This is a genomic window from Gilliamella sp. Nev5-1, assembly GCF_001690895.1.
GTDB lineage: Bacteria > Pseudomonadota > Gammaproteobacteria > Enterobacterales > Orbaceae > Gilliamella > Gilliamella apicola_C.
This window is the reverse complement of record NZ_LZHO01000093.1, coordinates 1-41376: the sequence shown is the minus strand read 5'-3', so window position 1 is coordinate 41376 and position 41376 is coordinate 1. Positions and strand designations below refer to the sequence as shown.

42 protein-coding genes and 1 pseudogene are annotated in these 41376 nt (G+C 35.4%); 19 read left to right on the top strand and 24 right to left on the bottom strand.

The features are described from left to right. The first annotated feature begins 1 nt into the window (after nt 1). Nucleotides 2–1186, top strand: a complete 1185-nt coding sequence (gene tuf, locus A9G41_RS13285) for an elongation factor Tu (protein WP_065582082.1) — start codon at nt 2–4, stop codon at nt 1184–1186. 679 nt (nt 1187–1865) lie between these two features. Here the strand turns inward: tuf and A9G41_RS13280 are convergent. The 20 genes and pseudogenes from A9G41_RS13280 to A9G41_RS13190 all read right to left on the bottom strand — a co-directional run bounded on the left by A9G41_RS13280 (nt 1866) and on the right by A9G41_RS13190 (nt 22779). Then, nucleotides 1866–3191, bottom strand: coding sequence for a hypothetical protein (locus A9G41_RS13280; RefSeq protein ID WP_179854702.1), 1326 nt, complete (start codon nt 3189–3191; stop codon nt 1866–1868). Nucleotides 3192–3800: 609 nt separating this feature from the next. After that, the gene (locus A9G41_RS13275; protein ID WP_065582084.1) at nt 3801–4922 is read right to left on the bottom strand and encodes a fatty acid desaturase family protein; all 1122 of its coding nucleotides are present in this window, start codon (nt 4920–4922) and stop codon (nt 3801–3803) included. Beyond that, nucleotides 4922–6046 carry a fatty acid desaturase family protein gene (locus A9G41_RS13270; protein ID WP_065582085.1) on the bottom strand — a complete coding sequence of 375 codons (1125 nt, stop codon included), beginning with the start codon at nt 6044–6046 and terminating at the stop codon, nt 4922–4924. The genes A9G41_RS13275 and A9G41_RS13270 overlap by 1 nt, the downstream gene beginning before the upstream one ends. Then, on the bottom strand, nt 6036–7142 hold the full coding sequence (locus A9G41_RS13265) for a sterol desaturase family protein (protein WP_075539802.1): 1107 nt from the start codon (nt 7140–7142) through the stop codon (nt 6036–6038). The genes A9G41_RS13270 and A9G41_RS13265 overlap by 11 nt, the downstream gene beginning before the upstream one ends. Before the next feature lie 10 nt (nt 7143–7152). Continuing rightward, nucleotides 7153–7773, bottom strand: a complete 621-nt coding sequence (locus A9G41_RS13260) for a phosphatase PAP2 family protein (RefSeq protein WP_218837714.1) — start codon at nt 7771–7773, stop codon at nt 7153–7155. After that, nucleotides 7770–9059 carry a F390 synthetase-related protein gene (locus tag A9G41_RS13255; protein WP_065582087.1) on the bottom strand — a complete coding sequence of 430 codons (1290 nt, stop codon included), beginning with the start codon at nt 9057–9059 and terminating at the stop codon, nt 7770–7772. The genes A9G41_RS13260 and A9G41_RS13255 overlap by 4 nt, the downstream gene beginning before the upstream one ends. Continuing rightward, nucleotides 9056–9862, bottom strand: coding sequence for an MBL fold metallo-hydrolase (locus tag A9G41_RS13250; protein WP_065652607.1), 807 nt, complete (start codon nt 9860–9862; stop codon nt 9056–9058). The genes A9G41_RS13255 and A9G41_RS13250 overlap by 4 nt, the downstream gene beginning before the upstream one ends. Before the next feature lies 1 nt (nt 9863). Next, nucleotides 9864–10871, bottom strand: a complete 1008-nt coding sequence (locus A9G41_RS13245) for an NAD-dependent epimerase/dehydratase family protein (protein ID WP_075539801.1) — start codon at nt 10869–10871, stop codon at nt 9864–9866. Next, nucleotides 10868–11881: a 3-oxoacyl-[acyl-carrier-protein] synthase III C-terminal domain-containing protein gene (locus A9G41_RS13240; protein ID WP_218837713.1), complete on the bottom strand. Its 1014-nt coding sequence runs from the start codon at nt 11879–11881 to the stop codon at nt 10868–10870. Before A9G41_RS13240 ends, A9G41_RS13245 begins: the two co-directional genes overlap by 4 nt. A gap of 262 nt (nt 11882–12143) precedes the next feature. Beyond that, a pseudogene (locus A9G41_RS14815) lies at nt 12144–12338 on the bottom strand (integrase core domain-containing protein); the annotation flags it as partial. A gap of 19 nt (nt 12339–12357) precedes the next feature. Continuing rightward, nucleotides 12358–13374, bottom strand: a complete 1017-nt coding sequence (locus A9G41_RS13235; protein WP_065582090.1) for a hypothetical protein — start codon at nt 13372–13374, stop codon at nt 12358–12360. 29 nt (nt 13375–13403) lie between these two features. Next, nucleotides 13404–14741 carry a YwqJ-related putative deaminase gene (locus tag A9G41_RS13230; RefSeq protein ID WP_075539800.1) on the bottom strand — a complete coding sequence of 446 codons (1338 nt, stop codon included), beginning with the start codon at nt 14739–14741 and terminating at the stop codon, nt 13404–13406. A gap of 557 nt (nt 14742–15298) precedes the next feature. Beyond that, complete coding sequence (gene flgL, locus A9G41_RS13225; protein ID WP_075539799.1) at nt 15299–16255, bottom strand: flagellar hook-associated protein FlgL; 957 nt, start codon at nt 16253–16255, stop codon at nt 15299–15301. Nucleotides 16256–16269: 14 nt separating this feature from the next. Next, nucleotides 16270–17913, bottom strand: a complete 1644-nt coding sequence (gene flgK, locus A9G41_RS13220; protein ID WP_075539798.1) for a flagellar hook-associated protein FlgK — start codon at nt 17911–17913, stop codon at nt 16270–16272. Between the two features lie 187 nt (nt 17914–18100). Then, nucleotides 18101–18994, bottom strand: a complete 894-nt coding sequence (motB, locus tag A9G41_RS13215) for a flagellar motor protein MotB (protein WP_065588712.1) — start codon at nt 18992–18994, stop codon at nt 18101–18103. Between the two features lie 2 nt (nt 18995–18996). Beyond that, nucleotides 18997–19881 carry a flagellar motor stator protein MotA gene (motA, locus tag A9G41_RS13210; protein WP_065582095.1) on the bottom strand — a complete coding sequence of 295 codons (885 nt, stop codon included), beginning with the start codon at nt 19879–19881 and terminating at the stop codon, nt 18997–18999. A 64-nt stretch (nt 19882–19945) separates the two neighbouring features. Next, nucleotides 19946–20551 (bottom strand): flagellar transcriptional regulator FlhC, encoded by a 606-nt coding sequence (flhC, locus tag A9G41_RS13205; protein WP_065566402.1) that lies wholly within the window; start codon nt 20549–20551, stop codon nt 19946–19948. Between the two features lie 13 nt (nt 20552–20564). Then, entirely contained in the window at nt 20565–20894 is a 330-nt protein-coding gene (flhD, locus tag A9G41_RS13200; protein ID WP_065566401.1) for a flagellar transcriptional regulator FlhD, read from the bottom strand. A gap of 175 nt (nt 20895–21069) precedes the next feature. Further along, entirely contained in the window at nt 21070–21786 is a 717-nt protein-coding gene (locus tag A9G41_RS13195) for an RNA polymerase sigma factor FliA (protein ID WP_075539797.1), read from the bottom strand. A 177-nt stretch (nt 21787–21963) separates the two neighbouring features. Beyond that, nucleotides 21964–22779 (bottom strand): flagellin N-terminal helical domain-containing protein, encoded by an 816-nt coding sequence (locus A9G41_RS13190; protein ID WP_065582097.1) that lies wholly within the window; start codon nt 22777–22779, stop codon nt 21964–21966. 332 nt (nt 22780–23111) lie between these two features. Here A9G41_RS13190 and fliD point away from each other — a divergent pair, with 332 nt between their 5' ends. Genes fliD through A9G41_RS13175 form a run of 3 tightly spaced genes read left to right on the top strand, consistent with a single transcriptional unit; the run spans nt 23112 to nt 25295 of the window. After that, nucleotides 23112–24545: a flagellar filament capping protein FliD gene (gene fliD / locus A9G41_RS13185; protein WP_082259668.1), complete on the top strand. Its 1434-nt coding sequence runs from the start codon at nt 23112–23114 to the stop codon at nt 24543–24545. Nucleotides 24546–24554: 9 nt separating this feature from the next. Continuing rightward, the gene (fliS, locus tag A9G41_RS13180) at nt 24555–24935 is read left to right on the top strand and encodes a flagellar export chaperone FliS (protein WP_075539795.1); all 381 of its coding nucleotides are present in this window, start codon (nt 24555–24557) and stop codon (nt 24933–24935) included. Between the two features lie 12 nt (nt 24936–24947). Continuing rightward, nucleotides 24948–25295: a hypothetical protein gene (locus tag A9G41_RS13175; protein WP_075539794.1), complete on the top strand. Its 348-nt coding sequence runs from the start codon at nt 24948–24950 to the stop codon at nt 25293–25295. Nucleotides 25296–25362: 67 nt separating this feature from the next. On the opposite strand, the gene A9G41_RS13170 is transcribed toward A9G41_RS13175, so the two are convergent. Beyond that, complete coding sequence (locus A9G41_RS13170; protein ID WP_075539793.1) at nt 25363–26484, bottom strand: hypothetical protein; 1122 nt, start codon at nt 26482–26484, stop codon at nt 25363–25365. An 80-nt stretch (nt 26485–26564) separates the two neighbouring features. Here A9G41_RS13170 and A9G41_RS13165 point away from each other — a divergent pair, with 80 nt between their 5' ends. Next, entirely contained in the window at nt 26565–26765 is a 201-nt protein-coding gene (locus A9G41_RS13165) for a hypothetical protein (RefSeq protein WP_075539792.1), read from the top strand. Here the strand turns inward: A9G41_RS13165 and fliE are convergent, their stop codons facing one another. Next, nucleotides 26766–27074 (bottom strand): flagellar hook-basal body complex protein FliE, encoded by a 309-nt coding sequence (gene fliE / locus A9G41_RS13160; RefSeq protein WP_075539791.1) that lies wholly within the window; start codon nt 27072–27074, stop codon nt 26766–26768. A 174-nt stretch (nt 27075–27248) separates the two neighbouring features. On the opposite strand from fliE, the gene fliF reads away from it, so the two are divergent. The 14 genes from fliF to A9G41_RS13085 all read left to right on the top strand — a co-directional run bounded on the left by fliF (nt 27249) and on the right by A9G41_RS13085 (nt 40076). Then, nucleotides 27249–28955 carry a flagellar basal-body MS-ring/collar protein FliF gene (gene fliF, locus A9G41_RS13155; protein ID WP_075539790.1) on the top strand — a complete coding sequence of 569 codons (1707 nt, stop codon included), beginning with the start codon at nt 27249–27251 and terminating at the stop codon, nt 28953–28955. Next, nucleotides 28952–29950, top strand: a complete 999-nt coding sequence (gene fliG, locus A9G41_RS13150; protein WP_065582104.1) for a flagellar motor switch protein FliG — start codon at nt 28952–28954, stop codon at nt 29948–29950. Before fliF ends, fliG begins: the two co-directional genes overlap by 4 nt. Then, nucleotides 29937–30713: a flagellar assembly protein FliH gene (locus A9G41_RS13145; RefSeq protein WP_065652651.1), complete on the top strand. Its 777-nt coding sequence runs from the start codon at nt 29937–29939 to the stop codon at nt 30711–30713. Before fliG ends, A9G41_RS13145 begins: the two co-directional genes overlap by 14 nt. 1 nt (nt 30714) lies before the next feature. Next, nucleotides 30715–32088, top strand: a complete 1374-nt coding sequence (fliI, locus tag A9G41_RS13140; protein WP_065582106.1) for a flagellar protein export ATPase FliI — start codon at nt 30715–30717, stop codon at nt 32086–32088. 9 nt (nt 32089–32097) lie between these two features. Next, the gene (fliJ, locus tag A9G41_RS13135) at nt 32098–32562 is read left to right on the top strand and encodes a flagellar export protein FliJ (protein WP_065587897.1); all 465 of its coding nucleotides are present in this window, start codon (nt 32098–32100) and stop codon (nt 32560–32562) included. After that, nucleotides 32552–33748 carry a flagellar hook-length control protein FliK gene (locus A9G41_RS13130; RefSeq protein WP_075539789.1) on the top strand — a complete coding sequence of 399 codons (1197 nt, stop codon included), beginning with the start codon at nt 32552–32554 and terminating at the stop codon, nt 33746–33748. Before fliJ ends, A9G41_RS13130 begins: the two co-directional genes overlap by 11 nt. Nucleotides 33749–33928: 180 nt before the next feature. After that, the gene (locus tag A9G41_RS13125; RefSeq protein ID WP_065582109.1) at nt 33929–34396 is read left to right on the top strand and encodes a flagellar basal body-associated FliL family protein; all 468 of its coding nucleotides are present in this window, start codon (nt 33929–33931) and stop codon (nt 34394–34396) included. Nucleotides 34397–34401: 5 nt separating this feature from the next. Continuing rightward, nucleotides 34402–35448, top strand: coding sequence for a flagellar motor switch protein FliM (gene fliM / locus A9G41_RS13120; RefSeq protein ID WP_081295554.1), 1047 nt, complete (start codon nt 34402–34404; stop codon nt 35446–35448). Next, nucleotides 35441–35821 carry a flagellar motor switch protein FliN gene (gene fliN, locus A9G41_RS13115; protein ID WP_065582110.1) on the top strand — a complete coding sequence of 127 codons (381 nt, stop codon included), beginning with the start codon at nt 35441–35443 and terminating at the stop codon, nt 35819–35821. The genes fliM and fliN overlap by 8 nt, the downstream gene beginning before the upstream one ends. 26 nt (nt 35822–35847) lie before the next feature. Beyond that, the gene (gene fliO / locus A9G41_RS13110; RefSeq protein ID WP_141671952.1) at nt 35848–36297 is read left to right on the top strand and encodes a flagellar biosynthetic protein FliO; all 450 of its coding nucleotides are present in this window, start codon (nt 35848–35850) and stop codon (nt 36295–36297) included. Nucleotides 36298–36303: 6 nt separating this feature from the next. Next, a complete protein-coding gene (gene fliP, locus A9G41_RS13105) occupies nt 36304–37041 on the top strand; it encodes a flagellar type III secretion system pore protein FliP (protein ID WP_065587895.1) in 738 nt (245 codons plus the stop codon). 8 nt (nt 37042–37049) lie between these two features. Beyond that, nucleotides 37050–37319: a flagellar biosynthesis protein FliQ gene (gene fliQ / locus A9G41_RS13100; RefSeq protein WP_065582113.1), complete on the top strand. Its 270-nt coding sequence runs from the start codon at nt 37050–37052 to the stop codon at nt 37317–37319. A gap of 5 nt (nt 37320–37324) precedes the next feature. Next, entirely contained in the window at nt 37325–38119 is a 795-nt protein-coding gene (gene fliR / locus A9G41_RS13095; protein WP_065582114.1) for a flagellar biosynthetic protein FliR, read from the top strand. A 643-nt stretch (nt 38120–38762) separates the two neighbouring features. Continuing rightward, on the top strand, nt 38763–40076 hold the full coding sequence (locus A9G41_RS13085) for a hypothetical protein (RefSeq protein WP_075539787.1): 1314 nt from the start codon (nt 38763–38765) through the stop codon (nt 40074–40076). Nucleotides 40077–40310: 234 nt separating this feature from the next. Here the strand turns inward: A9G41_RS13085 and A9G41_RS13080 are convergent, their stop codons facing one another. Together A9G41_RS13080 and A9G41_RS13075 are read right to left on the bottom strand one after the other, a co-directional pair. Then, nucleotides 40311–40646 (bottom strand): zinc ribbon domain-containing protein YjdM, encoded by a 336-nt coding sequence (locus A9G41_RS13080; RefSeq protein ID WP_065582117.1) that lies wholly within the window; start codon nt 40644–40646, stop codon nt 40311–40313. 336 nt (nt 40647–40982) lie between these two features. Next, nucleotides 40983–41376: DDE-type integrase/transposase/recombinase (locus A9G41_RS13075; RefSeq protein WP_143425481.1), on the bottom strand; the 394-nt coding region annotated here is incomplete at its 5' end.

The following is a 41376-nucleotide window of genomic DNA, read 5'->3' as shown; positions in this document are numbered from 1 at the left end:
GATGTCTAAAGAAAAATTTGAACGTACAAAACCCCACGTTAACGTTGGTACAATCGGCCACGTTGACCATGGTAAAACAACTTTAACTGCAGCAATTACTTCTGTTCTTGCTAAAAAATACGGCGGTCAAGCTCGTGCATTCGATCAAATCGATAACGCACCAGAAGAAAAAGCACGTGGTATCACCATCAATACTTCACACGTTGAATACGATACACCAACTCGCCACTATGCGCACGTAGACTGCCCAGGCCATGCTGACTATGTTAAAAACATGATCACTGGTGCGGCACAAATGGACGGTGCTATCTTAGTCGTAGCGGCAACTGATGGTCCTATGCCACAAACTCGTGAGCACATCCTTTTAGGTCGTCAAGTAGGTGTTCCTTACATCATCGTATTTTTAAACAAATGTGATATGGTTGATGACGAAGAGTTATTAGAATTAGTTGAAATGGAAGTCCGTGAACTTCTATCTCAATACGATTTCCCAGGTGATGACACACCAGTAATCCGTGGTTCAGCGCTTAAAGCATTAGAAGGCGAAGCAGCATGGGAAGACAAAATTGTTGAATTAGCTGAAGCATTAGACAGCTATATTCCAGAGCCAGAGCGTGATATTGATAAACCATTCCTATTACCAATTGAAGACGTATTCTCAATTTCAGGTCGTGGTACAGTAGTAACTGGTCGTGTTGAACGCGGTGTAATCAAAGTGGGTGAAGAAGTTGAAATCGTGGGTATCAAACCAACAACTAAAACCACTTGTACTGGTGTTGAAATGTTCCGTAAATTACTTGACGAAGGTCGTGCGGGTGAAAACGTTGGTGTATTACTACGTGGTACAAAACGTGAAGAAATCGAACGTGGTCAAGTACTTGCAAAACCAGGTTCAATCACTCCACATACTGATTTTGAATCAGAAGTGTATATCTTAAGTAAAGATGAAGGTGGTCGTCATACTCCATTCTTCAAAGGTTACCGTCCACAGTTCTACTTCCGTACAACTGACGTAACAGGTACGATTGAATTACCAGAAGGCGTAGAAATGGTAATGCCTGGTGATAACATCAAAATGACAGTATCATTAATTCACCCTATCGCGATGGCTGAAGGTTTACGTTTTGCGATTCGTGAAGGTGGTCGTACTGTTGGTGCTGGTGTGGTTGCTAAAGTTATTAAGTAATCTGCCTGCTACTATAAAGAGTAACCAACTGTTACTCTTTACCATCAATCAAAAAGTGCACAGTGTGCACTTTTTGGATAACCGCTATTTATTTTATAAAAAAATATCAAGCCCGATGTAACCTATTGTTTCAACTTCCGATAAAGCCAAAATCAGTTCTTTTCGAAAAGATCCCCTATTACCAAGATTAGCTATATTTATAATCAATCATAAATAAACATTAGTTGCTTTTCTAGTATTCTTTATTAACTTCGAATGATCGTGCGCTACCAACAAGCTAATTACCTCATTTTTCCGCTGCGTTCACTAAGCGTCCTTCGTGGTATGTCGATATAACTATTTTTCATAAATTATTAAGTTAAAATTGCCAACAAGCTAATAGCCCAAACCGGCTTTTTTCAACTTCTAACAAACGCTTGCTTATACTCGCATAAAGAAATGCATACACCAAAATCAACCTATTTTTAGCGCATCCTTAGCATCATAAAATTTTAGTTTTTATTTATGCTTAAGTATTTACGTTAAAATATATGTTGATTGATTATTAGCGTGCAAAAAAATTCTTCATGGAACAACAGCACACCGCCATAATTGCGTTGGAATTTTAGCTTTTCTTTCACTTTCACTGTTAGCGAAACATTCTACATATCATTCTATTTATATCATATTCAAAATGTTTTTATTCTTTACAAACGGCATAACCTTTCCAATAATCCTCAATCATAGCAATAAAACCATCATGATTATGTACAACATGGGAAATTAGCTTTCCGTCAACTACCTGTGAATCAGAGGTCCAGTATCTAGAGGTAAAATTAGGCGGTGCATAATATTCTTGCCATTCTGAATCAGGATAAGACGATTTTGTCGTCCATCCCCACTCACTAAAAATTGAATCACCTATTGCTCGGGTATAACTATTAGAACGAGTAAGTTCATCAAAACCTAATTTTGCGGTATCACCATCATATCGAGGAGAATTAGTTAATTGAGCACGACTCAACATATTTTGTAATCCTCCACAGTGTTGTTTCACAGCCTCAAATTCTCCGCTAAAATTTTGTGGCACCCCCCAAATAGAAGTTGGGCTAAAATGATAATCATGAATGACTGATGTATCTCTTTTTAAGATCGCTCTTACTGTAACACGCCCCGAAGGCTTATTATTCAGTTTTACTATACCATCTTGATCAATAGAAACGGCTCCACCTGAATTACTCACCACTTGGTAACGATAGTCGGTTTGAGCCCCCGTCATAACTAACTGAAATTTTGCACCTGGAAACCCTGTTGTTGGGAAAGTGCTTAATGAAACTGTAGGTTTTGCTTTAAAACCATAATTTGGTACATAATCCTGAGTATAACCACCACCCACAAGTGGATGTCTACTGGAATATTCGGGCCGATTAAAATAATAGGCGCCAGTTGCTAAATCCATTCCAATCCATTGATATTCTGGGTGAACAATTGTGGAATTTGGTTTTGCATAACAAATTTGTGATATGGGCGCTATCTGATACGTTTTGGCTAGAGCAATAGGTTCACTTTCTTTTGGGATCCCATACGCTGAATACGTTTTGACATTAGTTTTAATGATGAGTTTTAATGGCATTGCATAACCACTGCCACAACCTATGATTTTTTTCTTATCATCACCCTCTATCCGTTTTCCTGTATTGTCATACCACCAATAATAGGTCGTTTCTAATTTAAAAGGAGCGCTTGGATCGGCATTATCGCCATCAATATCACGGTAATTTTTCACTTTATCCAAATTCTTGGAATCATATTTTGAAATAGTAAAATCATTAAACGTTAAATTGCCGTCAAACTCTTTAATTTCACTCGCTTTTATATTACCACTGGCTTCACTATAAAAAATACCATTCACCGTAAAACCTTGCTTATCTGCACTGGATAACGCTACAACCTCAGGCGCATTGCCTATAATAACATGAGTTGTGGTCGCACTAAGTGCCGAATGAGCATAGCTAGAAATTGCCAATTGTGAAAATAAAACCAATGTTGTTTTTTTAGTTAGCTTAGGCTTCAAGCTTGTGAAAAACGACGTCGCTTTAGTCGTAAGGTTTGGTAACCTAAATGAGTTAGGTTTAAAAACTCGGATTTTGTGATTATTTGAGAGATTTAAGACATAAAACTGACATGCCTGATGCCTGATGCCTGATGCCAAAGATGATACTGCATTTTGTACCGCCCGTCAATTAAATTTTTGTTTTCTTTCACTTTTTTAGAATCATCTGCTCACTTGATGAGCTTTTTTAATCGATAAAAGTATAACTGCAAAAAAAAATCTTGGCTAGTGCTTTGGGTGCTTTTTTGTAAAAAAATAGAAAAAAGAAGCCGATTTGTTCTTTTGTATTTTCGTGATTTTTCTAGTATTAGGATAGGTTAAAATAGCTGTATTTTGAGTATTTTAAATTTTGCTGGTAAAAAAAGTTATTGATAACAACAAATGCTAAAACACCTAAAACAACATAATTTACAAAATAAGTTTATTTTCCGTTTAAAAATCAGTCAGAAAACCCATTGATTTTATTGAAGTTTTTATTTTGGCATTTTAATAATAAAATCAAATGTTTATGTAAAGTTACAATCAATCCATCCGCTGTGCTTTTCCCATTTTTTTTAAAAAGACTTGCTGTTGTACAAATAGTTCATACAAAGTAATTTCGTGATAATCAATCTGATGTTGCTTGGCAATTTGTTGAATAATTTTCGTCAGGTGTTGATAGTGACGATGGCTGAAACCAGGATATATATGGTGAGTTAGATGTAAATTTAATCCACCTAACCAATATTCTAAAATGGGAAACTTTAATCGCCAATTAAGCGTAGTATTAAATACATGTTGTATCGAACCATGTGGCATAAGACCAAGTTCGGGCGCTTGATAAAAAGTCGCTTTTGCCCAGTGGGTGCCAAGAATCAGTATGACAAAAATCAGTGAAGCAAAAAATTGACTTAAACCATAGACAATGAGAATAAACCATAAACTAAATTGAGGACAAATATATATTGGAATAACAATAGCCAAACTAACATGTAAAGCCTTAATAACCAAAAAGGCAAACCAACCAACTATGCCATGATGGGTAAATTTGTTTTTATTAAAATTTAAGCCTAACCGATCTTGCCAATCAAACCACCAAATAATTGCAGGAAAGGTCATTCCTGCCACTAATGGCCAGTAATAATGCTGATAACGCATAAACCAATGGTGCACTTGGAAAGGTGTTTGCCTAAGCACGCCATTATACTCAATATCTAGATCATAATGTTCAATATTAGTAAAAGGATGATGCTGCACAACATGACGAATACGCCAGCATTCTGGATCAATCCCAAGTGGAATGGTAATTAGTCGATTAAGCCAAGTATTTGCGTTGCTTGATTTAAAAAATACATTATGTGATGCGTCATGCACCACATTAACCGCTAATAGTAGGGCGAGCGAACTAAACATAAAATAGCAAAGAGAGAATAGATATGCTGATTGTTGAAAAAGCGCGCAACAGTAAAATCCTATACACAGAACTAAGAGTAAACCTAACTTTAAATACATGCCACTATTTGCATAACGATGATCATTTTGGGAAAGTAAATAATCTTTTGCTGCCGTATTTAATGCTTCTCGCAATAATATATCTTGCTCATTACTAAACCGTAGTGTGGGATGTTGTGATTGTGGTTGCGGCTGTGATTGTGGCTTTTGCATTAGTCTGACTCTGAATAGGAAGTTTGTTTATTCGGATTTTGTGCCATTTTACGGATAAATTGTTGCTGTTGAGTGAGTAACTCAAGATAGCCTAACCTGCGATAAGGTAATTGATACTTTTGTGCTAATCGTTCAACAATTAGCATTAATGCTGGATAGTGGCGATGGCTCCACCCAGGAAACAGATGATGAGTAAGATGTAAATTTACCCCACCTAATAATTCGTTAAATATTTTGGGGGATGGGTACCAGTCACAACAGGTAGTAAATTGCTGGTAATACCAACCATGCTCTATTTTGCCATCTTTGGGTGCTGTATAAAATGCAGGATCGACCCAATGTGTCCCTAAGAGTAAGCATACAACAATTAAAGATGAAAGCATTTGTGTGATAAGATAAACCGATAGTACACCATACCAGCTAATATCCGCCGAAGATAAAATAAGTATCGGTAGCATTAGGGCTATGATGAAATGCAAAATTTTGCTACCTAAAAATAACCCCCATCCTGTGAGACTGGTTAAGTTTTTTTTGTCTGATGCTAGCGCAGTTTTACCTAATTGATCAGACCAATCAAATACCCAGGCAATATAAGGTAATGATAACCCAGCAATAAAAGGCCAATAAAACGACTGAAATCGCATGTGTGGGTACCATTTTTGAAATGGCGATTGGCGAAAGACACCATTCTCTTCCATATCAAGATCGTATTTGTCGATATTAGGATAAATATGATGATAATCAACATGCCTAACTTGCCAATAATGTGGATCAATACCCAAAGGTAATGTCACCAATCGCCCAAAAATGCGATTTGCTAGTCGAGTTCGAAAAAAAACATTATGGCAAGCATCATGTTGTGCATTAATATTGGCTAGCATGGCTGACATAACAAAACCAAAATAATAAAGCGCAAATAACCCGATAGTCACTTGATGTAAGCTGAAGAAATAACATACAGCACAAAGGAATAATAATAAGAAATTCTTAAACAATAATGAGCTATTAGCAAAACGATGATCGCCTTTTTGAGCCAAATAAGCTTCAGCTTCTGCCATTAATTCTTGATGAAATGGTTCATCATTATTGGTGTAGTGCAACTTAGGTGATGGTTTAGTTGGCATGATATTTTCCTATAAGCCACGTAACATAAGTGATTGAGCCATGTATTGTCATCAAGCCTGCAAATAATAGCCAGTAAAATGGTGGCCATTGCCAAAAGATGGCAAAAAATAGAGGGATCAACCAGCACAAGACAAACCAACTAACTATTCCCCAGTGTTTGCCTTCCGCCATGCCTCCTAAGGCAATACTACCCAATACCAAACAGCCAAATAATAGATACTGCGTCATGGTAACATTATGGTAACCGTAGCCATAATCATAGACGTAGCTTAATACCAAGCCAAATAGAAATAAGCCACCACTCACTAATAAACCATGCGGTAAGCGATAACGGGATAAACTAGGGGAATAAGGAATGTTGAATAATGCCATAAAAGGTAACATGCTAGCCCAAAAAGGGTTTTGTGACATAATGCCATGGCTACCATAGGTAATCGTTTTATCGACAGGCGTTGTTTCAAACGTACCGAAAAACTTATCCCAGAATATAAATGACCCTGAAAAATTATGATTAGCATAATAATAGTCTTTAAGATGATGGACTTTATGATGCGTTGGAGTAACCAAAATCTTTTCTAATATACCTAATTGTGGGGTAACAGCATTGTGATTAAAAAATTGAATCGAATAATGAAAGATCGACACGGCAATAAAAATTGGTGTTGGAACACCTGCAATAGCTAATAAGGCAAAAAATGGGATTGAAGTAAGCGATGAATACCACGAATTACGGATAGCTAAAGATAAATTAAAATGTTCGCCTTGATGATGCACCATGTGAATTGCCCACAATAGTGGTATTTTATGATGTAAACGGTGTTCCCAATAAAAACCAAAATCCCAAGCCAATAAGGTAAATATCCAAGTTAAAATGATCGGCACATGGATAAACAGATTAAAGCTAAAATGCGTATAAACAAAATGGTAGCAGACTAATTCAAGCCCACGAAACAACCAAAGCATTAAATGCCCTGAGTTTAAATTAAAAATAATATCAGACCAGTTAACGGTTACTTTTTTTATATATTGTAAAACGAAAGCTTCTGCAACAATCAAGATTAACATTATCACAAAAGGTAAAACTAAATCCAACATAATAAGATTCCTATTGTTCTAAATTTTGTTTAATTAAATAAGAAGATCCGTAACGCACACCATATCCCACCATCAACGCTAATGCGATCCCACCAAGAAAATCAACAAACAAGTGCCGCCTAAGTTGGATAATTGAAAAAGCAATTGCAATGCCCCACAATACCAATAATATATTACGCTGAGGATGACACTTATCTAAACTCCCCCAAATTGCAAGCAAGGTTAAAGTAATATGTAACGAAGGAAAGCAGTTAACAGGAACATCAATATCAATCAGTTTAGCTAATAGCCAAGAACTGATTGAAGTACCAGTATCGACAGGAAAATCCATCGAGGTCGGAAAAATAAGGTAACAAATCCCTGCAAGAAAGCCACTTAATATAAAACAGATAGACATCCAAAGTAAGCGATGATAAGGAGCGACTAAAAAACAAATTGGGATGATCAAAAAGAACGAAAGATAAAACCAAATAGCATGAGGTGTAAAGGCAATCGATTGGTCAATTATCGAAGGGGTAAGTAATGTCGGCTCGCCTTGTAGCTCACCCGCACTACGGTAAAATACCCCCACACTAAGCCATCCGAGCAATAAATAAGCTAATCGCATAAGACAAGGCTTTATTAACTTCATTGGCTACCTCGCTCACGAATGATCCGCCGTCTTTTTTGTGCAAAGTCTTTGGGTAGTGTAACAACTGGCGTAAGCTTCCAGATTAGCGCGTCAACCTTGGCACCTTGTTGAATAAAATGAGCCGTTAATGCCTGCTGACACTGGCTTAACTGTTCTTTTGAGCAACTGCCAATGAGTTCAATACATTGATCGTTGTGCTGAATCAGGCGGTAATCACAGGTTAGCGGTAAGGTATTGGCTATTACTCGACTGCAATAATCAGCAAAAATGGTTAATGGTTTCCCATGTTGATCTGTTAATACAAGCTGATCATCACATCGTCCTTCAATATGTGAAATCGCCATTCCTTGCCAGCCACATTGGCATGGCGTTTGGCTACGAACTAAAATATCATCTAATTGATAACGTACGATAGGCTGCGTTTGACGAGTAAAATCGGTGATAATTGGCATAAAACGATCTTCATCTAACCAATGAGGTTCAATATAGATAAACTCTTCATTTAAATGCAAAGTGCCTAGTGGACAGGTTGCAGCAAGAAATCCTTCGGTGGCTTGATAAACTTCAGCGAGCTGATTAAACGCTTGTTTGATAAGTTTTTTATCTTGTTCTTCGAGCACTTCTGCGACAGATATGACTAAAATAGGATTGACAGTTAACTTGTCGTTGAGTTTTTCGGTTGCAAGAGCGCGCAGTACCTGTGCAGGGGCAATAATAATAGTTGGTTGATAGTCATCCAGCGATTGGATCTGTTGTTGAAAATTATCAAACAACCCGTAAAAACGAAAGGTCAATCGATGACTATTAGTACTATGATAAAGATGATTATCAGCTCTTAAAAACAGTGCAACACGTTCTTCTTTCCATAGCCCGCGTGGCAACATTTTTGCCAGCATGCCTCCAGCCCAAATTTGTTGTTCTTTTGGACTAACCACAAAAATCCCTCGTTGCCCTGAAGTTCCTGAAGATAATCCCACACTAAACTTACCCATTTTGGCGCTAAAATCGCGCTTTTGCTCGCTTTGTTGGGCTAATGCCAATAACGCTTGGCTATTAAGATTTGCGGTATTCATTTGATCAAAATTCGCCATCATCAATTGTTTGTTCATCAGTGGCCAAGTATCAAAGGGTTGTTCAATAAATCGACTAAAGTAAGGGCTTTTGCTTAATACACGCTGTTTAAATTTTTCTAATTGTTTACGTTGATATGCTTCAAGATCAGCTCGGCAGCTAAATGTTAAGCGTTTGGTGCGCCAATAATACCAAAGTATTTTTAGTAGCCTCATTGTTCATCCTCATGGCTTAAATAAATGGTAACATTAGGTTGATAAGAAAGTTGGTGTAGTTGATTAAGGGTTTGATGATAGGCACGTGGATCGTCCATAATGAGTTGCGCCAAACGAGACGGCTTTTTTAACTCTTTATAATTAGCTTTAACCCATGCAGCATCGCTAGCCAAAAGTGTCCACCCCTCATCAGTCAAGATAAATGCGCCAATGTGACCAACTGCATGACCAGGTAAAGGCACTAAAATTACCTGCCTTTTGCTATTAGGTAAAATATAGCCATGCGTAAAAGGAGATAATTCAGGTGCTAAAGTGCAACACTCAAATTGTTCTAAAAAACTAACACGCTGTTCAAAATCATCAGGAACAAGATCGGGAACAAAACCTTGCTTAAGGGCAAAAAAGCCATGTAGCGGTTTGACCGTTTGCCAACCTTTTTGGGAACAAATAAAACGACTGTGAATAAAATCTTTCAATCCCGCAATATGATCACCATGAAAATGTGAGATAATCACATTTTGTATACTGGCAAGATCAATACCCAAAGTCACAAATTGCGCTTTTAATGATTCGTCTTGCTTTAGATAAACTGGGGTGGTTTTTTGATAAAGTTTGAATATGCCAGATTGGGTATATTGTTGAAAATAATCAGCATATCCAGTATCCCACAACCAGCGATAGCCATCAACCTCAATTAGCCAAGCACGTGCCGGAAACTGGCAAACATGAAATCCAGCCCCCCGCATAACCATACACGCAATATGAGTACAGTATCCAGCTTTAAATGGGATTATTTTTGCCATCTTATACCATTCCACTTTCCTGCAACCAGCGCGCTGTCAGCACAATGCTTTCATTAAGATCATATAAAGGTTGATAACCTAGACGTTTAATCGCCTGCTGTTGGCTTAAAGTCATATCAAAATATAATGTACCAACGCTATAACGCGTTAGTAGTGGTTCTTTATGAGTTAAAGCCGATACCCCCTCAAGCACAGTAGCGATACCGTAAAGTAGTGGATAAGGGAGTGAGCGAATTTTATAATTGAGTTGCAATTGATCAGTTAACAACGCCTTTAATAATTGATTAAGCTGACATGGTTGTTGATTAGTAATATTAAAGGCTTCACCCGACAATATTTTCTGTTGAGTTGAGGCCAAAAATAAAGCATAAACTACATTTAACACAAAGGTGAGATCCAAATAAGCTTGTCCTCCTGCTGGTAAATATAATATACCATCAGTACGTTTTAATAACGCGAGCATACGAGGAATAATCACACGATCATGTGGCCCAAATATACCTCTTGGCCTTAATATTAGGTAAATGGTTTCAAGATAGCGTGTAACACATGTTTGAATATGCTGTTCGGCTTGATATTTGGTATCAGCATAATGATTAGCAAAGCGTTTAGCTTGATATTCTTCAGAAATATGATGGTGGGATTTAAAATCAAAATAGATCGATGGTGTGGATACATGAATAAAGCGCTTAATCCCAAGTTGACCTGCAATATCGGCTAATTGTGAGGTCACTAAAACATTAGCCTGATAAAACCATTCATAGTTACCCCAAGGGGATGATAACGCAGCACAATGCCAAACTATATCACAATCTCTCAATAATTGGTGATAATCCATTTTGCTCGCCGTGACTAAATCAAGCTGAGTAAACGTAGCACCTAGCGCAACAAGTTGCTTCCCCACCTCATTATTGCGCCCTGTTGCATGCACTTGATGACCTTGTTTAAGCAACCACTCAACTGCATTACGACCTAAACCACTGGTCGCACCAGTAACTAAAAATCTCATGGCAATAAAATCATTCCCCCTAAAGTAACCCCAGCAGCAGTACCTATTAACATGGCAGGTTTACCAGAATTAAATCGTTTAGTTATTATTGCTTCATGCAATGCACTAGGTATCGAAGCGGCCACTTGATTACCGCGAAAGCGGTAGATATCAATTAGCACGTCACTTGAAACATTAAGTCGTTTACGCATATGTTCCAAAGACAAATGGCTAGCTTGATGAGGAATAACCGTGGCAATATCGGCAAGAGTTAAACCAGCTCGATTTAATAAGCGAGCTAAATATGGCTCAATTAACGATGATACCAGTTTAAATAACGGCTTACCCTGCATATGGAAAAGGCAATCAGTTTCATCCATCCCTGTTCTAAGATTTCGGTGGCTACCTCCACCGCGAATTTCACATAGATCAATACCATCGGTATAAGTCTCTAACAAACAAGAAAGAATACCACTGCGACCATCACCTTGTTCGACAATAGCACAAGCAGCTCCATCACCAAAGATAAATGAAGATTCTTCATCTTGCCAATCTAACCCTCGTGAAGCCAAATCTGCCGAAACAATAGCGATTCGCTTATAAGCACCAGAATTTAATAGCCCAGCAGCAACTTGTAACGCACAAATAAAGCTCACACAACTGCCATTAACATCAAAGCAGGTAATATTTTTGGAAAGTGAACTGGCTTTTAGAATATGGGTTGCGGTATATGGTAGGGCTTGGATAGGAAGTGCACAAGCTGAAATTAATAAGTCAATCGATTTTGCGTCTATATCACAACGCATTATAGCATCATTAATCGCTTGGGCGGCTAAATCGGCTTGACTCAATTGCTGATCAGCGTGATAGCGATAAAGGATACCTGAACGCTTAAGCGAATAACCAGCAGGTTTATTCAGCCTTTTATCTAATTCGTCCGCATCAAGTTTATTTGGCGGTAAAGCAATACCGGTTGAAATAATTTTAATAGGGATTACCGTTTTGTTTAGCACTTCATTGTTTTTTAACAAAAGATATACTCCAAAAACTATCTTTTGCCAATTATTATAGTACTCTATTTAATTCTAATAAACTTTTTTTAAATTATAGGTTATTAGCAAACAAAGACTAATGTTTTGCCGATTTTTTAATTTTAAAACTAATTCCACTTAAGTTGTATAACTTGATAGTGTTAAGTACACTGCTGTTTTCATTTTCTCCCGCCTCTGAATTGTAGATTTTGAAAAAGATAGTGTAAATACCCCAAACTTAGTTCACAACTCACATTGAAAATTAAGCTACCTGTTTTAGTATTTTATATTCAATCGGTGCCATATTATTTAACGCCTTATGTGGTCTTTCAATGTTATTCGTTAACCCATCTTCGGTTATTCTCCTTGCTTATCCTAAGTTGTTAAAAAGATATAAATCGAGCAATTCAGTGCGATAAGTACGATTAAATCGTTCAATATAACCATTATTCTGACTATCATGATTTTTTAATCTGTTAAGTAAGCTGTTGTTTTAAATCATCCGGTAAAAATGCCTGAAAATAATCAATTCTGCCGTCATTAAAGGTTATTTTGATATTGCTATTTTGTTGTAGGGCAAATAAGGCAAGCGCTTGTGCTCGATATTGCTGGTTTTGTTTTTCAGCATAAACGAGGTTCGTTTGATATACTGAAATCTCTCGATAATTTAATGTTTGTAAAGATGGTAATTCAGCTAATCTTGCAATGGTTGAAAGCTCAATATTTGCATAGCATAACTCAAGCTGTTTAACCTTATTTAAAAGCCCACGATCTAAGCATTGGTTAAATAATGAATCCTCAATTGACCAGATAGATAGGTTATCGGCAAATATATCTTGTTTTGCCAATAAATCATCAAAGGTTTTAAAATCAAGACCTAAATCATCTCGAGGCACTAATAGTGAGACATAAGCATAATCATCCTCAATAATTGCACGACTGATCTGTTTTTGCTCGTTGAAATATAATTTTATGTTGCCTGAATGATCTGTTCCTGCATAATCTAAATAGCGAGATTCAATCCTTTTATATGCATTATTTTCCCACTCCAATAACCACTCTCTATCTCCGATTGTTTCGGTAATATCGATATGCTTTTCTTCGTACTTTCTTATCCGTCCTGTACCATCAGGATAATAACTAATATCTTTTACAATCCAACCGTTAATGCATAGAGATTCACCCAATAGGAATCCTGAAGAGTAATCATAAAATAAACCAGTAAAAGGTTTTCCTTGATAAGTATAAGGAATATCATTCATTTCATAATCAAAGTCACCGCTATGTAGCAATTCATAATCGACTTTTGGCTGACCGTTAGCCTCAAAAAAGCCGTAATCTCGACTACCTGTAATAACGCCATCGGTGATTTCGTATACCTGATAAAGCTGATTGTCACGATGATCATAAGCTTCGCCATTAAATGGCGTATCGTTATAAAAGTAGTAATTACTGCGCTTTTCTAGTTGATTGAGTTCTATTCTGACTATCATAATATGGATTCCTTAATTTTTTACTCTATTTAATCATCAACCCTTCCGGTTGGAATGTGAATGCCTTTTGATTTGGATAGAATACCACTACAGTGTCGGCAGGCCGGGAATGCTTTACCTTGCTCATATTCGGTTAAGCGAATGGTATACACTTCAATTTTGTCTAGATATTCTTCAACATTTTTCCCTTTTGCCTCTAATTGTTGAAATACATTATTGGTGGATAGCACTTCAGCATGCATTCCCGGCAAGCCATCAATTATACGAAACTGTTGATTATTATCAATAAATTCTCTAATTAATCGTTCAGTGATTGGATGCATTTCAGCAAAGGCTGGGGTAACATTAGGATATAAGCTACTCGAATCTTGATAAGACTTCTTCAATAACGTCATATATGCGTCTGCATCAATAAATCGGTAATAAGTTGCATCGATCGCTTCAACAAGTTTCACTCTACCATTTTTTAACTCTTTATAATATGGCACTTCTAAATTATAAAAATTGGCTTGCGAAACAATTCCTTCCACCTCACAACGGGTTTGAGCTAAAGCTACACGCTTTGTGATATCTTTAGGTTTCATTCCACTATTTTTTAAAGCATTTAACTCATCTTCTAACTCTTTCTGACCTTTCTTTTTATTTGCATGGTTGGTATAAACCGTAGTTTTACTTTCGGATTCACTTGTGTTCGATTTTCTTGTACCTGAATCTAAATCGGTTGTGTCGGTAATTGCCCTCTTTTTTTCATTTAATGATGAGCGCTCTTTACCTTTAGTTAAATTTTTATTCAATACTGTATCAAAATATTCACCCGGTACCGCTTTTGCTTTGTTTTCCATACTTAATAGTTCCCACTTTTGTGGGTATATAGCAGATAACATTTTTTTTACGCCGTTATCATCAGTAATTTGGGCTGAAAGTATTTTGCTATATTGCGTATCTTTTGTGTATGGCATTAAACTGGGGATCTCATCAGCAATATTTGATACCGTATTAGGCGAAGCAGGTAATACCTGATTTTGTGTTTCCACTCTATTGGGTACTGGGGATGACTCTGTTTTTTGGCTCGGTATGTTGCTTGGTATCTCAGAGAGCGAATTTTCAATACCCGGTTTTGGGAAATGTTCTTCACCTGAAATATATCGATCTATCTTTTCCAGGCTCATCGTGGTTTTAGAGGGAGACGGATCATTCTTTAATGCAGTAAGATTTTTTTTGCTTCCGTGAATACTTATTGTGATAAGTATCCTATCCATGATGCCTCTTTTGATTAGTGCAGAGATTTTAGCTAATTTGATATCGGCTGGTAGCGTTTTATTGTGCATCACCGAATAAATGGCTTCGGCTAGTTCTTCAGTTATCAAAATGCCTTGTAATGAATCTGCACTTATTTGACCTATTAACGTGATTTTAACGGCTTGTTTTTGGCTAAGATTGGTTAATAATAGTGTTTAATATTAATGTGTTATATTAGTTAAACCAGTAAGTGATAACGATTTAATGCTTTGGCTGAATAAGGGCTGTAAGCCATTCGATGCTTTATGAATAATAATTTATTAATCTATTAAATTTAAAATGATTTAATATTGAAACGGTATATATTCCTGAATATTTTTTACAAAAAATGATTGTATTTTTGCACTAATAAAATAGGAGGGATAATGTTTATATAAAATCCTTATATAAATAGTAAATCCATTCAAACAGCCAGGGGAAAGTAAAAAGTGTAATATGTCATTTAATCGTGAGGTATCATCCGTAAATATTGAGTGGTTACAAAGATAGGGGTTGAAGATTAACTGCTTGATATAATCAATATAATAAGGTGAGCGCATAAAGCGATTTTTGATAAAATGCCTTATGCGTTTTTAGTGAATTATTTTAATTATGAAGTGTAAACAACTCGGTGTTTTTCTACACTTTATTTCATTTGAAACAGTGACATACTTTGCATGGTCATAAAGGTATATTGCGCCGCTTGTAAATTAGCTTGTAGCATGACATATTCTGAGATTGTTTCGTACCAGTCAACATCTTCAAGCTGGCTAATTTGAGTTTGAAATTCAATATCTAATGTTTTACCTAGTGCGGTTAATCTATCAATTTCGGCCAATATCGAACCACCTTCTGCTCTCAGTGTTGAAATATTATTAAATGAATTGTCTATGCCGTGACGCGCTTTTGATAATCCATCCCTAAATTGTTGGACAGTCTCTTCATTGTCATAGTCTAAATCTATTTTTAACGCTTCAATTGCATAATCTATGCTTGCAAAAATATTACTTTCTGCGGGAGTTCCATCAGCTTGTTTAACATTTGCTCCCGTCATGAATACTTCAATGCCTGTAAAACTGAGTGCGATTTCTCGTGAGTCATCAATAAAAACGTTAACCGATGTTGTGCCGCCTACGTAACTCACTTCGCCAGATTCGTTTACAACAAAAGGTGGGGTGTCGTTTTTCTTGCCAGCAAAAAGGTAGTTGCCATTAGTATCTTTTGAGTTGGCTAATGATAACAGTTGATCTTTTAAAGCTTGTAATTTGTTGGCAAGATCTAATCTGTTTTCTTCATTTAATGTTTCGTTTGCTGCATAAATCAATGTTTCTTGAATTGTTTGGATAACGGTATTGGTTTCCGCTAAAATCGTTTCTTGACGGCTAAGTAATTTATCGGCGCTTTCACGGGTTGCTTGAAACTGTTCATTTTGCGCTTGAGCTTGTTTTATTATCAATGTTTGTGATGCGCCCATTGGATCATCAGACGGCGATAAGATCTTTTTGCCCGTGGCTAAATGCAAACCAGATTTTTGCCATCGGCTATTGGTATTTAAAATACTTTGTAAGTTTTTTTGATAAAGTGAGTTTGTACTAAGGCGCATTTTTTATCCTTTTATCATTTAGTTAAACCTAAAATGGTATCAAATATTGTTGTTGCCGCATCTATCACTTTTGCATTAGCTTGGTAATACTGCATATATACCTGCATAGAGATATATTCTTCTTCAATATTCACTCCGGATATAGATTGATTTTGTTCATAAATTTGCTGAGTAATATTTTTGCTTGATTGGGCAGATATTTTAGCCGTTTGGGTTTCACTGCCAATATAATTGACTAAACTTGTGTAAGCACTTTTTAAGGTTGTTGTACCATTAACCAGCTTTTCATTTTGAATTTCTAGTAATTTGGCAACATTACGATTATCGCCTGCGCCATTTTCTTCATCATTAATACCCGTTGCGAGTTTATTAACGTCTTTGATTTGTAATTGTAATGATGAGGCAATATCGGCAACGGGTTTTATCATAAACGAGTCACCAGGCATTGCATTGCCATTGATCTCAATACAAAGCCCATCAAAAATTAACTTACCATCTTCAATTTCTGGTGTGATTTGTTTATGATCAGATAATCGGGTAACAACCCAATTGTCACCATCAAATTCAATTTTATAATCAGAAGCTTTTACGTCGCAAACTGAGTTAAATTCGATTTTTGCCGAGGCATTACCTTGATTTTTTATATTGGTTATACAACTAGGGGGATTGTAGTCAAATAACTTTTCACCCTGATTACCATTAATATCAACGCCTGACATATGCACTTCATTAAAACGTTCCGCCAAATTTAAGGCAATTAAACCTAATTGATTACGAGCTTCAGTTAATGGCCCGTCACGAAAAGTTAATAATCCGTTTAATGTGCCTGATGTAATATTTTGGCTAGTCAGTTCTTGTGTTGCTCCTGAATGATGCGTATAAATAATGGTATTTAATGTAGGATCGTCTTGCGATGGTTGCACCGATAATAGGTTAATCGAAGAGCCTTGGACTAAATTCAAGCCATTAGCAAGTGAAAGGTTATATTGCCCATTTTGTTCAGTAACGGTTATGCCAACGATTTCGCTTAATTCATTAACTAATTGATCGCGTTGGTCAAGCAATGCATTGGGTTCAAGCCCATTTCCCACCGCCTGTAAGTGTGAAATCTTTTGATTAAGTTCGGCAATTTGCTGAGTATAAGTATTAACCTTATCAATATTACTGCTTAATTCGGTATTCACATTGGCAATTTGATTTTTTAGGTTTTTTTCTGTTTTATTAAATTGATTCGTCAATGAGGTTAGATCGCTAATAACGGTTTGCTTTGTAGCAGCATCACCTGCATTTGAAGCAAGCTTCTTTAAGCTAGCAAAGAGGTTATTGAGTTGTGATGAAATGCTATTATCATTTTCTGCTAATAAATTATCTACCTTCGATAATTCATTATAATAAGCTTTAATCGATCCATCTTGCGATTGTGATTGACGTAGCTGTCCTACAACAAAATGGTTAAAGGCGCGATTAACGGATGATACTGAAACACCATTACCTACAAAACCAAAACTATGTTGAGTTCCATTTGCTTGACGTAAAACTTGCTGTTGGCGATTGTAACCGATTGTATGGGCATTACTAATATTATTACTTATCACATTAAGCATATTTTGCGCTGCATTTAATCCACTAATTCCCGTATTCATCAATGAATTTGTCATAAAAACTCCTAAATATAATATATAGTTTCAGTTAATAACGTGATTATTAAAAGAAAGGGCTGTTTTCTATATCGGCGCAATTTCTCAAAACTTTAATGATTTTTTCAACCCATTAATGGATAGTTTGTCTGATTTCACTATCCAAAAGGTAATGTGTTTTGATTTTTGAAATTATTTGACTATTTGATTATTGCTCGATAATGGTTTTTGATTGTTTTAAAAAATCAGTACCTGTCATGTTATTTTCATTTTCAATATATTGTTGGGCATTTTTATTCAAAATTAAGATACTAATGCGACGATTGGCATCTTTGCTGTAGTTAGGATTGTTTAAGCTTACTGTATCAGCTAACGCAATAATGCGAATAATCTTATTGGAATCTAAGCCACCAGCAATGAGTTCTCTTCTTGATGCATTGGCTCTATCCGCCGATAATTCCCAATTACTATAACCACGATCCCCTGTTATATATTGCCGCTCATCGGTATGGCCAGATAAAGTGATTTTATTCGGTAATGAATTAATAATAGGTGCTAGTGCATGCAAAATTTCTTGCATATTGGGATCAATGGATGTACTACCAATACCAAACATGGGTTTATCATCGAAAGCTAAAATTTGAATCCGTAATCCCAGCTCAGTTAATTCAATAATAAGATTAGGCGCTAAGCTTTTAAGGCGATTATCTATCTCAAACGTTTCATAAATTTTACGTGCAGCTTCAAGAAGTAGATTTCTTTCAATATGTAGCTGTTCATATTCATTTTGTGATGCATTTAACATATGGGTTTTTTCTTCGCCGATTTGTTTACTCACATCATCGCCACCACCAGGGATCGGGCTTTCACTGTCGCTAATATTTTTCCCGCCATTGTAGCCAAGAATTAAGGGCGTTCTAAAGTATTCAGCAATACCTTTTAATTCTTGGGGCGTTGATGTAGAAATTAGCCACATAACTAAAAATAGCGCCATCATTGCGGTCATAAAGTCGGCGTAAGCGATTTTCCACGAACCGCCATGATGCCCGCCGCCGTGCCCCGATTTTTTTCGGACAATTATTCTTACAGACTTATCTTTCATTATTAATTATTTTCATTTGGATTAGTGTTTTTGTCTTTAACTTCTTGTATGTATTGTTCTAATTCAAAAAATGATGGTCTTTCATGAGAGAAGAGTGTTTTTCGGCCAAATTCAATACAAATTTGAGGAGCATAATCATGCATACTGGCAATAAGAATCACTTTGGTGCACTCTAACATTTTGACCACATCAGCGTTTCTTTGCTTCAATAAGGCTGCTAGCGGTGACACGAAACCATAGGCAAGTAAGATCCCTAAAAAAGTTCCCACCATCGCATGGGCAATAAGTTCTCCAAGTTCACTTGCTGGTCGATCTGCTTGCGCTAGGGTATTAATGACACCCATGACCGCGGCAACAATACCAAATGCCGGTAAACCATCACCAATACTTGAAATGGCATCAACGGGTTTTTCGAGTTCATGAACGAAGGTTTCAATTTCTTCGCTCATGAGTGTTTCGATCTCAAATACATCCATATTGCCACTAATCATAAGTCGTAAATAATCAGTGATAAAGTCACAGATTCTAGGGTTAGCTAAAATCTGTGGATAGGCTTTAAATAATTCACTTTCATGCGGATTATCAATATCAGCCTCAATGGATAATCCTCCACTTTGTCGGATCTTCGTTAATACGCTGTACATTAAATTAATTAATGTTAAATAAAGCGCTTTATTATATTTAGAGGTTTTAAATAATTGTCCTAAAGATTGCAGCGTGGCTTTGATGACTTTCTTTTCATTACTGACAATAAAAGCACCAACTGCTGCGCCTCCAATAATTAACAATTCGAGTGGTTGAAACAGCACAGCTAAATAACCGCCACTTAGCACATAACCAAGTAGGGCCGAGGCGATAACGACAATATAACCTATAATGATTAGCATTGGTTTTTTTCTTTCTCCATAAAATAACAGCTAAATTGCTTTAATACTTATTTTTAATACTTATTTAAGCAGTGATCTGTCTAGTAGTTGATGAATTTAAATAACTTGGTCTTGATAACACTTTCATGCATCTTTCGTCATTTTCTTTTTGGGTTTTATTATTTTTATCCGCTCTTGATGGTGGTTGACATAAGCTACAAGTAAAAGTATTTCGAGGATGATAAGCATGAGTAATAAAAAGCCCACGGCATTCCGTGCAACAGGATTGTTGCATCACCTTTTTTTCGACAAATTTGACTAAAATCCAAGCTCTAGTCAGCCCTAAAACAGGTTCTTCTTTATGCGAACATTGACATTGTTCTAAATAAAGTTGATAAGCTTTTAAAATAGTTTGAATGCCTGACTTGAGCCCATTTCTCACTAAAAACGCATAAGCATTATAAAATATACTGGCATGAATATTGGGTTCCCAAGTCATAAACCACGATGTTGAAAAAGGCAATAAACCTTTAGGCGGTGGGCAACCTTGAATCTCTTTATACAGTTTTATCAGTTTATTTCGGCTTAAATTAGTTTCGCTTTCTAACATTTGAATTCTGCCACCAAGGGAAATTAATTTGATAGCGAGTTGGGTTTCTTTATATTTTTGAATAATACTTGTACCTGTCATCATCATTCCTTAGCTACTTATTGATTGAATCTAATAGCAAACTTGATAAAAGAATTCCTGTATGCATCTGTTTTATATCTCTGACGCGCGATTCTTCTGTTAGCTTTTTCATCATTTCTGCATTTTCAAATCTTAGCTGAAATATGAGCTGATTGGTTTCGGATAAAACTAACATCTGAGCAGTACTTAAATGGCTAAGTATGTCAGCGGTTTGTTCATCAATACCTAATCGATACATTGCCATTACTTTATCTTTCTCAAGCATACGCTGGCTTAACAGTAGTGTTGAAAGATTTAAATGATGTATGCATTTAAGAATATCGTCATCTAGTGTGTTTCCCAATTTAGTCACCAACCTATATCTGTTTTTTCGCATAAAAAAACGAAAATTAGTAAAATTAAAGTTAAATATTTTTTTGCGCCTAAAGTTACATTTTTAAATGCGAAAGGTCAATAAAAAAATCATTTCAATTTATTTTCGATTGATTACGATTTATTTAAATTTTTTTCTATTTCTTCTAACAAGAAACTTTACTTTGTATTCTTTTTATTGCTTGGCTATGCAATTGGCTTACTCTTGATTCACTAATATTCATTACCTTACCAATCTCTTTTAAATTAAGATCTTCTTGGTAATAAAGCGCTAGGACAAGTTTTTCCTTTTCTGGTAGATTTTCAATTTGTTGGTTAATAATGGTGTAATTTTCATCGCTGATAATTGCCGAAAAAGGATTGTTATCCTCGCCATGCTCAATGATGGCATCAATGTTATCTCCTAACTTTAGTTGGATCTCATCAAATGAGCCTATCTGGCTATAATTCGAATCTAATAAAATTTTATGATATTCAGTAAGGGATAATTGCAAATACTCGGCGATCTGATGATCGTTAGGAGTGATGCCTAATGTTTTCTCTAATTCATTGATTGCCGCTGTGACATCTTTTATTTTTTTGCGAGTTTGTCTTGGTAACCAATCTCGGCTACGTAGCTCATCTAACATTGCCCCTTGTATCCTTGGAATAGCAAAGGTTGCAAAAGTATTACCTTGAGTGGCATCATAACGTTTGATTGTATCTAATAAACCGATATAGCCAACTTGTAATAAATCGTCTAGCTCAACCGTTGTCGGCAAACGAACTGCTAATTTTAAAGCTTCATTACGTACCAAATGAATATATTGTTTCCAATCGATTTGGTTTATTACACCATATGAGTTATATAAGCTATCATCCATTTTTTGAACCAATGTTAAGAAAAATGCCGAATAGTATTATGACGATAGTTAATGAATTTAATGGGCAGAATAAAGGGCGAAAAAATAGTTAATTATAATTATTAGCCATAACAACATTATAAAAATACTGTTATGACTATGTGTAAATTTTGAATGATCAAAAATGGGTAATTACAATTATTGTAATAAAGAAAGTACTGATTGTGGTACTTGGTTAGCTTGAGCTAGTACTGAAGTACCTGCTTGTTGCAAGATTTGACCACGAGTCATGTTTGAAACTTCTGTTGCATAATCAGCATCTTCAATACGGCTACGCGCAGAACTTAAGTTGTTTACAGTATTATTGATGTTGTTTACTGTTGATTCGAAACGGTTTTGTACCGCACCAAGTTGGCCACGTAATGCATCAATGTTTGATAATGCCTCATCAATTGTTTTTAATGGATCTGTGGTTAGGTCTTCACCTGAAATTTTAAATCCATCTAAACCAAGTTCAGTACTATCAATTTTTTTCAAATGGATTTCAATAGTTTCACCATCGTTTGCACCCACTTGAATTTTAAGCGTTTTATCTTCTGATAATACTTTAGAGCCGTTGAAATCAGTTTGTTTAGAAACACGATCGATTTCGTCTAAACGTTGATCGATTTCATTTTGAATTGATACTAAATCGCTTTCAGAATTGGTGCCATTGGCTGCTTGAACAGTTAATTCACGAATACGTTGTACGTTGTTGTTGATTTCGTTTAACGCACCTTCAGTAGTTTGTGCAAGGGAGATACCATCATTTGCATTACGTGCCGCTTGCGTTAAGCCTTTAATGTTTGATGAAAAACGGTTAGCAATTGCTTGACCTGCTGCATCATCTTTTGCGCTATTAATACGCATACCTGATGAAAGACGCTCAATAGAAGTACTAAGAACGCTTTGAGAATTGTTAAGGTTATTTTTTGCCATTAAAGACATTGTATTTGTATTAATTACTTGTGCCATTTTTATCTCCAATAATATAAATATTAAAATCAACAAGATATTTAAATTTAATTCATAATTCTTGCTGACAAATAACTTATCGGTAACAAAATAGGGAACTTTAATCTTTTTGATGATTATTTTTTTATAGCAGCAATTTAGTTGTAAATTAAACTGATATTATTAAATATAATCATAGTATTATTTTTTGGAAATAATTTTCTAATGATTTTTTTATTCGAAAGAATAGATTATTATCAATTTATTAGATAAATATTTAAAGGAAGACTAAATTTTTCTAATTATCAGCCGATATAAACAATATTGAATAATTGTTATAGGTAGACTAAATCATGGCAATGAGCGCATTAGGCATTGGTTCTGGAATTGATCTTAATGGTATTTTAGATCAACTAGAAGTGGCCGAAAAAACACGTTTAACCCCAATTACAACTCAACAAAAAGCAATTAATGCTAAAATTAGTGGTTTTGGTAAATTAAAAAGTGCATTAACAACATTTAATACTGTAACGGAAAAACTTCAAAAAAAAGATCTTTTTCAAAGCCGAATAGCAACAGGAAATGACAATTATTTTTCGGTAAAAGCAAATAGCAAAGCAGCATTAGGTAATTATACAGTTACAGTTGATCAATTAGCCACATCTCATGGTATTGCTACATCGACAATCAATGATAAAAACGCCAAATTAGGCAATGATAATCAAACCCGAACTATTACCATTGAACAAGCAAATGGCAATAAGCTTAATGTCACGCTATCTCAAGATGAAACATCTTTAGAATCAATAGCAAATGCCATTAATAATGCCAAAGTTACTAATGAAGATGGAACAACCAGCTCTTCAACAATGAATGCTTCCATTATTCGTTCCGGAGCAGATGGTTATCAATTAGTCATCACATCGAAAGAAACAGGCGAACAACAAAGCATTACTTCTATTTCATCAGATGACGAAATGTTAAGTAATGTTATTGGATTTGATATTAATCAATCCAGCAATAGTCATATGACTGAAGTTGCAAAAGCGCAAGATGCTAAATTTTCGTTTAATGGTATTGCCATAACCAGTGGGTCTAATACGGTTAAGGATGTTATTGCTGGTGTTGATATTACCTTAAAACAGATAACGCCAACTAGCCAAAGCCTTGCTATAACTGCTGATCATGAAAAAACGGAAGAAGCCATAAAAGAATGGATAGATGCATTTAATCAATTACAAACAACGATTTCATCATTAACTAAGTTTACTGCAGAAGATAAAAATTCAAAAGAATTAAACAGTAGTAATGGTCCACTTATTGGCGATTCAACGTTACGTAATATTGATCAAAGTATTCGTTCAATCTTTGCCAAAGGACAATCAGGCGAATTTGCTGTTTTGTCGCAAATAGGCATCAATATGGACAAAAGTGGCCAGTTAACGATCAAAGAAAATGAGCTGAAAAAAGCACTCAATGAAAACAGCGATGCGGTAATGATATTATTTACTGGTGATGGTGAAAAAACGGGTATTGCTAACGAAGTTTTTGCCAAAGTGAGTGGATTTATTGATAGCGATGGCATGATTGATTCAGCAACTAATGGGTTAAATTCTACCTTAAAATCATTAGAGAAACGCCATGATCAAGTAAGCAATTCTATTGAACAAACTATTGAACGTTATCGAGTGCAATTTACCAAATTAGATATTTTAATTAACGAGTTAGATAGCATGAGTAATTATTTAACAACCCAATTTGACATGATGGCAAACTTAAAAAAATAGAGGGAAGTAATGTACAAATTAGGTTCTAAAGCTTATGAGCAAGTGAATTTAGAAACGCGAGTTAGCCAAGCATCGCCTCATCAATTGATCGTATTATTATTTGATGGTGCGCTTAACGCAATTAAATTAGCTAGCTTGTATATTCAAAAAGGTAATATTGTCGGTAAAGGTAATGCAATTTCTAAAGCGATTAATATTGTTGATAATGGGCTTAAAAGTTGCTTAGATTTAGAAAAAGGGGGTGAAATTGCTGAAAATTTAGATCGTTTATATCAGTATATTAGCCAACAGTTAGTTCTAGCCAATTTACATAATGATAAAGAAAAATTACAAACCTGTTTTGATTTATTAAACAATATTGCCGAATCTTGGCGTGAAATTGCAAAATAAAAAAGGATGATTATGCAAGGAAATAACTTATTAGAACAATACGAACAATTTAATTATGTTGTTGAACAAATGTTGATAAATGCCCAGAATGATAACTGGGATTTATTGTTGAGTTGGCAGGCGAAATACCTTCAATTATCGAAAGGTATTATGTTGGTTGATGATTTTTCGAAAATTGAAAACATGCCATTGCAACATCAAGACCTGATTCGAATGTATATCAAAAATATACTTAGCTATCAGCAGCAGTTAACCCAATTAATGATTACTCGTCATTCTCAGCTTAGAGAGTTGATTGGCAAGCATGCCGATTATCAAACTAAAATCGGTAGCTATCAAAAAATTGCCTGTTTAATGTAAGTTTGTGGATGCTTTGCTTGAATCTTATTCATCGATAGGAACCAAGCAAGCATCCCGTTAAACAACCTCAATCAATATTGCGATTTAAAATAATTAACTCTTTGTTTTTTGTGTTATTGTCTTCTTCTTTTCCGTAAAAAACAACAGTATAATTGGCATCTTTGGTTTTGACGATCTCACTAATGATTAATTCTTTTGTGGATAATTTAAACACTTCTTTTGTGTGCAGGTTTATATAGCAACCAACGGTTTCCTGAGAAAAGGCTTCGATCACCTGATTATTTTGAATTGTAATCCACCCATTGCTGATTTCATCAGTGAACCGCATAACAAACGTTTCTGTGGCGATTTTTATCGGTTCCCAAATAGAATAAATTTGTCTTTCCATATCGAGCAATAGATTTAGTTCGATTTCTCCGTTGGGTAACACATTGATTAAATAAAACTTACCTTTTTCATCAATATTTAAAATACTCGATGTATTAGAAAAGCTTAAATTCAATACGCAAGTTAGATAAAAACGCTTTCCTGTGTTGATATTTCTTGACTGTAAAACGTTCCCCATCTCATCAACTTGGCGATGTAACCAACCATTGTCAACACAAGCAAGTAGATGGATTTGGTTATTCAAAGAATCAATAAATAATTTGTTATGTTTTGGAAGCGGAATTTTATTGGTATAGATTTTTTTTATATCATCATTTTTAAATGCAACTGCAATCAATTTATCTGGTTTTTTTTCTGAAAAAATATCAACATAATGGAAAATAGAAAAATCATGACATATTCCATTAAAATCGCCGACAATAGGGCGTTTGGGCTTTGGATAGGTGATATTTTCTCTATCAAATAATGGGAGCATAATTTCTAAATCTTTATCTGGATGGTACACAGTAATAGACACATAATCCTTACCAGTAGGGCTGACAAAAAAATGGGGTAGGATTCCATCAGGCTCATAATAATAATGAGTATTTTTCTTATCGAGTTCAATAACAACATATATAACCTTATAATCATCCCCGTTTTGTGGATAAAAATTAGCAGCAATAACAAGCTTTTCTTGATAACAAATTGCCCTTGTAGTAGAAAACCCATCAAGCGATGTCAGAACAATCAGTTGCCCTAATGTTGGGTAGTCGAGATGCTGTTCATTTAAGGCTATATTGGCTTTTTTTAACGTTATCATTTTGAATCCTTTATGTATTTTATTGGTTTTTTATTAAATGATGGCATTATGTCGTTATTTTTTTAAATAGTATAGTAAAAATGGTAAAGTTTTTTGAGCTATCAGTTGATAACGAAAATAATATATTTAGCAGTACAACAAGCATCAAAAATATGAGCGATGCTTATTTTAAACTTGAATCGTGTGGTGAGTTGATTATCGCATTTAGCCCAGAATTAATGGTTATTAGTAAAAGCAAAATGCAAAATTTAGGATATGGCAATTATATTCGATGTCATTAATTAGACATTCATATTCATAATTTCTTGATAAGCTGCAACCAGTTTATTGCGCACTTGAATACCAAATTGCAATGAAATCGATGATTTTTGCATATTAACCATGACCTCATTCAAAGAAGTATTCGCCTCTCCCATTTCAAAAGCTTTGGCTTCATTATTTGCCTGTATTTGTCGTTGACTGATGTTATCTAAAGCGGTTTTTAATTCTGAAACAAAGTTTTTATCTGCAAAATGCGTTTTTGAAGATATTGACGTTGATTCATTTAAATTAGTGAATTCCATTGGGTTGAATGTGTTGATTGTATTCATTTTGATAACTGCTTTTTAGCTCTTTTGTTACTGTATGGCTAAATTTAACATATAAATAAAAAACCAAAGGGTTTAAGTAAGGGAAAAACTGCACGCTTTTCTCGCCATTGAATTTTTCAAATATATGGATAATAAACTACAGAGTTAATCTAAATAGTTTAGAGTCAGGATGCTATGGCTAGCGAAGCAGTCAATAATAAAGGTGAATCAATCTTAAATAAGTTGCCTTTTGTCAATCAACTAAAACAAAACACCAAAATGGCATTGTTAATTGCTGGTGTCATTACAATCGCAATGATGAGTTTTGTCTATTTATGGGCTAAAGATGAGCCTTACGCAGTTCTATTTAGTCATTTGAATGATAAAGATGGTGGCGAAATTATTAGCCAGCTTGATAAGATGAATATTCCTTATCAATTTTCCTCTTCTGGCACGACTATCTTAATTCCTGAAGATAAAGTTTACGATACCCGTTTACGGATTGCCCAACAAGGGTTGCCTAAAGGTGGTGCAGTTGGGTTTGAATTGCTTGATAAAGAAAGTTTTGGTATGAGCCAATTCAATGAGCAAGTTAATTATCAACGCGCTTTAGAAGGCGAATTATCAAGAACAATTGCTATCATTAGTAGTATTGATGATGCGAGAGTGCATTTAGCTATGCCTAAACCTTCTTTGTTTGTTAGAGAACGCAAATTTCCTTCAGCGTCAGTAGCATTAACATTACTCCCAGGTCGCTCATTATCGCAAGGTCAAATTGATGGCATTATTCATTTGATTTCAAGTAGTGTACCGGAATTACAGCCCGACAAAGTCACAATTATTGATCAGCGAGGCAATTTATTAACTGGTGAAAGCTATCGTGACAGAAGCGCGAATGTTGCGCAGTTGGAGTTTAGTGAGCGGATTGAAAACAGCGTTCGTGAGCGAGTAGAAAAAATTATTATTCCTATTTTGGGTAAAAATAACGTCAAGGTACAAGTGAATGCTGATGTTGATTTTAGTCGCCAAGAATCGACATCAGAAACGTATGATCCTAATAGCAATATTGCGAATCAAACCATCCGTAGTAAACAGCAAGTCGAAAATCATCAATCAGCAACAAGCTATGGTATTGGCGGAGTGCCAGGTGCATTATCTAATCAACCTGTACCAACACCTAGTGCACCAATCGATGAAAACGATGAATCGATTGAAAAAAATAATAAACAACAACCTTACAACTTACAATCGAATAATACCATTAATTTTGAAGTAAATAGACAAGTTATACGTAGCCAAATACCGGAAGGACGGGTTAAACGTTTATCGGTGGCTGTTTTGGTTAATTATAAATTTGTCACCATTGAGCCAGATGAGGCTAAATCTGATGATGACAGCAAGTCATCTTCTATAACAGAACGATGGGTAAAGTTAGATAACGATGAGCTGAAAAATATTGAAGCATTAGCACGCCAAGCAATGGGCTTTTCTGATTTACGTGGCGATACATTAACGGTTGCAAATTTGAAATTTACTGATCAATTATTTGATGAAAACGAAAATATCGCATTTTGGAAAACAAATGAATTTTATGACTCCGTTAAAAATGCAGTTAAATATTTAATTTATATTGCCATTTTATGGGTTTTATGGCGTAAGGTATTACGATCGTTCTGGATAAAATTACAAAGACAGCTTCTTAACAGTAATGGTCAAACATCTGATATTGAGCTATCAGCGGAAGAAAAATTAGATTATAAAGCACACAGTAAACAGCAACACAAAATGTTTGAAGATAATATGCAACAACAACAGCACATACGAAAAATTGTTGAGAAAGAGCCTCGGGTAATGGCATTAATTATTCGTAGCTGGATGAGTAGGGAGGACACTAACCAATGATTTTAAGTGAATCTCAGAAAGCGGCTGCCATTTTAATGGTATTAGGCGAAGGGCTGGCAGCGCAAGTAATGCAGCATCTTAGCCAAAAAGAAGTACAACAAATTAGTAGTGCTATGATGTCGTTGCCTCAGTTTTCTCAAGAACAGTTGAAAGGCATACTTAACGAGTGCCAAGTTGCACTTGAAGAGTGCGCTGTTTTAAATACTGATCCCAATGGTTATTTACGATCAATATTGGGGCGTTCACTGGGTAGTGAAAAAGCGGAACGTTTACTTGATGAACTTTTATCAACTGAACAAGAAGAAGCTACCGATGGTCTTGAAATGCTCAATTATATTGATGCAACAAGAGCGGTTGATCTAGTGAAGAAAGAGCATCCTCAAATTATAGCAACGATTCTTGTTCATCTAAATCGCGATTTAGCGGCAGAAATTCTAAACTTATTTGATGATGAATTACGAAACGATGTTATGTTACGTATTGCAACATTTGGGGGGGTTGAGCCTTCAGCGCTTCAATTGCTTTCAACCTCACTATCGACTTTACTACATGGTCAAAATATCAAACTTAATAATCTTGGTGGTATACGTACTGCGGCAGAAATTATTAACTTAATGAAAACACAGCAAGAAGAGCAAGTTATTAATGCATTGCGTGATTATGATGGAGAATTAACCCAAAAAATTATTGATGAAATGTTCTTGTTTGAAAATCTTGTTGAAGTGGATGATAGAAGTATTCAACGCTTACTTAAAGAAATCGATAATGAAATGTTAATCATTGCATTGAAAGGTGCAACGGTTGAGTTACGTGACAAATTATTAAGTAATATGTCACAGCGTGCAGCCTCTATTTTACGTGAAGATTTAGAAAATAGGCCACCTGTACGTTTATCTCAAGTTGAAACCGAACAGAAAAAAATATTGGCGATTGCTCGTCGATTAGCAGAAAGTGGTGAAGTGATCCTAAGTAGCGGTGATGATGAATATGTGTAACCGGCTAGATAGATCAAATTGGAAACCATTAATTTTTCAAGATTTTTATTTATCCGAATTACCGAAGTTAAGTAAAAATGAAGTTACTATAAACGTTGAAATTGATGAGCCTGAAACAGAATTAACTGCTACCGAGATAGATAATGTTGTAATTGAACCAGAGTTAAATCAGGCACAACAGTTAGAGCTGTTAAAAGAAAAGGTAAAAAAACAGGCTTATCAGGAAGGTTTTAATTTAGGTCAACAAGAAGGTTTCAATGCAGGTAAACAGACTGGTTATGATGAAGGATATCGAATTGGCGAGCAAGAAGGGCGCCAGTTCATTGAACAACAACTTAATAAAGAAAAAATAAATGCCGTTCAAGCTATAGCTAATTTAATGACTAATTTTCAAAATTCGATTAACGAAATCAATGAATTAATTGTTCCTAAACTGCTTGATTTAGCATTGATTGCTGCGCAAAAAACAGTAGGTACGATACCAAAAGCTAAGCAAAAACAGCTTATTTATACCATAAAAACATTAGTTGAACAGTGTTCAATCTTGTCTGAACCTATTGCATTGCATTTTAATCCGGCTGATTTGCTATGGTTAGAACCCATGCTGAATGATGAAATCAGTCAACATCATTGGCAACTTATTGCCGATTCTAACGTAGAACAGGGTGGATGTAAGATATTTACCGAAACTAATGAAATTGACGCAAATGTCGGTCAACACTGGCAAATAATGTCTGATAGCCTAAAAGAGGACAATCATTAACATGAGATATTCTGCAAAATGGCTAAGTAAAATTGATCAGGCTAAACAACAACTTGAATCATTATCACTAATCCGCCAATACGGAAGATTGGTTAAAGCATCGGGACTTGTGTTAGAAGCTACTGGACTAAAGTTACCTTTGGGATCTAACTGCTTGGTTGAACGACAAACCGACGGTCGAATTGAGCCTGTTGAGTGCGAGATAGTTGGATTTAGTGATAAAACGCTTTACTTAATGCCATTTGAATCCACTGACGGTATTTTATTAGGCGCTCGTGTTTATACCAAGCAATATGATTTAGCGCACTTTAGTCATAAAGTATTACCCATGGGAATGGGTTTGTTAGGTCGAGTTGTTGATGCTATGGGTAAACCGTTAGATGGTCAACCGTTACCAGAAGATGTTGAATTTGGTGGATTATCTCATAAATCGATTAACCCATTACAGCGCACGCCAGTTCACCAAGTGCTTGATGTTGGCGTTAGAGCCATCAACGCGTTATTAACGGTTGGTAAAGGACAGCGAATGGGGTTATTTGCTGGTTCTGGCGTTGGAAAAAGCGTTTTACTTGGCATGATGGCACGTTACACCCAAGCCGATATTATAGTTGTCGGATTGATCGGTGAGCGGGGGCGAGAAGTTAAAGATTTTATCGAAAATATTTTAGGTGAAGAGGGATTAGCGCGAGCGGTTGTTGTTGCCGCACCAGCGGATGTCTCGCCATTATTACGCTTACAAGGCGCTGCCTATGCGACTAAAATCGCCGAAAATTTCCGCGATAAAGGGTTTAATGTGTTACTGATTATGGACTCTTTAACGCGTTATGCCATGGCACAACGTGAAATTGCGTTAGCTATAGGAGAACCACCAGCAACGAAAGGCTATCCTCCGTCGGTCTTTGCCAAATTACCAGCATTAGTTGAAAGAGCAGGCAATGATGAAGAAGGAAAAGGCTCAATTACGGCATTTTATACGGTATTAACTGAAGGTGATGATCAACAAGATCCGATTGCTGATTCAGCTAGAGCCATACTTGATGGGCATATTGTTTTGTCACGCTCACTTGCTGAGTCTGGTCATTACCCTGCTATTGATATCGAGGCCTCAATCAGTCGAGTGATGACCGATCTTACCGCACCTGAGGATGAAAAAAAATCACGGTTGTTTAAACAGTTATTTTCAAGTTTTCAACGAAACCGCGATTTGATTAATGTTGGTGCTTATGTGTCTGGCACCGATCCTTTATTGGATAAGGCGATTATGCTGTTTCCTGCTATGCAAAAATTTTTACAGCAAGGAATTAATGAGCATTGTAGTTATCAAGATGCTTATCAACAATTAGTAAATATTGTCGAACCCAAATTAGCTAGTTAGGACTGAGTAATGGTAAATAAAAATTCTGGGCAATTTGCTTTTTTAACACTAAAAAAATTGGCGCAAAAATCGGTAGACGATACTTTACTTAAGTTAAAAAAAGCCCATGAAAATCATCGTAATGCACAATCACAACTGAATGTATTAAATGATTATTATGATGAGTACCGACAAAAATTAAATAATGCCTTATCTCATGGTATTAATGGATGCCAATTAAGTAATTTTAATGCATTTATTTCAACCCTTGAAAAAGGCATTGAGCAGCAAAAAAAAGTATTGTTATCGTTAGATATTAAGCAAAAGCAAATAACCCATCAACTTAATCAATCACAAAAAAACTTGAACACTTATACAACATTATTAGACAAGCAATATAAAAAACGGTTACAGCAACAAAGCCGTTTGCAACAAAAACTGACTGATGAATTTGCACAGCTACAACTAGCAAGGAGAGTATTAAATGAATATTAATCTTATTAATGATTTAAATCTTACCCCATCTCATCAATCGCAATCAGTTGAAACGGATGTAATTGCAAGTGATAATGATGGTTTTCAACAATTATTGCAACAGAGTGAAAAGCAAAGCCAACAAGGCAAAAAAATCATTAATGCTGAGTTAAATGTTATCGATGATACACACGAAGATCATGATGCTGATATGATCATTATGGCTATCAATCCTTTTTATATACAAACTATTGAACAAGAAAAACAAGATGTTGTAAGCGCAAAACAAAATAGTGAGGCAAAAACCAAGCCCAATTTATCGATAACAAATCATCTAAATACTGACATTTTAAATGCGGATTTATTCGATAATTTATCGTCAGAAACGTTAATTAATGATCAGCCAACACAGCTACTGGCCTCTATTTATGACAGTGAGAATTTAATCAATAAAGCAAAACAGCAAACAGATGTCATGCCATTGTCGGACAATCACCAAGCGATAGCCACTGATCTGGTGCATAAAAAAGCCACAAGAATTAAAAATGATGTGAGTAATACGCATTTTAATCAAACGAATAATACACAAAATGCTAGCGACATTAGGCAAAAAGCGATGGCAGATCAAACACCATTTATAATAAATAATGACGATCAAGGTGCGATTTTGCATATCAATCCCGAATCAGCTTTAACGACCCATGCCAATGGGCAAAATGCATTAGTACCGTCAGTTAATACTAGCACGACATCAGCAACACTAAATATGTCGATGCAAGCAAATACTACGCAATGGCAAAATTCATTAACAGAACAAATTATTATGTTTAATCGGCAAGGTATTCAATCTGCCAACATACATTTGCACCCACAAGAATTAGGCTCATTACACATTAAACTTGCGATGAGCGATGATAAGATGAATCTTCATATGATGGCAGCACATGGTGTTGTTAAAGGTCTGTTAGAATCGGCACTGCCTTTCTTAAAAACATCATTAGCCGATCAAGGCATTACCCTAGAACAAGCAGATATTGGTGACTTTTCGATGATGAGTGATTCGCAACAATCTGCTATGTATCAGCAAACCAAACACAATCAGTCACATAACGCCCTAACGTTAGATCCAGAGACAAACGATATCAATGTTGAACAAGTACGTGTTGAAAATAGCCCACAAAAATCGGCACTCAGTATATTTGCTTAACGATTAAAATTACTATTTATTATACAAATTGGGGATTAGAGAAGATGAAACGTTTAAATAGGTCATGTTTTGTTGCCTATTCTTCAAATCAATTTTAAAAATATGATTTATTATTCTCGTCACTATAGCCAATTAATGGATTATAAATCTTTTTAAATTTTTATAGAGACAAGAGTAAATATGCCTACAACGTCCAAAAAAGTAAGTGCTTTAAATTTAATCCTTATTCTTATTACCCTATCAGCAATAAGTGCCGCAGCTTATTTGTGGTTTCAAGGCTATCTAAAAGACACAACTAAAGTGCAAGAAGAGCCTGAAATCGTCTCGCCAGTATTTTTAACATTAAAACCGTTTACTATTTCATTGCCTGTTGCTGAAGATAATATTGAGATGACTAAAATCCTTTATGTCGGGGTGGTATTACGTGTTAATGATGAAAATCAAAAAACAGTGCTATTGGATTATTTACCCGAAGTAAGAAGCGATATCCTCCTCCTTACTTCAAAGCAATATATTAATAAGCTAAAGCAAGAAGCAGGGAAAATCGATTTACAAGAACAGATAAAAAATACGTTATCGCGAAAATATAATGCAAAACATTGGGTAAATATTGATGAAGTTTTATTTACTGATTTTATTATACGGTGATGATTATGCCTGATAAGCGTGAGCCGAAACAAGACATAAACGAAAGCAGTGATGCTTTAACCCCTGATAATTTTGTTGTAGCTGAAGATGATAGCAATATTGATGCTTTGGGTGCCTCGTTACCTACAGGAAAAAAGACCGATGTTAGACCTTATGATTTATCAGTCAAACATCGATTTATCCCTGAACGTTTAACGGCATTAGAGATCATTAATGAACGTTTTGCTCGGCAATTTCGAATTGGATTATTTAATCAATTACGCCGTAATACTGATGTAATTGCCTCTCCCGTTGAGTCTCATACGTTTAAAGAGTTTTCTGATATTTCATCAGCAAATCATTTGAATTTAGTGCACCTTAACCCATTAAGAGGAACTTGTTTATTTTCATTCTCACCTGAGCTAGTGTTTATTATTGTGGATTCATTGTTTGGCGGTGATGGACATTTTTCCCAAATAGAAACAGAAGGGCGGGAATTTACGCACACGGAACAGCAAATCATTAAACGAGTGCTCGAGTTAACATTAGTTATTTATCAAAATGCATGGGCTGATATTTACGCCATTGAAACCGAATATATTCGTTCTGAAATACAAAGTAAATTTACCAACATTACTAGCTCACCTGACGATGTCGTGTTAACAACCAATTTTAAAGTTGAAGTGGGTCATAGCAAAGCAACATTTTGCGTTTGTATTCCTTATTCTATGGTCGAACCAATCAAAGAGTTGCTAATAAAACCGCCTATCGAAGAACAGACTTATCAAGACGATAATATCTGGATGAGTTCATTAACCACTGGAATTAAACAATCATCTGTCGAATTAGTTGCCAATTTTACCCATATTCATACAACCGTTGAAAAACTGTTAGCGTTAAAAGTTGATGATGTTTTAACAATTGAAAAACCAACAAATATAGATGTAACAGTTGGCGGTGTACCGGTATTAAAAGGCCATTACGGTAAAGTAAATAAACAATATGCAATTCAAGTAGAACAGGTCATTAATCCTGTAATAGAACAACTGAATGAGGGAGTGTTCAATGACTGACATTATACCAAATAACGACGAAGACCAAGAAGAAAAAGTAACGAGTGATGAACTCATCACTAAAGAGGCTATTTTTGAAACATTATCACCGCAACAAACGGAAGAAAAAAAGCAAGATATTAATCTGATTTTAGATATTCCTGTTGATTTAAGTGTAGAGCTTGGTCGAACCAAGATAGCAATTAAAGATCTATTAAATTTAACACAGGGATCTGTAATTGCATTAGATGGGCTAGCTGGTGAACCATTGGATATATTGATTAACGGTTACTTAATTGCTCAAGGTGAAATTGTCGTTGTGGGCGATAACTATGGTGTGCGTATCACCGATATTATTACCCCATCAGAACGTGTACGAAGACTGAGCCGTTAACAGTGAAGATTGAGCCGTTAATAGTAATGAAGCAAACTAATTTGGTTGAACCTGTGGATACTATAGCAAACACCAAAACGTTAACAAACGCCAAAACGTTGGCTCCGTCATCTTCTCCGTTAAATATTTATACTGAAGTAGGATCCTCAATAGGATCAACGCTTATCGTTGTCATTGGTTTTATTTTATTGTTAGGTTGGCTTGCCAAACGAATGGGCTGGAAAAAAAAGACCAATCAATGGATCGATGTCAAAGCCACATATAGCATTAGCCCCAAAGAGCGTATGGTTGTGGTTCATGTTGATAACCAATTATTAGTGATTGGGGTTACACCTCAACAAATGACGTTATTACATACTATCAATGAACAACGCACTCAAGCACTGCTTTCGCAAAATATGACAGATACCACTTGTGTGAAAAGTAACGTATTTCAGCAGATATTACAATCCGCTTTAAAAGCAAAAAAGGAGTAACAACTAGTGCGGTTAAATTTTACTATTTTGCTCAGCTTATTGTTACTAAGTTTATCATGCCATGCTGACTTATCTGCGTTACCTACCATATCCCAACCCATGAGTGGTGGGCAAAATTGGTCATTACCTGTTGAAACCTTAGTCTTTTTGACATTGCTTACCTTCATTCCAGCAATTTTGTTACTAATGACCAGTTTCACACGTATTATTATTGTATTAGGTCTGTTACGTAATGCACTTGGTACGCAATCGGCACCACCCAATCAAGTTATTTTGGGCATTGCCCTATTTATGACCTATTTCATTATGTCCCCCGTGATTGATAACATTTATCAAGATGCTTATGTGCCGTATTCGCAAAATCAAATCACCATGCAAGAGGGCTTCACTCAAGCGGCTAAACCATTACAACAATTTATGCTTGCCCAAACACGAGAAACGGACCTAGCATTATTTGTTAACATGTCTCACCAAAATGATATTCAAACACGTGAAGATGTCCCTTTAAAAGTACTGGTTCCGGCTTTTGTTGTCAGTGAATTAAAAACAGCATTTCAAATCGGTTTTACCATTTTTATTCCTTTCTTAGTGATAGATCTCGTGGTTGCAAGCACGCTCATGGCATTAGGCATGATGATGGTACCGCCAGCAACGGTGTCTTTACCATTTAAGTTAATGTTATTTGTGTTAGCCGATGGTTGGCACTTATTACTTGGTTCGTTAGCACAAAGCTTTTTTAGTTGAATCACACTATGTCGCCCGAATATATTAGCACCTTAGCAATACAAGCAATAAAAGTCGCTGCATCACTGGCTGGACCGTTACTATTAGTTGCTTTAGTAACAGGATTAATCATTAGCTTATTACAAGCGGCCACGCAAATTAATGAAATGACATTATCATTTATTCCCAAAATTATCGCGGTCGTTGTGGTTTTAATCATATGGGGACCATCAATGCTATCAACCATGATTGATTATATGCAAACGGTCATTACCGATATTCCTAATTTAACCCGTTAAATCAAATGGATTTTAATAGTAATATTTTATTTAATATTGATTTCTTTGCTTGGGCTAAAGACGGCTTTTTCCCCTTTGTGCGCATCTTAGCGTTGATTATGGTTGCCCCTATTTTGGGAGAAAAAGAGATCCCCAACCGCGTAAAAATAAGCTTAGCATTACTTATTGCAATTGCTTTGCCACTTCCACATCTTGATGAACATATTAAAATATACTCTTTTATTGGCATATGGATGATTGCACAGCAAATAATGATTGGCGTGCTTATTGGTTTTACTATGCAGTTAGCATTTATGACGGTGCAATTTGCCGGCGAATTAATTGGTATGCAAATGGGACTTGGCATGGCAACTTTTTTTGATCCTATTGGCGGTCCATCTACATCGGTATTGTCACGCTTAATTAACATTATTGCACTGCTAATCTTTCTTAGTATTGATGGTCATTTATGGTTGTTATACGGCATAGCAAACAGTTTTGATATTATTCCCATCGCAGTAACACCATTACAAGCAAACGGATACTTAGCTTTAATTGATGTCAGTAAACTATTATTTATCAATGGGATAATGTTAGCACTTCCCTTAATGACATTGTTGTTAATCGTCAATATATCATTAGGGCTACTTAATAGAATAACGCCACAACTCTCGATTTTTGTTGTCGGCTATCCAGCTACATTATTATTAGGATTGCTCATGCTAACTTACTTAATTTCAGCATTGCCCACCTTTGCTACATTTGTCTTTGAACAAATGTTTGAACAAATTTCTAGTATCTTATGGTATTTAACTCTGTGACATAAATTGATCACACAGTCGTGTTTAATTAACCTATTCAACTTGACTTGCTTTTTGTGGGTATTGGGTGAAATTACTATTCTATCATATTGATTTAGAAATAAATTACTCAAAAAAGATAATAAGTACTTAAATAAAAATAATGATCTATCTAAGTATTATTTTCATACTTTCAATTAGACTCGTTATCTCATATTATTAAAAAATTTAGAGCAATGAATGCTCTTTTATTAAAGAAGGAGCTTAACAAAACTTTACAAAAAAACAGGTGAAAAACGAGGTTTTTATTCTAAAATAGAGTAGCATAACTATATACTACTTTATGCTAAAATTACTAAAAATAACATTAACCATTTGTTTTATAAAAACAAATTTAAGAGGGTAAGTGTGATGAATAAAAAAATTATGATAAAATATAATTGGGCATCGGGCATCGGGCATCGGGCATCGGGCATCGGGCATCGGGCATCGGGCATCGGGCATATTATTATTTGTTAATCGTTTTATTTCAACTTTAATATTACAACAAAACGTTTTATCTTTAGCGTTACCTTTTTGTTTTAAACACTTCCATTGCAAATCTCACTTTGCTACCAAAATAACGGCACTGACAGCTCACTTAAAACCAAAACCTACTCAAGTCATGAGTTTAATCTTATTATCACAATGGATACACGTTAGCTCAGCTAATGCAATACTAACAGCGACTTCAAGTCAGGTTATTGTTGGGAATACACCGCAAGTGGTTGCGTTATCGAGTGCAGATAAACATGGTTTTACTGTTAATGGTGTTTTTTACAGTGAGGCGAGTGGCACTATAAAATCTAGTGAAGTGAAAGAATTTGATGGTAACTTAACGCTTAACGATTTTAAAGTGGCGATTTATACTTCAACAAATTTAGATAAAGTTGAAAATTACAGTGATATAGATGGTGATAATGCTGATCCTCAGCAACCATTTAAAGTGGAAATGACTAATTATTGGTGGTATGACAATAATGGCGTAAGAATAATCGGTGATGATAAGAAAAAAATTATAGGTTGTGGAAGTGGTTTTTCAATGCCATTAAAACTCATCATTAAAACCAATGTTAGAGCCCATTCGGCATACGGAATTCCTGATGAAGGCGAGCCGATTACCCTAGCTAAAACCTACCAAATAGCACCAAAATCGCAAATTTGTTATGCTAAACCGAATGCCACAGTTGTTTATCAAAATGCTCAATGGCATGGTTTTGATGAAAACGGTAATTCTCAAAAATGGAATCTTGAAAATAGCATAATAAGTCCTGAGTATGGAGGAGGTCGCACAAGTGATTATGTATTGGATTTTGGCTTTAAGGCTAAACCAACATATTCATCAAAAACATTCCCAACAACGGGCTTTCCAGGGGCTCAGTTTCAATTAGTGATGACTGGTGCACAAACGGATTATGAATTTTCAGTTATTACTCAAACGAAAGATGTTGTTGATGTTGATTCATTAGGATCAATTACCTTAAAGAAAAAACCATTAGATCAAGTAATAGTGCAAGCGACATTAAAAAGAGATAGATCAGTTAAACATGATTATAGCTTTAATCCAACAAGTATTTGGGCTATTCCACAGGGCGATTTTAAGGGATATTGGAATGTATCTCAAACAAAATGTGGAAGTGCTTTTAACGTACTTTCTCGAGGCGAATTGACTAACTCTCCACAAAGAAAAGCACCAATGTATTGGCAGTTTAAAGATAACAATTATACTCGAGCAATTGGTGAAGGGCTGACCGCTGAGTGGGGGCCAATGAATAAAATAAGCTACCCAAACTCTGAATGGCGTGATGCTCATTATTGGACAAGAGATAACTATTCATCCGAACTATACTTTGTTGTGCATTCTGTCAATGGTGGGGTGGGATATGGTGGTTATGAAAATAAGATAGGACAAATTAACCATATTGCTTGCAAAGGTTAAATGAGTTTATATTTTATATCGTTTTACTTATAACTTGAAGAAGCAACATTGGTTTTTGAAAATTAAGATTAACAATTAAGGGAATGCCGTTAAATATTCCCTTTTGCTGATTTTTATCGGCAACGGTAGCATTTTCATAGGTTATGGCTATTGCTAATAAAGATGTTATGTAAAATGAGAGAAAAATAATGTATATGTAATGCTGATAAAATCAGCACAACATATTATAATTAGCTAAGCTTTTTTCACAAAGCAAGCTTTAAGCATAATTTTCATACCATCGACTTTACAATCGATCTCATGATCACCGTCTACTAAACGAATGCCTTTGGCTTTAGCGCCTTTTTTCAGCACAGTTGACGATCCTTTTAACTTAAGATCTTTAATTAAAATAATATCATCACCATCAGCAAGTAAATTACCATTACTGTCTTTTACTTGTAATTCATCATCAGAAGACACAGCCTCGTTTGGATCCCATTCGTGGGCACATTCAGGGCAAACACAAAAGCTGCCATCATGATAAGTGTGTTCAGATTGGCAAACAGGGCAATTAGGTATAGATTCCATAATTAAGATTCATCCAAATTAAATAAAATGGCGCCTACTATAGCAAAAAAATGCTATTAAGTCATGAATGATAGCTGTTTGGTTGCCGTGGGTAATCTAAAAAAATTGACGAATTAGCCAATTATTTTAGAGATAAATAAACTACTATTAATTGATCTTGTTGTTCTATTTCTTTTAGATCTTTCTTCATATTTTTTCCTATTTTATTGGGGCAAAAATAAAATCATTTTTGTAAAAAATATTCAGGAATCTATACCGTTTCAGCATGAAATTATTTTAAATTCAATTGTTTAATGAATTATTATAAATAAAGCACCAAATTGTTTAAATCCCTTATTAAGCCAAAGCGTTAAACTGTAGTGGCCAAGTATTTTGATATGGGCTACCGGGCTGGATATAATCAATGGTTATACCATGTAATTTAGCCCAGTTGGTAAAGGTTTTTCCTGTAAATTCTGGCCCATTATCGACCCGTATTTTTAATGGATACCCATGATATTCGGCCAGTTTATCTAAGTAACGGGTAATCCTTCCTGCTGGTAAGCTTACTGCAATATCAATACCTAACGCCTCACGATTAAAGTCATCGATGACATTGAATGTTCTAAAGCGACGTTGATTACGGCTACTGCCACTCATAAAATCCATTGACCAACAGTCACTTTGTTTATTGGGGACTAATAATCTTTCTGAGCATCGTGGAGGAATGCGTTTTTTACGCTTTACCCTG

Bases quoted from the DNA above. Each gene is read 5' to 3' on its own strand.
- tuf (WP_065582082.1), top strand. From the start codon at position 2: ATGTCTAAAGAAAAATTTGAACGTACAAAACCCCACGTTAACGTTGGT.
- A9G41_RS13275 (WP_065582084.1), bottom strand. From the start codon at position 4,922: ATGCAAAAGCCACAATCACAGCCGCAACCACAATCACAACATCCCACA.
- A9G41_RS13270 (WP_065582085.1), bottom strand. From the start codon at position 6,046: ATGCCAACTAAACCATCACCTAAGTTGCACTACACCAATAATGATGAA.
- A9G41_RS13265 (WP_075539802.1), bottom strand. From the start codon at position 7,142: ATGTTGGATTTAGTTTTACCTTTTGTGATAATGTTAATCTTGATTGTT.
- A9G41_RS13260 (WP_218837714.1), bottom strand. From the start codon at position 7,773: ATGAAGTTAATAAAGCCTTGTCTTATGCGATTAGCTTATTTATTGCTC.
- A9G41_RS13255 (WP_065582087.1), bottom strand. From the start codon at position 9,059: ATGAGGCTACTAAAAATACTTTGGTATTATTGGCGCACCAAACGCTTA.
- A9G41_RS13250 (WP_065652607.1), bottom strand. From the start codon at position 9,862: ATGGCAAAAATAATCCCATTTAAAGCTGGATACTGTACTCATATTGCG.
- A9G41_RS13245 (WP_075539801.1), bottom strand. From the start codon at position 10,871: ATGAGATTTTTAGTTACTGGTGCGACCAGTGGTTTAGGTCGTAATGCA.
- A9G41_RS13235 (WP_065582090.1), bottom strand. From the start codon at position 13,374: ATGATAGTCAGAATAGAACTCAATCAACTAGAAAAGCGCAGTAATTAC.
- flgL (WP_075539799.1), bottom strand. From the start codon at position 16,255: ATGCGCCTTAGTACAAACTCACTTTATCAAAAAAACTTACAAAGTATT.
- flgK (WP_075539798.1), bottom strand. From the start codon at position 17,913: ATGACAAATTCATTGATGAATACGGGAATTAGTGGATTAAATGCAGCG.
- motB (WP_065588712.1), bottom strand. From the start codon at position 18,994: ATGAAAGATAAGTCTGTAAGAATAATTGTCCGAAAAAAATCGGGGCAC.
- motA (WP_065582095.1), bottom strand. From the start codon at position 19,881: ATGCTAATCATTATAGGTTATATTGTCGTTATCGCCTCGGCCCTACTT.
- flhC (WP_065566402.1), bottom strand. From the start codon at position 20,551: ATGACAGGTACAAGTATTATTCAAAAATATAAAGAAACCCAACTCGCT.
- A9G41_RS13195 (WP_075539797.1), bottom strand. From the start codon at position 21,786: ATGGATGATAGCTTATATAACTCATATGGTGTAATAAACCAAATCGAT.
- A9G41_RS13190 (WP_065582097.1), bottom strand. From the start codon at position 22,779: ATGGCACAAGTAATTAATACAAATACAATGTCTTTAATGGCAAAAAAT.
- fliD (WP_082259668.1), top strand. From the start codon at position 23,112: ATGGCAATGAGCGCATTAGGCATTGGTTCTGGAATTGATCTTAATGGT.
- fliS (WP_075539795.1), top strand. From the start codon at position 24,555: ATGTACAAATTAGGTTCTAAAGCTTATGAGCAAGTGAATTTAGAAACG.
- A9G41_RS13175 (WP_075539794.1), top strand. From the start codon at position 24,948: ATGCAAGGAAATAACTTATTAGAACAATACGAACAATTTAATTATGTT.
- A9G41_RS13170 (WP_075539793.1), bottom strand. From the start codon at position 26,484: ATGATAACGTTAAAAAAAGCCAATATAGCCTTAAATGAACAGCATCTC.
- A9G41_RS13165 (WP_075539792.1), top strand. From the start codon at position 26,565: ATGGTAAAGTTTTTTGAGCTATCAGTTGATAACGAAAATAATATATTT.
- fliE (WP_075539791.1), bottom strand. From the start codon at position 27,074: ATGAATACAATCAACACATTCAACCCAATGGAATTCACTAATTTAAAT.
- fliF (WP_075539790.1), top strand. From the start codon at position 27,249: ATGGCTAGCGAAGCAGTCAATAATAAAGGTGAATCAATCTTAAATAAG.
- fliG (WP_065582104.1), top strand. From the start codon at position 28,952: ATGATTTTAAGTGAATCTCAGAAAGCGGCTGCCATTTTAATGGTATTA.
- A9G41_RS13145 (WP_065652651.1), top strand. From the start codon at position 29,937: ATGAATATGTGTAACCGGCTAGATAGATCAAATTGGAAACCATTAATT.
- fliI (WP_065582106.1), top strand. From the start codon at position 30,715: ATGAGATATTCTGCAAAATGGCTAAGTAAAATTGATCAGGCTAAACAA.
- fliJ (WP_065587897.1), top strand. From the start codon at position 32,098: ATGGTAAATAAAAATTCTGGGCAATTTGCTTTTTTAACACTAAAAAAA.
- A9G41_RS13130 (WP_075539789.1), top strand. From the start codon at position 32,552: ATGAATATTAATCTTATTAATGATTTAAATCTTACCCCATCTCATCAA.
- A9G41_RS13125 (WP_065582109.1), top strand. From the start codon at position 33,929: ATGCCTACAACGTCCAAAAAAGTAAGTGCTTTAAATTTAATCCTTATT.
- fliM (WP_081295554.1), top strand. From the start codon at position 34,402: ATGCCTGATAAGCGTGAGCCGAAACAAGACATAAACGAAAGCAGTGAT.
- fliN (WP_065582110.1), top strand. From the start codon at position 35,441: ATGACTGACATTATACCAAATAACGACGAAGACCAAGAAGAAAAAGTA.
- fliO (WP_141671952.1), top strand. From the start codon at position 35,848: ATGAAGCAAACTAATTTGGTTGAACCTGTGGATACTATAGCAAACACC.
- fliQ (WP_065582113.1), top strand. From the start codon at position 37,050: ATGTCGCCCGAATATATTAGCACCTTAGCAATACAAGCAATAAAAGTC.
- fliR (WP_065582114.1), top strand. From the start codon at position 37,325: ATGGATTTTAATAGTAATATTTTATTTAATATTGATTTCTTTGCTTGG.
- A9G41_RS13085 (WP_075539787.1), top strand. From the start codon at position 38,763: ATGAGTTTAATCTTATTATCACAATGGATACACGTTAGCTCAGCTAAT.
- A9G41_RS13080 (WP_065582117.1), bottom strand. From the start codon at position 40,646: ATGGAATCTATACCTAATTGCCCTGTTTGCCAATCTGAACACACTTAT.